The organism is Pseudomonas sp. B16120 (genome assembly GCF_044218845.1).
In the GTDB taxonomy this organism is placed as follows: domain Bacteria; phylum Pseudomonadota; class Gammaproteobacteria; order Pseudomonadales; family Pseudomonadaceae; genus Aquipseudomonas; species Aquipseudomonas paracarnis.
In genome coordinates, this window is the sequence record NZ_CP162588.1 from 2,793,272 (window position 1) to 2,850,942 (window position 57,671).

Annotated in this window: 48 protein-coding genes and 2 riboswitches (1 of these 50 cut by a window edge); of the genes, 30 read left to right on the plus strand and 18 right to left on the minus strand. The window is 61.9% G+C overall.

Going from position 1 to position 57,671, the window contains the following annotated elements; translation table 11 throughout:
- Position 1: 1 nt before the first annotated feature.
- Positions 2-214: riboswitch (cobalamin riboswitch) on the minus strand.
- Positions 215-405: 191 nt separating this feature from the next.
- From AB4P90_RS13120 to AB4P90_RS13150, 7 genes are all read left to right on the plus strand, one after another.
- On the plus strand, positions 406-1,311 hold the full coding sequence (locus AB4P90_RS13120) for a M10 family metallopeptidase C-terminal domain-containing protein (protein ID WP_395605960.1): 906 nt from the start codon (positions 406-408) through the stop codon (positions 1,309-1,311).
- 83 nt (positions 1,312-1,394) lie between these two features.
- Entirely contained in the window at positions 1,395-2,357 is a 963-nt protein-coding gene (locus tag AB4P90_RS13125) for an IS30-like element ISPpu17 family transposase (protein WP_004577240.1), read from the plus strand.
- A complete protein-coding gene (locus tag AB4P90_RS13130; protein WP_395605961.1) occupies positions 2,351-2,842 on the plus strand; it encodes a M10 family metallopeptidase C-terminal domain-containing protein in 492 nt (163 codons plus the stop codon). Before AB4P90_RS13125 ends, AB4P90_RS13130 begins: the two co-directional genes overlap by 7 nt.
- Before the next feature lie 64 nt (positions 2,843-2,906).
- Positions 2,907-3,107, plus strand: a riboswitch (cobalamin riboswitch).
- Between the two features lie 92 nt (positions 3,108-3,199).
- Positions 3,200-4,261, plus strand: coding sequence for a cobalamin biosynthesis protein CobW (gene cobW, locus AB4P90_RS13135; protein ID WP_014718278.1), 1,062 nt, complete (start codon positions 3,200-3,202; stop codon positions 4,259-4,261).
- Between the two features lie 2 nt (positions 4,262-4,263).
- On the plus strand, positions 4,264-8,025 hold the full coding sequence (gene cobN / locus AB4P90_RS13140) for a cobaltochelatase subunit CobN (protein WP_014718279.1): 3,762 nt from the start codon (positions 4,264-4,266) through the stop codon (positions 8,023-8,025).
- Between the two features lie 125 nt (positions 8,026-8,150).
- On the plus strand, positions 8,151-9,155 hold the full coding sequence (locus tag AB4P90_RS13145) for an ATP-binding protein (protein WP_395605962.1): 1,005 nt from the start codon (positions 8,151-8,153) through the stop codon (positions 9,153-9,155).
- Positions 9,156-9,208: 53 nt separating this feature from the next.
- The gene (locus AB4P90_RS13150) at positions 9,209-9,811 is read left to right on the plus strand and encodes a VWA domain-containing protein (RefSeq protein ID WP_058410565.1); all 603 of its coding nucleotides are present in this window, start codon (positions 9,209-9,211) and stop codon (positions 9,809-9,811) included.
- A 322-nt stretch (positions 9,812-10,133) separates the two neighbouring features.
- On the opposite strand, the gene AB4P90_RS13155 is transcribed toward AB4P90_RS13150, so the two are convergent.
- A complete protein-coding gene (locus tag AB4P90_RS13155; protein WP_395605963.1) occupies positions 10,134-11,081 on the minus strand; it encodes a DUF1853 family protein in 948 nt (315 codons plus the stop codon).
- 144 nt (positions 11,082-11,225) lie between these two features.
- Here AB4P90_RS13155 and AB4P90_RS13160 point away from each other — a divergent pair, with 144 nt between their 5' ends.
- The 6 genes from AB4P90_RS13160 to pepN are packed head-to-tail and all read left to right on the plus strand — an operon-like array spanning position 11,226 to position 17,726.
- Positions 11,226-12,116, plus strand: coding sequence for an NAD(+) kinase (locus tag AB4P90_RS13160; RefSeq protein ID WP_003217892.1), 891 nt, complete (start codon positions 11,226-11,228; stop codon positions 12,114-12,116).
- On the plus strand, positions 12,113-13,087 hold the full coding sequence (locus AB4P90_RS13165; protein WP_161905160.1) for a metallophosphoesterase: 975 nt from the start codon (positions 12,113-12,115) through the stop codon (positions 13,085-13,087). The genes AB4P90_RS13160 and AB4P90_RS13165 overlap by 4 nt, the downstream gene beginning before the upstream one ends.
- Positions 13,084-13,953 carry a rhomboid family intramembrane serine protease gene (locus tag AB4P90_RS13170; RefSeq protein ID WP_019820232.1) on the plus strand — a complete coding sequence of 290 codons (870 nt, stop codon included), beginning with the start codon at positions 13,084-13,086 and terminating at the stop codon, positions 13,951-13,953. The genes AB4P90_RS13165 and AB4P90_RS13170 overlap by 4 nt, the downstream gene beginning before the upstream one ends.
- Before the next feature lie 14 nt (positions 13,954-13,967).
- The gene (locus tag AB4P90_RS13175; protein WP_003190750.1) at positions 13,968-14,228 is read left to right on the plus strand and encodes a YeaC family protein; all 261 of its coding nucleotides are present in this window, start codon (positions 13,968-13,970) and stop codon (positions 14,226-14,228) included.
- Complete coding sequence (locus tag AB4P90_RS13180; protein ID WP_014718285.1) at positions 14,225-15,055, plus strand: DUF2797 domain-containing protein; 831 nt, start codon at positions 14,225-14,227, stop codon at positions 15,053-15,055. Before AB4P90_RS13175 ends, AB4P90_RS13180 begins: the two co-directional genes overlap by 4 nt.
- A gap of 13 nt (positions 15,056-15,068) precedes the next feature.
- Positions 15,069-17,726 (plus strand): aminopeptidase N, encoded by a 2,658-nt coding sequence (pepN, locus tag AB4P90_RS13185; protein WP_395605964.1) that lies wholly within the window; start codon positions 15,069-15,071, stop codon positions 17,724-17,726.
- 121 nt (positions 17,727-17,847) lie between these two features.
- Here pepN and AB4P90_RS13190 read toward each other — a convergent pair whose 3' ends face one another.
- Genes AB4P90_RS13190 through AB4P90_RS13200 form a run of 3 tightly spaced genes read right to left on the minus strand, consistent with a single transcriptional unit; the run spans position 17,848 to position 21,146 of the window.
- The gene (locus AB4P90_RS13190; protein ID WP_069868428.1) at positions 17,848-18,705 is read right to left on the minus strand and encodes a metal-dependent hydrolase; all 858 of its coding nucleotides are present in this window, start codon (positions 18,703-18,705) and stop codon (positions 17,848-17,850) included.
- A gap of 15 nt (positions 18,706-18,720) precedes the next feature.
- Complete coding sequence (locus tag AB4P90_RS13195) at positions 18,721-19,611, minus strand: SDR family NAD(P)-dependent oxidoreductase (RefSeq protein ID WP_395605965.1); 891 nt, start codon at positions 19,609-19,611, stop codon at positions 18,721-18,723.
- Complete coding sequence (locus tag AB4P90_RS13200) at positions 19,608-21,146, minus strand: flavin-containing monooxygenase (RefSeq protein WP_395605966.1); 1,539 nt, start codon at positions 21,144-21,146, stop codon at positions 19,608-19,610. The genes AB4P90_RS13195 and AB4P90_RS13200 overlap by 4 nt, the downstream gene beginning before the upstream one ends.
- A 287-nt stretch (positions 21,147-21,433) precedes the next feature.
- On the opposite strand from AB4P90_RS13200, the gene AB4P90_RS13205 reads away from it, so the two are divergent.
- The 10 genes from AB4P90_RS13205 to AB4P90_RS13250 all read left to right on the plus strand — a co-directional run bounded on the left by AB4P90_RS13205 (position 21,434) and on the right by AB4P90_RS13250 (position 34,982).
- Positions 21,434-22,432, plus strand: coding sequence for an alpha/beta fold hydrolase (locus AB4P90_RS13205; RefSeq protein WP_395605967.1), 999 nt, complete (start codon positions 21,434-21,436; stop codon positions 22,430-22,432).
- Between the two features lie 295 nt (positions 22,433-22,727).
- Positions 22,728-24,008 (plus strand): alkane 1-monooxygenase, encoded by a 1,281-nt coding sequence (locus AB4P90_RS13210; protein WP_020301540.1) that lies wholly within the window; start codon positions 22,728-22,730, stop codon positions 24,006-24,008.
- A 125-nt stretch (positions 24,009-24,133) separates the two neighbouring features.
- Positions 24,134-24,628: an alkane oxidation protein activator PraA gene (gene praA, locus AB4P90_RS13215; protein ID WP_014718292.1), complete on the plus strand. Its 495-nt coding sequence runs from the start codon at positions 24,134-24,136 to the stop codon at positions 24,626-24,628.
- Positions 24,629-24,762: 134 nt separating this feature from the next.
- Entirely contained in the window at positions 24,763-25,248 is a 486-nt protein-coding gene (gene praB, locus AB4P90_RS13220) for an alkane oxidation protein activator PraB (RefSeq protein WP_014718293.1), read from the plus strand.
- A 141-nt stretch (positions 25,249-25,389) separates the two neighbouring features.
- Positions 25,390-26,835, plus strand: coding sequence for an outer membrane protein transport protein (locus AB4P90_RS13225; RefSeq protein ID WP_014718294.1), 1,446 nt, complete (start codon positions 25,390-25,392; stop codon positions 26,833-26,835).
- A 217-nt stretch (positions 26,836-27,052) separates the two neighbouring features.
- Positions 27,053-29,563: an acyl-CoA dehydrogenase gene (locus AB4P90_RS13230; RefSeq protein ID WP_395605968.1), complete on the plus strand. Its 2,511-nt coding sequence runs from the start codon at positions 27,053-27,055 to the stop codon at positions 29,561-29,563.
- A 151-nt stretch (positions 29,564-29,714) separates the two neighbouring features.
- A complete protein-coding gene (locus AB4P90_RS13235; RefSeq protein ID WP_395605969.1) occupies positions 29,715-31,058 on the plus strand; it encodes a 3-oxoacyl-ACP reductase in 1,344 nt (447 codons plus the stop codon).
- Positions 31,059-31,061: 3 nt separating this feature from the next.
- A complete protein-coding gene (locus tag AB4P90_RS13240; protein WP_323556984.1) occupies positions 31,062-31,952 on the plus strand; it encodes a MaoC/PaaZ C-terminal domain-containing protein in 891 nt (296 codons plus the stop codon).
- A complete protein-coding gene (locus tag AB4P90_RS13245; protein WP_395605970.1) occupies positions 31,949-33,247 on the plus strand; it encodes an acetyl-CoA C-acetyltransferase in 1,299 nt (432 codons plus the stop codon). Before AB4P90_RS13240 ends, AB4P90_RS13245 begins: the two co-directional genes overlap by 4 nt.
- Positions 33,248-33,278: 31 nt before the next feature.
- A complete protein-coding gene (locus AB4P90_RS13250; protein ID WP_014718299.1) occupies positions 33,279-34,982 on the plus strand; it encodes an AMP-binding protein in 1,704 nt (567 codons plus the stop codon).
- A gap of 114 nt (positions 34,983-35,096) precedes the next feature.
- Here the strand turns inward: AB4P90_RS13250 and AB4P90_RS13255 are convergent, their stop codons facing one another.
- Positions 35,097-36,212, minus strand: coding sequence for a Gfo/Idh/MocA family protein (locus tag AB4P90_RS13255; RefSeq protein ID WP_200600405.1), 1,116 nt, complete (start codon positions 36,210-36,212; stop codon positions 35,097-35,099).
- Between the two features lie 431 nt (positions 36,213-36,643).
- Here AB4P90_RS13255 and AB4P90_RS13260 point away from each other — a divergent pair, with 431 nt between their 5' ends.
- The 5 genes from AB4P90_RS13260 to AB4P90_RS13280 all read left to right on the plus strand — a co-directional run bounded on the left by AB4P90_RS13260 (position 36,644) and on the right by AB4P90_RS13280 (position 42,064).
- Positions 36,644-37,681 (plus strand): WD40/YVTN/BNR-like repeat-containing protein, encoded by a 1,038-nt coding sequence (locus tag AB4P90_RS13260; RefSeq protein WP_395606098.1) that lies wholly within the window; start codon positions 36,644-36,646, stop codon positions 37,679-37,681.
- An 18-nt stretch (positions 37,682-37,699) separates the two neighbouring features.
- Complete coding sequence (locus tag AB4P90_RS13265; RefSeq protein ID WP_191948546.1) at positions 37,700-40,075, plus strand: RND family transporter; 2,376 nt, start codon at positions 37,700-37,702, stop codon at positions 40,073-40,075.
- A 203-nt stretch (positions 40,076-40,278) separates the two neighbouring features.
- Positions 40,279-40,566, plus strand: a complete 288-nt coding sequence (locus AB4P90_RS13270) for a DUF5629 family protein (protein WP_014718303.1) — start codon at positions 40,279-40,281, stop codon at positions 40,564-40,566.
- Positions 40,556-41,728 carry a lactonase family protein gene (locus AB4P90_RS13275; RefSeq protein WP_019820208.1) on the plus strand — a complete coding sequence of 391 codons (1,173 nt, stop codon included), beginning with the start codon at positions 40,556-40,558 and terminating at the stop codon, positions 41,726-41,728. Before AB4P90_RS13270 ends, AB4P90_RS13275 begins: the two co-directional genes overlap by 11 nt.
- A 156-nt stretch (positions 41,729-41,884) precedes the next feature.
- Positions 41,885-42,064, plus strand: coding sequence for a hypothetical protein (locus AB4P90_RS13280; protein WP_003190784.1), 180 nt, complete (start codon positions 41,885-41,887; stop codon positions 42,062-42,064).
- 110 nt (positions 42,065-42,174) lie between these two features.
- Here the strand turns inward: AB4P90_RS13280 and AB4P90_RS13285 are convergent, their stop codons facing one another.
- The 4 genes from AB4P90_RS13285 to AB4P90_RS13300 form a co-directional block, all read right to left on the minus strand.
- The gene (locus tag AB4P90_RS13285) at positions 42,175-42,768 is read right to left on the minus strand and encodes a glutathione S-transferase (protein WP_003190786.1); all 594 of its coding nucleotides are present in this window, start codon (positions 42,766-42,768) and stop codon (positions 42,175-42,177) included.
- On the minus strand, positions 42,765-46,403 hold the full coding sequence (locus AB4P90_RS13290) for an AAA family ATPase (RefSeq protein ID WP_395605971.1): 3,639 nt from the start codon (positions 46,401-46,403) through the stop codon (positions 42,765-42,767). Before AB4P90_RS13290 ends, AB4P90_RS13285 begins: the two co-directional genes overlap by 4 nt.
- On the minus strand, positions 46,400-47,641 hold the full coding sequence (locus tag AB4P90_RS13295; protein WP_014718307.1) for an exonuclease SbcCD subunit D C-terminal domain-containing protein: 1,242 nt from the start codon (positions 47,639-47,641) through the stop codon (positions 46,400-46,402). The genes AB4P90_RS13290 and AB4P90_RS13295 overlap by 4 nt, the downstream gene beginning before the upstream one ends.
- Before the next feature lie 173 nt (positions 47,642-47,814).
- Entirely contained in the window at positions 47,815-48,066 is a 252-nt protein-coding gene (locus AB4P90_RS13300) for a DUF6124 family protein (RefSeq protein ID WP_197865557.1), read from the minus strand.
- A gap of 407 nt (positions 48,067-48,473) precedes the next feature.
- Between AB4P90_RS13300 and AB4P90_RS13305 the strand changes: the two genes are divergently transcribed.
- Positions 48,474-48,944, plus strand: a complete 471-nt coding sequence (locus AB4P90_RS13305; protein ID WP_173877528.1) for a hypothetical protein — start codon at positions 48,474-48,476, stop codon at positions 48,942-48,944.
- Between the two features lie 156 nt (positions 48,945-49,100).
- On the opposite strand, the gene AB4P90_RS13310 is transcribed toward AB4P90_RS13305, so the two are convergent.
- The 9 genes from AB4P90_RS13310 to AB4P90_RS13350 form a co-directional block, all read right to left on the minus strand.
- Positions 49,101-49,223, minus strand: coding sequence for a hypothetical protein (locus tag AB4P90_RS13310; RefSeq protein ID WP_020301528.1), 123 nt, complete (start codon positions 49,221-49,223; stop codon positions 49,101-49,103).
- A 103-nt stretch (positions 49,224-49,326) separates the two neighbouring features.
- Positions 49,327-49,449 (minus strand): hypothetical protein, encoded by a 123-nt coding sequence (locus AB4P90_RS13315; protein WP_268968796.1) that lies wholly within the window; start codon positions 49,447-49,449, stop codon positions 49,327-49,329.
- A gap of 103 nt (positions 49,450-49,552) precedes the next feature.
- Positions 49,553-51,193 carry a BatD family protein gene (locus AB4P90_RS13320; protein WP_019820202.1) on the minus strand — a complete coding sequence of 547 codons (1,641 nt, stop codon included), beginning with the start codon at positions 51,191-51,193 and terminating at the stop codon, positions 49,553-49,555.
- Positions 51,190-52,929 carry a tetratricopeptide repeat protein gene (locus AB4P90_RS13325; RefSeq protein ID WP_395605972.1) on the minus strand — a complete coding sequence of 580 codons (1,740 nt, stop codon included), beginning with the start codon at positions 52,927-52,929 and terminating at the stop codon, positions 51,190-51,192. Before AB4P90_RS13325 ends, AB4P90_RS13320 begins: the two co-directional genes overlap by 4 nt.
- Positions 52,926-54,014 carry a VWA domain-containing protein gene (locus tag AB4P90_RS13330; protein WP_014718312.1) on the minus strand — a complete coding sequence of 363 codons (1,089 nt, stop codon included), beginning with the start codon at positions 54,012-54,014 and terminating at the stop codon, positions 52,926-52,928. Before AB4P90_RS13330 ends, AB4P90_RS13325 begins: the two co-directional genes overlap by 4 nt.
- Complete coding sequence (locus AB4P90_RS13335; protein ID WP_003190798.1) at positions 54,007-54,501, minus strand: DUF4381 domain-containing protein; 495 nt, start codon at positions 54,499-54,501, stop codon at positions 54,007-54,009. Before AB4P90_RS13335 ends, AB4P90_RS13330 begins: the two co-directional genes overlap by 8 nt.
- Positions 54,498-55,430 (minus strand): DUF58 domain-containing protein, encoded by a 933-nt coding sequence (locus AB4P90_RS13340; RefSeq protein ID WP_014718313.1) that lies wholly within the window; start codon positions 55,428-55,430, stop codon positions 54,498-54,500. The genes AB4P90_RS13335 and AB4P90_RS13340 overlap by 4 nt, the downstream gene beginning before the upstream one ends.
- 5 nt (positions 55,431-55,435) lie before the next feature.
- Positions 55,436-56,395 carry a MoxR family ATPase gene (locus AB4P90_RS13345; protein WP_020301524.1) on the minus strand — a complete coding sequence of 320 codons (960 nt, stop codon included), beginning with the start codon at positions 56,393-56,395 and terminating at the stop codon, positions 55,436-55,438.
- Positions 56,396-56,661: 266 nt separating this feature from the next.
- A complete protein-coding gene (locus AB4P90_RS13350; RefSeq protein WP_003190803.1) occupies positions 56,662-57,015 on the minus strand; it encodes a hypothetical protein in 354 nt (117 codons plus the stop codon).
- Between the two features lie 482 nt (positions 57,016-57,497).
- On the opposite strand from AB4P90_RS13350, the gene AB4P90_RS13355 reads away from it, so the two are divergent.
- Positions 57,498-57,671, plus strand: the 5' portion of a protein-coding gene (locus AB4P90_RS13355; protein ID WP_102666842.1) for an NAD-glutamate dehydrogenase. The gene runs 4,695 nt beyond the window's last position; 174 of the gene's 4,869 nt are visible here — the first part of the coding sequence; the start codon lies at positions 57,498-57,500; its stop codon lies beyond the right edge, outside the window.

Here is a 57,671-nt window from a genome sequence, read left to right on the forward strand (position 1 = left end):
TTGTTATCTGAATTTTTCGGGCCGGTCTCCGGGCTTGCGAGGGGCGGCTCATCAAAGAGTCCTCCTGAAAGCATCGCCTTCCCATGCAAAAGCACAGTGGCCATGACGCTTCGCTCGCTTACCGTTGCGGGGGCAGCACCGGACTTGTCATTGGATTTGACGCACCGGTTTCCCGTTTCACCCTGTGAAGGGCACCCGAAACAAGGTGTGTAGGAGAGCATGGTGTGCAGGTCAGCGTCAATTGGATGAGGACACCTACGAAGTACACGGCGATGAAGTATTTGCAGACGCAATAGGCAGACACGCGATGTATGAAGTGTTTGGGAACGCCTGCGCTTTTTTCGATAACTAAGAAGGAAACCCGGTTTATCTCCCCGCGCAACATTGAAATTAACGGTGGGCTTTATGCGACTTTCCAATACGCTGCAAAGTTTTCATGCGCCGCTTGCTGGCGATCAGCAATCAGCGGTGGCCGATGCGACCCTCAGGCCCAACGACCCCTCTGAATCGAACGTTGATAAACCCTCTTTCACGGTTGATCAGGCCGCGCGTCAAATCACTCGAACCGGCCATCGTTGGTTTGACGCCAATCGCGACGGCATCACGCAGATCTCCTATTCATTCAACAAGCACGCAAGAGGGCACACGGCGTTCAATGCGACCCAGAAAGAGCAGGCCCGGCGCTCGATGCAATCGTGGGAGGATGTCGCGAATGTTTCATTCCAGGAAGGCAGTCGTCGCCCCGAGGGGCTTCTAGCGTTCTCCAATAGCACGGACTACGAGGTCGCCTTCGGCCAGTATCCGGGCCAGGAAGGTAAAGTGCTGATCAATCCCCGATTTGGCACCAATACTAATCCAGCCTTGCACAACCATGGGCGAATGACCCTGACCCATGAAATTGGGCACAACCTGGGCCTGTTACACCCAGGCACCTATAATTTTGGTAATCCCAATTACCGCGATCACGCCTTATATGCTCAGGATACGCGGGCTTACAGCGTGATGAGCTACTTCGATGCACCTGAAGCGGGTAAACACTTCAATGGAAAGTTACCGTCGGCGCCGATGATGGATGATATCGCCGCTGCGCAGCGGGTTTATGGTGCCAATAACACGACGCGCAATTCAGATACCACCTATGGCTTCAACTCCAATGCGGGACGAGACTATCTGGAGTTGAACTCGCGTCACGATACGGCCTTGTTTTGTGTATGGGACGGTGGTGGTGTCGATACGTTGGACTTTTCCAAGTATCACCAAAACCAGACTATCAATTTGCGGGCGGAGTCCTTTTCGGACCTGAATTCATAGAATAAGCGCAACGCTTGAAACGAGAGGCAGAGAGCCAGCCACCGGTAGAATCCAGGCTCTCACACCGAAGGATTCAAGCGCAGATGACTACGCATTACCGGCAGCTGACTCAGGGACAACGTTACCAGATTGAGGCTGGCTTGAGCGCCGCAGAGAGCCAGGCGAGCATTGCAAAGCGGGTCGGCGTGCATCCCTCGACGATCAGTCGCGAGGTTCGCCGCAACAGCACCCAGAATATCTACAAGGCTGTTTCTGCGGCCCATGAAAGTGATGCTCGTCGAGCGGGTGCGCGCAAGTTTTGCAAGCCGGCGACATGGCTCAGCCATCATCTCCCGGTGTGGCTCAAGCATGGCATGAGTCCGGAGCAGATCGCCCAGCGGTTGAAGCAGGAGCAGCCAAGCCGGGCGGTCAGCCATGAGTGGATTTATCGGTTCATTGCCGCCGAACAGCGCGCCGGTGGTGAGCTTTATACCTATCTGCGACATCGCCGAAAGCGCTACCGGAAACGCTATGGAAGCCACGATCGGCGCGGGCAGCTGCGTAATCGCGTGTCAATCAGTGAACGCCCAGCCGAGGTCGAAAGCCGCGAGCGCCTGGGGGACTGGGAGGGCGATACGGTACATGGACTGGGCGGTAACCTGGTGACCCTGGTTGATCGCAAAAGCGGCTATCTGAGCGCCTATCCGGTCAAGCGCAGAACGCGCCGGCAGGTAACGCGGGCGATCAATCTGATGCTTCAGGGCCATGCCGCTCACACGCTGACGCTGGATAACGGAAGGGAGTTTGCCGGGCATGAACGCATCGCGCTACGGAGCCAGTGCCAGGTCTTTTTTGCAGACCCCTATTCATCCTGGCAACGTGGCACCAATGAAAACACCAACGGTCTGCTCCGCCAGTATTTCCCCAAGGGCAGCGACTTCAGCAAGCTGACCGTCGAAGCCGTCAATCGGACAGTAGCGAGGATCAATCTACGCCCGCGCAAGCGCTTGGGCTGGAAGACGCCGTACGAAGTGCATACAGGGGTGAGCGTTGCACTTATGTGTTGAATTCAGGGGATGTTGGCGGCCTGGTGGGGAATGTTTCCATTGCCAAGGGGGTTACGCTGGAGAATGCAATCGGCGGCTCCGGGCATGACTCGATCATTGGTAACCAAGCAAACAACGTGCTTAAAGGTGGGGCGGGTGCGGATCGACTCCGAGGTGCGGGGGGCGCTGACACCTTCGCTTACGACAATGCCAGCGACTCCACGCCGGAATATCCCGATCAGATTATGGATTTTGTCACGGGTGTGGACAGAATCGATCTGTCGAACCTGCTGGGCAACGCGGGGGTTGATGCCCTGAGGTTCGTCAGGCGGCTGACGGGCAAACCAGGTGAAGCGATTCTGGATTACAACCGTACGACTAACCTGTCTAGGCTGGCCATCGACCTCACAGGGAATGGCCGATTTGATTTTTTCCTCAAGGCTTACGGCCCGATCAATGTGCCCGACATCATCACCGCCAATCCTGGCAGGCAGCGCTACGCCTAGTTGGCCGCTGCCTGGACCGACTTGCCGGTAGGTGCTTGAGCATTGACCGCCTGCCGTGCACTGCGTAGCCTTGCACCCTCGAGGTTCTTCGGCCCAGGCCGAAGCTAAGAAGGGAACGCGGTTCAAGCCGCGGCTGCCCCCGCAACTGTGAAGGGTTCAGTTGACTGCCACGCCACTGCCGATAGGGCGGGAAGGCGCAGTCAGCGTTGGTCGCAAGACCTGCACACCCCTAGCCAGGAGACCTGCCTCGCCACTGATTTTCCAATTCAACCGGGCGGGGTGATCCGGTGACGAAATCCGCTGCTGCGCGCCGCCGCAGGGCCTGTCGTCCCGTATGCCCGCCCCAAAGGGCATTCGATGAAAACACTGGCCAAACTTCCCGTCACCATCGTTACCGGCTTCCTTGGCTCGGGCAAAACCACGCTGTTGCGCCATATGCTCGACAACGCCCAGGGCCGTCGCATTGCGGTGATCGTCAACGAGTTCGGCGAGCTGGGCATCGACGGTGAAATCCTCAAGCAGTGTTCTATCGGTTGCACCGAAGAAGAAGCCAATGGCCGCGTCTACGAACTGGCCAACGGTTGCCTGTGCTGCACGGTGCAGGAAGAGTTCTTTCCGGTGATGCGCGAATTGGTCGCCCGTCGCGGTGACCTGGACCATATCCTCATCGAAACCTCGGGCCTGGCCCTGCCCAAGCCGTTGGTGCAAGCCTTCCAGTGGCCGGAAATCCGCAGCGCCTGCACCGTTGACGCGGTGATCACCGTGGTCGACAGCCCGGCCGTGGCCGCCGGTACCTTTGCCGCCTTTCCGGACCAGGTCGACGCCCAGCGCAAACTTGACCCGAACCTGGACCACGAGTCGCCGTTGCATGAGTTGTTCGCCGACCAACTGGCCAGCGCCGACCTGGTGATCCTCAACAAAAGCGACCTGATCAGCGCCGAAGACCTGGCCCGCGTGCGCCTGGAGGTCGCCGAAGAACTGCCGGCCGCGGTGAAGATCATCGAAGCCAGCAGCGGTCGCCTGCCTCTGGACGTGCTGATCGGCCTGGGCGCCGGTTCCGAGGAACATATCGACGGGCGTCACAGCCATCACGACCATCACCACGAAGGTGAAGACGACCACGATCACGATGCCTTTGACTCCATCTCCATCGACTTGCCCCAAGCCGATGAGGCGCTGCTGCTCGACGCCCTGACCCAATTGGTGGTGCAGCACGGCATCCTGCGGGTGAAAGGGTTTGCCGCGATCCCCAACAAACCGATGCGCCTGCTGATCCAGGGCGTGGGCACGCGCTTTGACAAGCACTTCGACCGTGCCTGGGGCGCTGACGAAGCACGCACCACGCGCCTGGTGCTGATCGGCCAGGAACTGGACGCCGCCGGCCTCGAAGCGCAATTGCGCGCTGCCCTCAGCGTTTAACCATGCACCTGCTCAGGACCCAACCCGGTGGTTTCGTCGCGGACGACAATATTGCCGACCTTGGCCAGACCCCCGCTGAACTGGTGATCCTGTGCAGCGGCGATTCCAGCCTGGCGCTGCTCGCCGAAGCCGCCCAGCAATTGCCCGAGGATTACCCCAGCCTGCGCCTGGCCAACCCAATGCAGGTGCAGAACCATGCCTCGGTCGACCTGTACGTCGACGAGGTATTGCGCCACGCCAAGGTCATCCTGCTGTCATTGCACGGCGGCATCGGGTATTGGCGCTACGGCATCGAGCGCCTGGTGGAGTTGGCCGAACGCGGCGTCACCCTGATCCTGGTGCCGGGTGACGACCGTCCAGACCCGGAACTCAGCGGCCTGAGCACCGTTGCGGCCGAACACCGCGAGCGCCTCTGGCACTTCCTGCGCCAAGGTGGCCTGGGCAATGCCCTGGATTTTTACCACTGCCTGGCCAGTGCCCACCTGGGACGCGACTATGCCTGGGCCGAGCCGCAAGCGCTGCCGCGCACGGCGATCTATCACCCGCACAACGCCAATGCCCGCCTCAATGACTGGCAGGCCGATTGGCACGCTGATTGGCCGGTGGCTGCGGTGCTGTTCTACCGCTCCCATTTACAGGCGGCCAATACCGGTTTTATTGATGTGTTCTGCCAGCGCTTACAGGCGGCGGGCCTCAACCCCTTGCCTGTCGCGGTGGCCAGTTTGAAAGAACCCGGCTGCCTCACGGTGGTCGAGGACCTGCTGGATGACGTGCAAGCCGCGGTAATTCTGAACACCACCGGCTTTGCCCAATCGAGCCCGGAAGCGCCGCATTTGCGCCCGTTTCGCCGCAATATCCCGGTGATCCAGGCGATCTGCGCCCAGGACAACCAGCCCGGCTGGCAGGCCAGCGAACAAGGCCTGGGGCCCCGCGACCTGGCGATGCACATTGCCTTGCCGGAGTTGGACGGGCGCATCATCAGCCGGCCGATCAGTTTCAAGGACCTGGCCTGGCGCAGCGAGCGCAGCCAGTCGGACGTGGTGTGCTACCGCGCAGCGCCCGAACGCATGGATTTTGTCGCTGAGCTGGCACGCCGTTGGGTCGAGTTGGCGCGTGTGCCCAATGCCGAGAAACGGATTGCGTTGATCCTCGCCAACTACCCGACCCGCGACGGTCGCATCGGCAACGGCGTAGGCCTGGACACCCCTGCGGCAGCGCTGAATATCCTGCGCGCCTTGCAAGCCGAGGGCTACCCGGTGGCGGAGCGGCTGCCCGACAGCGGCACCGCGCTGATCCATGAACTGCTCGGCGGCGTCACCAACGATCTCGACAGCCTCGACCTGCGCCCCTGCCATCAAAGCCTGAGCCTTGTGGAATACCAGGCGATGTTTGATCGTTTGCCGGCCTCCAATCGCCAGGCCGTGCTGGAGCGTTGGGGCGCGCCGCAAAACGATCCGATGTGCCGCGATGGCCGCTTGATGGTCGCCGGCCTGCGCCTGGGCCTGACCTTTGTCGGCATCCAGCCGGCCCGGGGTTACCAGGTAGATGCCAGCGCGGTGTACCACGACCCGGACCTGGTGCCGCCCCATGGCTACCTGGCGTTCTATTTCTGGCTACGCCATACCTACGGCGCCCACGGCGTGATCCATGTGGGCAAGCACGGCAACCTGGAGTGGCTGCCCGGCAAAGGCGTGGGCCTGTCGGAGCACTGCTGGCCGGATGCATTGCTGGGGCCGCTGCCGAATATCTACCCGTTTATCGTCAACGACCCGGGTGAGGGCGCCCAGGCCAAGCGGCGCACCCAGGCGGTGATCATCGACCATCTGATGCCACCGCTGACCCGCGCCGAAACCTACGGCCCGCTGCGTGACCTTGAGTTATTGGCCGACGAATATTACGAGGCGCAATTGCTCGACCCGCGCCGTGCGCTGGAGCTGCAAAAAGACATCCTCAAACTGGTGCGCGAAACCCGTATCGACCAGGAGCTTGAACTGGGCAGTGAGGCGGACGCGGCGGTGTGGCTGCCGCGCCTGGATACCTACCTGTGCGACTTGAAGGAATCGCAGATCCGCGATGGCCTGCATATCTTTGGCGAGTCGCCCGAGGGCCGCTTGCGTATCGACACCTTGCTGGCGCTGTTGCGCATTCCCCGTGGCGATGGCCGGGGCCCGCAGTCGAGCCTGCTGCGAGTGTTGGCCAAGGCATTCGACCTGGGGTTTGATCCGCTCGATTGCGCACTGGCCGAGCCCTGGACGGGGCGGCGCCCGTTGGTGTTGCAGAAGATTGACGATCAGCTGTGGCGTACGGCCGGGGATACCCGTGAACGTCTGGAGTTGTACGCGGCGCGCTTGATCGAGCAGGCACTGGAAGGCCCCATCGAACAGTTGGAAGAGCCCGGCTGGCAGGAGGTGAAGGCGGTGATCGAAGGCCTGCGCATCGTCGTCGCGCCACGCCTGGATGCCTGCGGCCCCGCAGAGATGCGTGGCTTGCTCGATGCCTTGAGTGGGCGTTTTGTCCCGGCGGGGCCCAGCGGTGCCCCGAGTCGCGGTCGGCTGGATGTGCTGCCTACGGGGCGTAACTTCTTTACCGTGGACGTACGCAACCTGCCAACCACCACGGCCTGGCGTCTCGGATTCCAGTCGGCCAACCTGATTCTTGAGCGGCACCTGCAAGACCACGGTGACCACCTGCGTCAGCTCGGCCTGTCGGTATGGGGCACTGCCACCATGCGCACTGGCGGGGACGATATCGCCCAAGCCATGGCGCTGATGGGCGTGCGCCCGGTATGGGCCACCGGCAGCCAGCGGGTGGACGATTTCGAGATCCTGCCGATCAGCTTATTGGACCGTCCGCGCGTGGACGTGACCCTGCGCGTGTCCGGGTTCTTCCGCGATGCGTTTGCCAACCTGATCCGCCTGTTCGATGCGGCGGTGCAGGCGGTGGCGGCCCTGGATGAACCCGACGACATGAACCCGCTGGCCGCCAAAGTGCGCAGTGAACGCCAAGCATTGCTTGAGGCGGGCCTGGATGAAGGTGCCGCGGCCAAGCAAGCCGGCTGGCGCATTTTCGGCGCCAAACCGGGTGCCTATGGCGCGGGCGTGCAGGGCGCGATTGACGGGCGCTTGTGGCAGAGCCGCGAGGACTTGGCCGAGGTCTACCTGAACTGGGGTGGCTACGCTTACGGGGGGGCTGACGAAGGCACTGCGGCCCGCGAGCAATTTGCCCAGCGGCTGAGCCAGGTGCAGGCGGTGTTGCAGAACCAGGACAATCGCGAGCACGACTTGCTCGACTCCAACGACTACTACCAATTCCAGGGCGGCATGCTGGCCGCCGTGGAAACCCTGAGCGGCGAAAAGGCCGCCAGCTACCATGGCGACCACAGCCAGCCGGACGTGCCGAAAATCCGCACCTTGAAAGAAGAGCTCAACCGGGTGATCCGTTCCCGTGCGGCCAACCCCAAGTGGATCGAAGGCGTGAAGCGCCATGGCTATAAAGGCGCGTTTGAAATGGCCGCGACCGTGGACAACCTGTTCGCCTTCGACGCTACCACCGCGCTGATTGACGATCACCAATACGCCTTGCTCGCCGATGCCTACCTGCTGGACCCTGATACCCGTGCCTTTGTGCAACAGCACAACCCAGATGCCCTGCGCGACATGACCGAGCGCATGCTCGAAGCCCAGCAACGTGGCTTGTGGCAGGCACCGGGGGCGTACCGCGAAGCCTTGGAAAACCTGTTGCTGGACATAGAAGAAGACAGCTGAGTGATTGTTCCCACGCTCCGCGTGGGAATGCAGCCCGTGACGCTCTGCGTCACAAGAACGGACGCCGAGCGTCCAGCGAAGCGTTCCCACGCGGGAGCGTTGGAACGAGCTATTAAGAGTTGACTATGACTGATACTCCCCATTTCCCGCTGTCCGCCGTGGTCGGCGCCGATGACTTGAAGCTCGCGCTGTGCCTGGCGGCCATCGACCCGAAGATCGGCGGCGTGCTGATCGAAGGGCCACGGGGCATGGCCAAGTCGACTCTGGCCCGCGGGCTGGCAGACCTGCTGGCCAGCGGGCAGTTTGTCACTTTGCCCCTGGGCGCGACCGAAGAGCGCCTGGTCGGCACCCTGGACCTGGATGCCGCGCTGGGCGAAGGCCGCGCGCAATTCTCCCCCGGCGTGTTGGCCAAGGCCGACGGCGGGGTGTTGTACGTGGATGAAGTCAACCTGCTGGCCGACCACTTGGTGGACCTGCTGCTGGACGTAGCCGCCAGCGGCACCAACCTGATCGAACGCGACGGGATTTCCCATCGCCATGCGGCGCGCTTTGTACTGATCGGCACCATGAACCCGGAGGAGGGCGAGCTGCGCCCGCAGTTGCTCGACCGCTTCGGCTTCAACGTGGCCTTGAGCGGGCAAACCTTGCCCGCCGAGCGCGGGCAGATCATTCGGCGTCGCCTGGATTTCGACACTGACCCGGCGGCGTTCTGCGCGCAGTGGGCGCCAGCGCAAGCTGCCTTGCGCGAACGCTGCACCCTGGCGCGGGCACGGCTAGACAGTATCGGCTTGGATGACCAGGCGTTGGCCCACATCACCGAGCGCTGCTTTGCCGCAGGGGTCGACGGCCTGCGTGCCGACCTGGTCTGGTTGCGTGGCGCCCGTGCCCATGCGGCGTGGCGTGGCGCCGTCGCTATCGAGCAGGACGATATCGACGCGGTGGCGGAGTTCGCCTTGCGCCATCGACGTCAGCAGCAAGCGCCTGCAGGCGCGCCGCCCCCGCCGAATGACGGGCCGTCATCGTCACCCTCTGACCCCTCGCCCGGCCAAGGCCAGTGGGGCGATATGCCCGCACCCGCCTTGCCCACGGGCACCCGCCGCGATGTACCCACCTGGCCAAAAAAGCCCTAGGCATCCGCCCCCGAGCTGACACGGGGGCGGATGCCCGGCCCCAGGCGGGGCGATTGAACACTGGCCGGCAGGGCAAGGCCCGCAGCGCACAGCGCGGGGCGATCAATTGGCCGGGCACGTTGCTGGGTGGGCGGCCGCAATGCCATGAGGACCTGCTGTTCCACCTGCGTAGCCGGTCGGCTCCTGAACTGTGGTTGGTGATTGTCGATGCCTCGGCGTCCACGCGGCGCCATCGGGCGTTGACCGATGCCAAGGGGTTGTTGGCTCAGCTGTTTGACGATGCTTATCGGCAACGGGCGCGCATGGCGTTATTGACGGCCAGCGGGCAATCGCCGAAGTGGCAGGTGCAAGGCTTGAAGGCGGCGAAAGGCTTGGCCGATTGGTTGGGGCAGTTGGGAGCAGGCGGCGGGACGCCGTTGCTGGCTGCGCTGACGGAGGCGGGGCATTGGTTGGCGGCACGGCGCAAGCGCTATCGGGCCGAGCAACAGAAGCTGCTGGTGGTGACCGATGGGCGGCTCAAGGCGACGGGCGCGCTGCCGCGGTTGGAGTGTCCAGGCATGCTGATTGACATCGAACGTGGGCCTATCAGGTTGGGGCGTGCTGAGGAATTGGCGGTCGGATTGCAGTTGGAGTATCAGCACATCGATAAGCTGTAGCGCCTGGGCTATCGCCATCGCAGGCAAGCCAGCTCCCACAGGGATAGGCGGCGCGTCAAACAGTGTGGCTTCAGTTGGATTATCAGCACATCGATAAGCTGTAGCGCCTGGGCTATCGCCATCGCAGGCAAGCCAGCTCCCACAGGGATAGGCGGCGCGTCAAACGGTGTGGCTTCAGTTGGAGTATCAGCACATCGATAAGCTGTAGCGCCTGGGCTATCGCCATCGCAGGCAAGCCAGCTCCCACATTCTGGCGGCGCCGCCGGTTCCATGTGGGAGCTGGCTTGCCTGCGATGAGGCCCTCAATTACACCGCACACCTATCAGCCTGTCCCCGGTACATTCGGCCAAAGATCCGCCACCAGAAACAACCGCTCTGCTTCTTCCCACGCCTCACCGTTCGGCACCATGCGCACCAGCAACTGCGCCGGGGCCATCGGGTCCAGGTCTGCCAGCCAGCCTTTCATCTGCACTTCACTCCACACTTCATCGGCCGGGTAATGCGCGGGCGCCAGCCAGGCATGGCGGGGCAGGGGTTGCCAACGGCCCTCTGGGCGGGTGCTGACAAAGTCTGTCCAGTCGCGCTGATGCAACCAGCGCCCACGCAGGTGCTGCGGGTGAGCGCCGAGGGGGGAGAGCGCCGCGCCGGGCCAGGGGTAGAGCAGATAGCCGCCGAGCCACAAGTGCGCATCGAACGCTTGGATATCCAGCGCCGCCAAGGCCTCGCGGCTTTCTGCCCGCGCAGAGATTGGCAATTGATGCTCGGCCAGGTGTGCGAGTTTGCGGTCCAGCCGATCATGGCAGCCAGGCCCCAGCCATTGCGTAGCGTCCTGGCCGTTGCCGTCCTGCGGGCCCAGGTAGAGTTTGATCGCCAGTTCCAGGTGGTGCACCCCATCGCGGTCGCGCAGCAGCATGTCCAGTTCGCCCAGGGTGTGCCCGGCACGGCGGATCGGCAGGTTGGCGGCCAGCAACTCCACACCCGGCGCCTGCTGCACCGCAAATTGCCACAAGCGCTCGTAGTACAGGCCCAGGCGCCGGGTACGTGTCAGGCTCAACCACTGCTGCAACGCGCTGCTGTCCTGGTCCAGCTGGCGCAGCCAGGCTTCGAGTTGGTGAGGGGCTTGCACCCAGTCACTGCCCGCCAGCGGATGGCGCTGCGGCCAAGGCGTCTGCGCCAGCATCGGTGGTGCGAGCATCACCCACGCCAGGTCGCGCACCTCGGGGTGGCGCAGTTGGCGGGGCAGGGTGTGCAAGTCGGGGAATGGCGTCATGGTCCGAGCATAGCCTTTTCAGCGCGCAGAAGGTGCCTGAGAACCATTGTCATCAAGGCGTGGCGGCGACAAAGGATTTTGCCTGAGGCGGCCTTTCGCCCATAATCGCTCTTTTTGCCTCACCCCAGATCCCGCAGGAGCCCCATGGAGCAATTTCGCAATATCGGCATTATCGGTCGCCTGGGCAGTACCCAGGTGTTGGACACCGTCCGCCGGCTGAAGAAGTTTCTGCTCGAGCGCCACCTGCATGTGATCCTCGAAGACACCATCGCTGAAATCCTCCCTGGCCATGGCCTGCAAACCTCGTCGCGCAAGATGCTCGGCGAGGTGTGCGACATGGTCATCGTGGTCGGTGGCGATGGCAGCCTGCTCGGCGCTGCCCGGGCGCTGGCGCGCCATAACGTGCCGGTGCTGGGGATCAACCGCGGCAGCCTGGGGTTCCTCACCGACATCCGCCCCGATGAGCTGGAAGTCGAAGTGGCCAAGGTGCTCGACGGCCATTACCTGGTGGAGAACCGCTTCCTGCTGCAGGCCGAAGTGCGCCGCCATGGCGAGGCGATCGGCCAGGGCGATGCCCTTAACGACGTGGTGCTGCACCCCGGCAAATCCACGCGCATGATCGAGTTCGAGCTGTACATCGATGGCCAGTTCGTCTGCAGCCAGAAGGCCGACGGCCTGATCGTCGCCACACCCACCGGTTCTACCGCCTACGCGCTGTCGGCCGGCGGCCCGATCATGCACCCCAAGCTCGATGCCATTGTGATCGTGCCGATGTACCCCCATATGTTGTCCAGTCGGCCAATTGTGGTCGATGGCAACAGTGAGCTGAAAATCGTGGTGTCCAAAGACATGCAAATCTACCCGCAAGTCTCCTGCGACGGGCAGAACCATTTCACCTGCGCCCCCGGTGACACCATCACCGTGAGCAAGAAGGCACAGAAGTTGCGCTTGATCCACCCGCTGGATCACAACTACTACGAAGTGTGCCGCACCAAGTTAGGCTGGGGCAGCCGCTTGGGAGGTGGAGGCGACTGATGCTCGATCCCGCGCGTAGCTACGACCTGATTGGTGACGTGCACGGTTGCGCTCATACCCTTGAGCACTTGCTCGACCAATTGGGTTACCACAAGCAGGGCGGCACTTGGCGCCATCCGTCACGCATGGCGGTGTTCCTGGGCGATATCATCGACCGTGGCCCGCGCATCCGTGAGGCGCTGCATATCGTCCACGATATGACCGAGGCCGGCCAGGCGCTGTGCATCATGGGCAACCACGAGTTCAATGCGCTGGGCTGGACCACGCCGGCCCCGCCGGGCAGCGGCAAGCAGTTTGTGCGTGAGCACAACCCGCGCCACGCCCGCTTGATCCACGAGACCCTGACCCAGTTCGAACACCACCCGGCCGACTGGCACGACTTCCTCGGCTGGTTCTACGACATGCCGCTGTTTGTCGACGCCGGGCGTTTTCGCGTAGTGCACGCGTGCTGGGATGACAGTTTTATCCAGCCGCTGCGCGCGACCTTCCCGGACGGCTGCATCGACCAACACTTCCTGCAAGCCGCCGCCGTACCGGGCAGTTTCGCCTGCAATGCATTCGATCGCCTGTTGCGCGGCACCGATATGCGCCTGCCCGATGGGCTCACCCTGACCGGTGGCGATGGCCTGACGCGTTCGTTCTTTCGCACCAAGTTCTGGGAAGACGACCCCAAGACCTACGGTGACATCGTGTTCCAGCCCGACGCCTTGCCGGAGCCGGTGGCACGCACGCCGTTGTCGTCCACACAAAAGAATTCTTTGCTGCGCTATGGCGTCGATGAACCGCTGTTGTTCGTCGGCCACTACTGGCGCAGCGGCAAACCCGCGCCGATCCGCCCGAACCTGGCCTGCCTGGACTACAGCGCGGTGCTGTACGGCAAGCTGGTGGCGTATCGACTGGACCAGGAAACCCAGCTGGATCCGCGTAAATTCGTATGGGTCGACGTTGAGCGACCAGAGGCCATTCCATGAGTACCGTAGCTGTATTGCGCTTGCCCCTGAGCGTCGACCTGGGGGGCTTCGTCAAGTTGCTGCACCGCATGCAGGTGCCGCACCGCGTCAGCGAGGAGGCCGGTGAACAGGTGCTGTGGGTGCCCGAGGCCATCAGCGACGACGTGCGCGTGCTGTATCAACGTTTCCCCGCTGGCGACCCCGACCAGCAACTGGACATTCCCGAGCAGGCGCCGGTTGCGCGGCCAGGTTTTGTCCAGCAGGTGCGCCACAGCCCAGTCACCGCGCTGGTGCTGTTGGCCAGCCTGATTGTGGGTGCGGTGACCCTGCTGGGTGAAAACCTGCAAACCATGGCCTGGCTGACCTTCCTGCCGTTCCGGGTGCTGGGCGAGTACATCCAGTTCACGCCGTTGGCTGACACCCTGGCCTCGGGGCAGTGGTGGCGCCTGGTCACGCCGATGCTGATCCACTTCGGCATCCTGCATCTGGCGATGAACGGCATGTGGTACTGGGAGCTGGGTCGGCGCATTGAAGCGCGCCAGGGCAGCATCAACCTGCTGGGCCTGACCCTGTTGTTCAGCCTGGTCTCCAACTACGTGCAATACGCCTACGGTGGCCCCGGCTTGTTTGGCGGCTTGTCTGGCGTTTTGTACGGCCTGCTCGGGCACTGCTGGATCTTTCAATTATTGTCGCCCAACCCGGCCTATCGCCTGCCCCGTGGGGTGCTGGTGATGATGCTGGTGTGGTTGTTGCTCTGCCTGTCGGGGCTGGTCTCGATGATCGGTTTCGGCGAAATCGCCAACGCGGCCCATGTGGGCGGGTTGGTCATCGGTTGCTTGACGGGTTTGCTCGGCGGTTTGTACAACCGTCGCAAAGCGTCTCTTTGATAAGGAAGAGCCTTATGTCCTCTTTTGCTGAAATGATCGAAAACATCACCCCGGACATCTACGAGAGCCTCAAGCTCGCGGTAGAGATCGGCAAATGGTCCGATGGCCGCAAGCTCACCGCCGAGCAGCGCGAATTGTCGTTGCAAGCGATGATCGCCTGGGAGATCCAGAACCTGCCCGAAGAGCAGCGCACCGGCTATATGGGCCCGCAGGAGTGCGCGTCCAAATCCGCGCCAGTACCGAATATCCTGTTCAAGTCGGATGCGATCCATTGATTGAAATTGGTCGCGGTGCAGTCAGCAAAATGTCGGCGCAGCTCGGTGAGCCGACCGTTCAATACGCCTTTCGCTTAGGAAGCACCGAGGTGCCGGTCAATCCGCTGATCGGTACCCATATCCGCCTGGAATACCTGGGCGCGATTCATTGCAGCCATTGCGGGCGCAAGACCAAGACCAGCTTCAGCCAGGGCTACTGCTACCCCTGCATGACCAAGCTGGCCCAGTGTGACCTGTGCATCATGAGCCCCGAGCGTTGCCATTACGACGCCGGTACCTGCCGCGATCCGGGCTGGGGCGAGACATTCTGCATGACCGACCACGTGGTGTACCTGGCCAACTCGTCGGGCATCAAGGTCGGCATTACGCGTGCTACGCAGTTGCCCACCCGTTGGCTGGACCAGGGCGCCAGCCAGGCGCTGCCGATCATGCGCGTGGCGACACGTCAGCAATCGGGCTTCGTCGAAGACCTGTTCCGCAGCCAGGTGGCCGACAAGACCAACTGGCGCGCCTTGCTCAAGGGCGACGCGCAAGCGGTGGACCTCAAGCAGGTGCGTGATGAGCTGTTCGCCTCTTGCGCCGAGGGCTTGCTGGGTTTGCAGGAACGCTTTGGCCTGCAAGCCATCCAAACCATTGCCGACATCGAGCCGATTGAAATCCGCTACCCGGTCGAGCAGTATCCGACCAAGATCGTCAGCTTCAACCTGGACAAGAACCCGATTGCCGAAGGCACGCTGCTGGGGATCAAGGGCCAATACCTGATCTTCGACACCGGCGTCATCAACATTCGTAAATACACGGCCTATCAGCTCGCCGTGCATCAGTAGAAGGATCCCCAGCATGCGCACCGAACAACCGAAGATGATTTACCTTAAGGACTATCAGGCGCCGGACTACCTGATCGACGAGACGCACCTGACCTTCGAGTTGTTCGAGGACCACAGCCTGGTCCACGCGCAGCTGGTGATGCGCCGCAACCCCGAGCGCGGCGCCGGTTTGCCGCCATTGGTGCTCGATGGCCAGCAACTTGAGCTGTTGAGTGTCAACCTGGCCGACCAGCCGTTGACGGGCGCTGACTACCAGCTGACCGACAGCCACCTGACCGTGCAGCCCAAGAGTGAGACCTTCACCCTCGACACCACCGTCAAGATCCACCCAGAAACCAACACCGCCCTGGAAGGCTTGTACAAATCCAGCGGTATGTTCTGCACCCAGTGCGAGGCCGAAGGTTTCCGCAAGATCACCTATTACCTCGACCGCCCGGACGTGATGAGCGTGTTCACCACCACGGTGATCGCCGAGCAGCACAGCTACCCGGTGCTGTTGTCCAACGGCAACCCGATCGCCAGCGGCCCCGGTGAAGACGGCCGGCACTGGGCGACCTGGGAAGATCCGTTCAAGAAGCCGGCGTACCTGTTTGCGCTGGTGGCCGGTGACCTGTGGTGCGTCGAAGACAGCTTCACCACCATGACCAACCGCGAAGTCGCGCTACGCATCTACGTCGAGCCGGAAAATATCGACAAGTGCCAGCACGCCATGACCAGCCTGAAAAAATCCATGCGCTGGGACGAAGAAACCTATGGTCGCGAGTACGACCTCGACATCTTCATGATCGTGGCGGTCAACGATTTCAACATGGGCGCCATGGAGAACAAGGGCCTTAACATCTTCAACTCCAGCGCCGTGCTGGCCCGCGCCGAAACCGCTACAGACGCCGCTCACCAGCGCGTCGAAGCCATCGTCGCCCACGAATACTTCCATAACTGGTCGGGCAACCGCGTGACCTGCCGCGACTGGTTCCAACTGTCGCTCAAGGAAGGCTTCACCGTGTTCCGTGACTCGGGCTTCTCTGCCGACATGAACTCGGCCACGGTCAAACGCATCCAGGACGTGGCGTACCTGCGTACCCACCAGTTCGCTGAAGATGCCGGCCCCATGGCCCACGCCGTGCGCCCGGACAGCTTTATCGAGATCTCCAACTTCTACACCCTGACCGTGTATGAAAAGGGCTCGGAAGTGGTCGGCATGATCCACACCTTGCTCGGTGCCGAGGGCTTTCGCAAAGGCAGCGACCTGTATTTCGACCGCCATGACGGCCAGGCCGTGACCTGCGACGACTTCATCAAGGCCATGGAAGACGCCAACGGCGCCGACCTCAGCCAGTTCAAGCGCTGGTACAGCCAGGCCGGTACCCCGCGCCTGGCGGTGAGCGAAGCCTACGATGCGGCGGCCAAGACCTACAGCCTGACCTTCCGCCAGAGCTGCCCACCCACTCCGGATAAGGTCGAGAAGTTGCCCTTCGTGATCCCGGTGGCGCTGGGCTTGCTGGACGGGCAGGGCGCCGGCATTGCCTTGCGCCTGGCCGGTGAAGCGACGGCGGGCGACACTTCGCGGGTAATTTCGGTAACCGAAGCGGAACAGACCTTTACCTTCGTCGACATCGCTGAAAAACCCTTGCCTTCGTTGCTGCGTGGTTTCTCGGCGCCGGTGAAGCTCAGCTTCCCCTACAGCCGCGATCAACTGATGTTCCTGATGCAGCACGACAGCGACGGTTTCAACCGCTGGGATGCCGGCCAGCAGTTGGCCGTGCAGGTGTTGCAGGAGCTGATCGGCCAGCATCAGGCGGGCCAGCCGCTGAAGCTTGATCAACGCTTGATCGACGCGCTGCGCACGGTGTTGAGTGATGAAAGCCTGGACCAGGCCATGGTCGCCGAAATGCTCTCGTTGCCGAGCGAAGCCTACCTCACGGAAATCAGCGAGGTGGCGGATGTGGACGCTATCCACGCTGCCCGCGAGTTTGCCCGCAAGCAACTGGCCGACAACCTGTTCGAAGGCTTGTGGCTGCGCTACCAGGCCAACCGCGAGCTGTCCAAGCAAACGCCTTACGTGGCAGAAGCCGAGCACTTCGCCCGGCGTGCGCTGCAGAACATCGCGCTGTCGTACCTGATGCTCAGCGGCAAGCCAGAAGTGTTGGCGGCCACCCTGGATCAGTTCGACACCAGCGATAACATGACCGAACGCCTGACGGCGTTGGCGGTGTTGGTGAACTCGCCGTTCGAAGCAGAGAAAGCCCAGGCCTTGGCGGTGTTTGCCGAAAATTTCAAGGACAACCCGCTGGTCATGGACCAATGGTTCAGCGTACAGGCCGGCAGCACCTTGCCGGGCGGGCTGGCGCGGGTCAAGGCGTTGATGGAGCACCCGGCGTTCACCATCAAGAACCCCAACAAGGTGCGCGCACTGGTGGGCGCATTTGCCGGGCAGAACCTGATCAACTTCCATGCGGCGGATGGCTCGGGCTATCGCTTCCTGGCCGACCTGGTAATCCAGCTCAATACCTTGAACCCGCAGATCGCCTCGCGCCAACTGGCGCCGCTGACACGCTGGCGTAAATACGACAGCGCCCGGCAGGCGCTGATGAAGGCGGAGCTGGAGCGCATCCTGGGCGCAGGTGAACTGTCCAGCGATGTGTTTGAGGTGGTCAGCAAGAGCCTGGCGTAACCCTCACTGCCTTAACGCGATCCCCCTGTGGGAGCGGGCTTGCTCGCGAAGGCGGCGTGTCAGTCGACATCAGTATGACTGACCCACCGCTTTCGCGAGCAAGCCCGCTCCCGCATTTAGGTCAGGAGGCGTCAGTTTGATAAGCGTCGTAGCTGCGGCGCGTGCGCTCTATCTCTTCGACCAACCGGTCAATGCCCGCCAATCGTGCCCGGTTGTCATGATCCCAGGGATGAAAGCCCGGCTTGAAGTAATGCAGCCACGGCCGGAACATCCGTGGAAACACACCCTTGGGCCCATACAAGAACTTCACCATGCGCCACAAGCCCTTCAGCGTGCCGCCCGAAGTGCGGTCGGCGATCAACAGGCGCACGTGAAAATCCAGCACCACCACCCAGAACAGCACGCTGGTGGTCAGCATGGTGCCGGTGCGCAGCAGGTAACGTGCAGGCCCTGGCTTGATCACCCTGTTCCACACATCGAACGCCACGGCTTTGTGTTCGGTTTCTTCCAGGGCGTGCCAGTACCACATCTGCTGGTAACCCTTGAGTGAGTCGCCAAAGCGCGAAGGGTCGCTCAGCAGGATTTCCGCGAGCATGGCGGTGTAGTGTTCCAGGGCGATGGTCACCGCCAGGTTGAACGACGCCGGCAGGTGTTTTTTCTGCAGGTCGAGGAAGAACTTCAGGCGTCGGTCGAGGGAGTGCGCCGGCAGACCGGCCGCTTGCAGCAAGTCGTTATACGCCACGTGTTCACGGCTGTGCATGGCCTCCTGGCCGATAAACCCCTGGATCTCTTTTTTCAGTTCGGCATCGTCGATCTGCCCACGGTAGTGGCGCACGCTGTCCATGAAGAACAGCTCGCCCTGGGGAAACAGCAGCGACAGGGCATTGAAGAAATGGCTGACCACAGGCCCTTGTTCGTGCCAGTTCTTGATGCGCTCGGCAGGCAAGGCAAAACGGATATCGCGACGGATCGGCAACATGGTGCGTGCTCCTGTTCAGAGTCGAGGCTCGTCGTTGGTTTCAAACACCGGCGTGCGCGGCTTGGGCGCCATGCGCTTGCTGGCAAACACCACCAGGGCCTGATAGGCCGCCGGCAGGCAACGGGCGAGCAGGTCGAGGAAATAGGCATCGCGGCCAATCAGCACGCGACGCGTGTTTTTGCGTACGCCTTGCAGGATCACTTTGGCGGCCTGGTCGGCGTCGGTGATGAAGAGTTTTTCGAAATCGGCGCGGGCTTGTTGCTCGCTGTGGATGAGAAAGCCGGTCATGTTCGCGTCGATGCGGCTGCTGCGGCAGATGTCGGTACGAATGCCACCGGGGTGTACACAGGTGGCCGACACGCCGCAGCGTTGCAGGTCGAGTTCCTGGCGCAAGGCTTCGGTGAAACCGCGCACGGCGAACTTGGTGGCGTTGTAGCCGCTCATGCCGGGCTGGGCGAACAGGCCGAACACGCTGGACGTATTGATGATATGCCCGTCGCCGCTGGCCTTGAGGTACGGCAGGAATGCCTTGGTGCCATGTACCACTCCCCAGAAGTTGATGCCGACGATCCATTCCAGGTCGGCGTAATCCACGCCTTCGACGGTGCTCGACAGCGCCACCCCGGCATTATTGAAGACCAGGTTGACCTGGCCGTGCTCGGCCACGCAGCGTGCTGCCCAATCGTGCATGGCCTGGCGGTCGGACACGTCCAGCACTTGGGTGGTGACAGTGACGGGCGACAAGGTCGAGGTGCGGATCAGCGCCAGGGTCTGTTCCAGGCCCTGGCTGTTTTTGTCTGCCAGCGCCAAGTGACACCCTTCCCGCGCCAGGGCCAGGGCCAATGAGCGGCCCATGCCGGACGCCGCGCCGGTGATCGCCGCAACGCGGCCGTTGAATGACTTCATGACAGGCTGCCTTCTGTGGTGGAGTGGGGCGTTGCAACCGCTCGCGGCAGGGCGGGCGCCGGCGCCTGGCTGACGCTGTAGTCTTTGAGGGCAAAATGCCGGGTGACCTGCTTGAAGCGCCAGGTCGAGCCGGGCCACAGCGTGGTGTTCTTGCCGGTGCGCGGGTCGAGGTACCAGCTCTGGCAGCCGCCGGTGTTCCAGATGGTGCGCTTGAGCTTGTCCTGCAACTGCTGGTTGTAGGCGTGCTCCACGGCGGGCTTGACCTCTACCGTGGTAAGGCGCTGGCGCTGCATGTGTTTCAGGGCGTCGAGGATGTACGCGACCTGGGCCTCGATCATCAGGATCATCGAGTTATGCCCCAGGCCAGTATTGGGGCCCACGATCAGAAACAGGTTCGGGTAGCCCGGCACGGTGGTGCCTTTGTAGGCATGGGCGCCATCGCGCCAGGCATCCATCAGGTCGATGCCGTCACGGCCGATGATGCAGCCACGGGGCAACGGGTCGCTGGCCTGGAAACCCGTGCCGAAGATCAGGCAATCGGCGGGGTGCTTGATACCGTCGGCGGTGATCACGCCGTCGGCTTCGATGCGCAGCACGTTGTCGGTGACCACCTCGACATTGCTGCGCGAGAGTGCCGGGTAGTAATCGTTGGAAATCAGCACGCGCTTGCAGCCGATGGTGTAGTCCGGCGTCAGGGTTTTGCGCAGGGAAGGGCGGGCCACCTGTTTGCGCAGGTGACGCAGGGCGATTTTCTGCACCATTTTCATCAGGCGTGGATGCAGGGCAAAGCCCACCACGCGGCCTTCCAATGCCCAGTAAAGCGCAGCACGCACCAGCTTCTGGGTGAGCGGTACATGCTTGAACAACCAGCGCTCGGCAGCGGAAATCGGCCGATCAGGCTTGGGCATGATCCACGGCGGTGTGCGCTGGAACAGGTCCAGGTGCGCCACCTGCGGGGCGATCTGCGGCACGAATTGGATGGCGCTGGCACCGGTGCCGATCACCGCCACGCGCTTGCCCTTCAAGGAGTACTCGTGATCCCACTGCTGGGAGTGGAAGCGCTTGCCCTTGAAACTGTCCAGCCCTGGGATATCTGGCATTGCCGGGCGCGACAAGCCCCCCATTCCCGACACCACCACCCGTGCGCTGACCTGGCGGCCGTTAGTGAAGGTCAGTTGCCAGCGCTGCTGTTGTTCATCAAACAGCGCCCGTTGCAGGCCCATGCCAAAGCGCAGGTAGGGCGCCAGCTCGAAGCGCCTGGCGCAGTCTTCCAGATAGGCACGGATCTCGGGTTGCGCCGCGAACTGTCGCGTCCAGTTCGGGTTGGGCGCAAAGGAAAACGAATACACATGGGACTGCACGTCGCAGGCGCAACCTGGGTAGTGGTTGTCGCGCCATGTACCGCCGAGGGTCTGGGCCTGTTCGGCGATAAAGAAGTCGGTGAGCCCGGCTTCCTTGAGTTTGATCGCCATGCACAGGCCCGCGAACCCGGAGCCAATGATGGCGATGTCGATTGAGTCACTGGGGGCATTCATAGGGCTGCCTCGTCAATAAAGCGCTTGGGCATCGGATGTGCTCCTGTTTTTGTTTTGTCTTTTAGATAGAACACCATTGCAAAGGAAAATTGAATTAATTATTTTAAAAAAGATTTTAAATAATCTACCTGAAAAATTCGCCTACGCTAGGGCCTTGTTGCGCATGAGCGATTTGTCCGACGGACGAACGTGGTATGCATGAAGTCTAGGTCCAGGGTGTGGACGATGGCTGGGGCCAGATCAATTCCGGTCGGGTCGCCAGCAGCAGGGAAGCAGAGGACCGAGCTATGGCTGTCGAGTGGGTTGTCGCTGCGGGTGTGCTGGCGGGCGCCAGTGCGGCGTTATGGGGCTTGAGTGCCTGGATGACGCGGCGCATTGAAGCGACCGTGCCGATCAACGGGCGTTTCGTCGAGGTGGATGGCGAGCGCTTTCATTGTGTCGAAGAGGGCAAGGGCCCGCCGCTGGTGATGATTCACGGGCTGATGGGCAGCAGTCGCAACCTGACCTATGCCTTGTCCGGCCAGTTGTGTGAGCATTTTCGGGTCATCAGCCTCGACCGGCCGGGCTCAGGCTATTCCACCCGGCACAGCGGCACGCCGGCAGACTTGCCGGCCCAGGCGCGACAAATCGCGGCCTTCATCAAGACGCTGGATCTGGGCAAACCGCTGATACTGGGGCACTCCCTGGGCGGAGCGATTGCCCTGGCGCTGGCCCTCGACCATCCTCATGCGGTGTCCGGGTTGGTGCTGGTTGCGCCCTTGACTCACCCCCAACGCATGCTGCCGCTGGTGTTCCTGTCTCTGGCCGTGCGCCCGGCCTGGCTGCGGCGCTGGGTGGCGCACACCTTGACCTTGCCCATCGGGCTGCTAACCAAAGACTCGGTGGTGAAGGGCGTATTTGCCCCCGATCCTGCGCCGCCGGACTTTGCCACCCGTGGCGGCGGTTTGCTGGGCATGCGCCCCGACAATTTCTACGCCGCGTCCACCGAGATCAACCGGGTCAACGACCACCTGCCGGAGATGGTCAAGCGCTACTCCCGATTGACCCTGCCCATCGGCCTGATCTACGGCGCGCAGGACAAGGTGCTCGACTTCCAGAAACACGGCCAGGCCCTGGCCAGCAAGGTGCCAGGGCTGAAAATGCAAGTGATCGAAGGCCGTGGGCATATGTTGCCGATCACCGCCACCGAGCGCGTGGCGGCGCTGGTGGAGCAGGTGGCCAAGCGGGCTCGACCCGGCGAGAGCGTCCGGCCGTTAAACCCACCTGTCGCCCTGGCGAGCCAGTAACAGTGCCACCTGACTGCGGCGCCTGGCGTTGACGCTTGCCCCTGAGCACCTGACCAAATGGCTGAAAAGAGACTGCTCGGTCACGGAAAAAAGGGCTGGAGAAACTAGTTGACGACCTAACGATTCCGCGCTATTTATTTAAAAAAATTATTTCAATGTGTAATTTGAAATTATTTTTGAAATGCCTAAGAGCGAATAAAATAATGAAAAAAACGCCTTTTATCGCATGCATGATTTCTCGCAGCAGTCAGCGCACCGCTGCCGCATTGCCTACCGAATGTGTGCGGAGGCTGCCATGAACCAGACTCTGGCAGCTGCGACCGTGTGGGCCGACGGCAAACGCCACCTGTGGTGGCTGGGCATTATGCCGCTGGCGACGCCCTTGCTCTCCGGCGCCCTTGCCATCACCACAGGCGTGCAACAACTGTGGTGGGTGGGTGTGCTGGTGATCTTCGGCTTGATCCCGCTGATTGACGGCCTGCTCGGCGAAGACGTCAGCAACCCGCCCGAATCTGCCGTCAGCCACCTTGAATCCCAACGCTACTACCGCTGGATCGTCTACACCGGCGTGCTGTTTGTGATTGCCTCGGTGGTGATCACCGGTTGGCTCGCTGCGGGCGGTATCGACTGGATCATCAACGGCGGCCTGTTACAGGCCACGGCCACCCTGGAACCCTCGAACTGGCTGGCCAGGACCGCCGCGTTCATCACCGCACGCACTGAACTTCACGGTGCAGTCAGCTGGTTGACGTATGTGGGCATGGCCATGTCCACCGGGGCCGCCACCGGCATTGCCATCAACACCGCCCATGAGCTGGGGCACAAACCCAAGCCTCTGGAAGTGTTCCTGGCCAAGGTCACCCTGGCGCCGACCTTCTATGGCCACTTTTACACCGAACATAACCGTGGCCATCACGTACGGGTCGCCACGCCGGAAGACCCGGCCAGCTCGCGCCTGGGTGAAAGTTTCTGGGCATTCCTGCCGCGTTCGGTGTGGTTCAGCGCTGTGTCGGCCTGGAACCTGGAGCGCGAACGCCTGCGCAAACTCGGCCTGCCGGCCCTGCACTGGAAGAACGCGGTGCTCAGCGCCTGGATGTACAGCGTGGTGTTGTGGGGCGCAATGATTGCCTGGCTGGGGGCGGCGGTAATTCCGTTCCTGATTATCCAGGGCATCTACGGGTTCTCGTTGCTGGAAGTGGTGAACTATGTCGAGCATTACGGCCTCAAGCGTCAGAAGTTGCCCAATGGCCGTTATGAACGCTGCTCGCCGCGTCACTCGTGGAACAGTAATCGAATTGTCACCAATATCTTTCTGTTCCAGTTGCAGCGGCACTCCGATCACCATGCCAACCCCACGCGCAGTTATCAGTCGCTGCGTCACTTTGATGAATCACCGCAACTTCCCTATGGCTACGCCAGCATGATTGTCTGGGCTTATGTGCCGTACTTGTGGCGGCGTCGCATGGACCATCGTGTACTGAATCACTATGCCGGCGATATCAACCTGACCAATCTTCAGCCGTCAAAGCGTTTGAAGTATCTGGAGAAGTACAGCGGTAGTGCCAAGCCGTTTTGAGATGAAGTAAGCCTTCAGGGTGTACTCGGGATCTGTGTATCGCGCAGGTCCTTGTCGCCCGGCGTTTTGAGTGCAAGAACCTGGTTTGACCCTACAACAATAATTTCAAGGGAAGGACGTACACCATGCAAAGTTCTGCCAAGTTCACCGCCCACATCCTGTTGGCGGCCATGGGTTTGATTGCTTACCACCAGGCTCAGGCTGCGCGTATCGAACCTGCTGGCAGTGCCTTCACTGCCCAAGGACCTATCAGCTTTTCCAAAGGCAAGCTCATCAGTGCCGACTGCACCATCAAGGTAGCCGGCAAGGTTGCAGCCGATGGTTCATCGGTGAATGTCGACAAAGTCGAGTTCGACGGTGGCCTCAAGTGCAGCCGTGTCGAAGCCATCAACTTGCCTTGGGTGTTAATCGCCAAAGATACAAAAAGCGGCTCCATGTCGAAGATCAGCGTGGACGTGCATGCCTTTGGCCTGGGTGGCAAGTGTGGGCCGTCGACGGCCGACGGTACTTGGGATAACGCCACCGGCAAGTTGGAAGCCGCCGATGTTGCGATTGGCGAAGACTGCAAGATCAAGACGGTGTCGATCAAGATGCCGCCCAACTTCAAAGTTGTCGAATAACACGTTCCGACAGTTGTAGCGGTAAATGCATTGAAATTTGGCTGGAAAGGGAAGTTCTGCAGTTTCACCGTGACCTCTCGATCATGGCCATTACCCCTGGCGAAATGAATCGCCATAACATGTGAGGAAAAACAATGAAAAGCTTGAAAACCCTCGTTTGTGCAACTTCGTTTGCTCTGTGCTTTGGTGCCGCCTCCATGGCGAGCGCGGCGTCCGTTTCTCCAGACGGTCCGTTCTCGACTAATGCCGGTACCATCGTGGTGAAGTCGCCCTCATCCTTCGGTGCGGCAGTGACTTGCGGCATTACCTTTACCGGCAACGTTAGCGGTGGCGTGGCTTCTATCAACGGTGCGTCCTTGACCGGCGGTGGCCTGTGCGCACTGCCCACGCTGACTAACCTGCCTTGGGTTCTTACCGCAGCGACGGGCACCACCGGCACCGTGACCAACGTAGGCTACAAAATCTCCTCGATTCCGGCCACTAACTGCGGCCCTACCACCATTGCCGTGGCGTGGACTCCTGGTACCAAAACACTTTCGGCCACCAATCAGTCGCTGACCGGCAACTGCACCGTCGTATCGCTGAATGTTGTTGCCCCGACGCTGACGGTTAACCCGTAAGCATGTGACTCCAGAGGGCTGATCACCCGTGAAAGGCCGATGCCTCATGCGAGGCATCGGTTGGGCAGGGTACTTACGGTGTGCCTGCGGCCACACGACCCACCGGCAGGGGCCGGGCGAAATAATAATAAGGAGCAGCGCATGAATAATAAGAAACAACACGCTCACACGTTACTGGGGTTGGCGCTGTTGGGAGGTTTGATGACCACGGGACATGTGCAGGCGGGCGGCTTCTCCACGCCAACCTACGGTGCGCCTGGCTGGGGCCGCGCGTTTGGCGGCGGTTCATTGTTCAAGAACGACCCCAGTGCCGCGTACAACAACCCGGCGGCCATGGCGTTCATCGATTCAACTATCGCGCAGCAGACTGTCGATTATGCCCGGGTCAAGATCAAATATTCGGGTCAGGCTTTTGACCACAACGGTAATCCTGTGACCAATACGCCGGTATTGGATGATCAGGGCAGCATGGGCGATCCGACGCTCAATAACAATAACGGGGGGCAAGGTGGCTTTACCGCGTGGCTGCCAACCGGTTTCCTGGTGATCCCCATCGGCGACCGCTTTGCGTTTGGCTTGAGCCAGGTGGTCCCCCAGGGCATGAGAACAACTTGGAACGAAGACTCCAAGCTGCGGGATTTTGCAGTCGACACCAAAATTGAGACCGTTGGCCTGACAGGCTCACTGTCGTTCAAGGTCAATGACCAGTTTTCGGTCGGCGGTGGCGCCATCGTCCAACGCAGCCAGGGATTTGTCAGCCAGAACGTCGACTTGCTGGCAGCGGCGGACGTCTCTCCCGGACTCGGCGGGACCGGCTTTCCGACCGGTGTAGGGCATTCGTTGATGCGTGTGAAAGTCGATAATATCTCGGTCGGTTGGTTTGGCGGTGTGGTATGGAAGCCGACGGCGCAAGACACACTGGGCTTGAACTATCACGCCAAAATCAAAAACAAGATGACCGGCAAATACAATGTCTATACGGATGCTATCGGTCGCAACGCGATGACCAATCCTATTGGACCGAACGGCGAAACATTGGTTGAAATGGCGTATCCGGGGCTGAAGCTTTTCCCGGACGGGGCGCATGCCAGCACTCAGTTGGATATTCCGGCTACTGCGGCGATTGACTGGGTCCACCAGTTCAATGATCGCTGGACATTAGGTGTCAGCGCCCAGTGGACTGAATGGTCTTCGTTCAAAGACCTGACACTCAAGTCGCAAGGCTCGACTATTGTTGCCATCCCGTACAACTACAAGAACGCCTGGATGACCTCGATCGGTGGCGACTATAAAGCCACTGACGAACTTACCCTGCGTGCCGGTGTAGCTTACGACCAGACACCTACCCGTAACTCCACGCGTGACCCCCGGATCCCTGACGGCGACCGCTATTTCTTGGCGTTTGGTGCCGGTTATGACATCAAGGCTGTGCCTGGTCTGTCAGTGGATGCCGCGTATTCGCACCAATTCGTCCAGAAGGTCAATCTGAAGACCAAGAACGTTGATCGTCTCGGAGCCGCCCAACTGGACGGCAAAGCCGAATCATCAGGTGATGTGGTCAGTCTGTCGGCTACCTACAAGTTCTAAAGGGCACGTGGAGCAGTTGTCGAGCAGGGTTCCCAGTGCACCTGGAGACCCTGCCGGGGCTGTTTAGGCTGTTCTGGTTTCTTATTCCACCAGGCTGAGTCGTTCAGCCTGATTTTTTTCGTCAACATACTAAATAAAAATTTCAAAACATTATTTGAATTTATGATTTGAAGTTTGTAGTGTGGTTTTACGCCCTGAATCAAGTAGAGGTATCCCCATGCTTATCTGGTTATTGGTGGGTCTCGCCGCCGCGATTGCCCTGGCGTATCGACAAGCCGCCGCCACCCTCTGGCTGGGCGCTGGCCTGGTCTGGTTAGCGGCGGGTTATCTGTTCAACGCGGTGGCCGTGCCGGGCATTACCCTGGCGGCGGTATTGGTGGTGGTGCCCGCCTTGGTGCTGGCAATCAAACCCCTGCGCCGCAAGCTGCTGACCACCAAGGCCTTGGGCCTGTTTCGTACAATCATGCCGGCGATGTCCGATACCGAGCGTGCGGCCATCGAGTCCGGCACGGTGTGGTGGGATGCCGAGCTGTTCAGCGGCAAACCCGACTGGCAGCGCCTGCTGCAAGCCGCGCCGGCCAGCCTGAGCGCCGAGGAGCAAGCTTTCCTCGACAACGAAGTCGAAACCCTGTGCGACATCGCCAACGACTGGGAAACCACGCAAGTCTGGCAGGACATGTCCCCCGAGGGCTGGCAGTACACCAAGGAGGCCGGGTTCCTCGGCATGATCATTCCCAAGCAGTACGGCGGCAAAGGCTTCTCCCACTACGCCCATTCCCAGGTGGTGATGAAGCTGTCGACACGTTGCTCGGCGGCAGCCATTTCGGTGATGGTGCCCAACTCCCTGGGGCCGGCCGAGCTGCTGCTGCATTACGGCACCGACGCTCAGCGCAACTACTACCTGCCGCGCCTGGCACGCGGTGACGATATTCCGTGTTTCGCCCTGACCAGCCCGTATGCCGGCTCCGATGCCGGCGCGATCCCTGACCTGGGCATCGTCTGCAAAGGCATGCATGAGGGCGAGGAAGTACTGGGTTTCAAAGTGACCTGGGACAAGCGCTACATCACCCTCGGCCCGATTGCCACGGTGCTGGGCCTGGCGTTCCGCGCCGAAGACCCGCAGGGCTTGCTTGGCGCGCCAGGTTCCCTGGGCATTACCTGTGCGTTGATCCCCACCTCCCATCCAGGGGTAAACAGCGGCCGGCGTCACTGGCCGTTGAATGCGGTTTTCCAGAACGGTCCTACTACCGGCAAGGATGTGTTCATTCCCTTGGAGTGGGTGATCGGTGGTCGCGAACAAATCGGCAACGGCTGGCGCATGTTGATGGAATGCCTGGCGGCAGGCCGGGCGATTTCCCTGCCATCGGCCAACGTCGGCCTGGGTAAAGTGGCGGTGCGCGGTACCACAGCCTATGCGGCGATGCGCAAGCAATTCGGCCTGCCCATCGGCAAGTTCGAAGGTGTACAGGCGCCGCTGGCGCGCATGGCCGGGCATCTGTATGCCTGTGATGCGGTGCGCAAGGTGTCGGTGGCATCCCTGGACGCCGGCGAGAAACCGTCGGTGATCTCGGCCATTGCCAAGTACCACGTCACCGAGCGGGCGCGCATCATCGTCAACGACGGCATGGACATCGTCGCCGGCAAAGGCATCTGCATGGGCCCCAATAACTTCCTCGCCCGTGCCTACCAGCAAAGCCCCATCGCCATTACGGTGGAAGGTGCGAACATCATGACCCGCTGCCTGATCATCTTTGGCCAGGGCTTGATTCGTTGCCATCCCTACGTGTTCCGCGAGATGGAAGCGGCGCGCAACCCCGACCGGCGCAAGGCCCTGGAAGACTTCGACAGCGCAATGTTTGGCCATGTGAGTTTTGTCTTGGCCAACACTGTACGCGCAGCGGTGCATGCCCTGACCGGCGGACGCCTGATTACGGCCCCGGCCAAGACCGACTCGGCGCTGGCTGCCTACTACCGCCAGGCCAATCGGCTGTCGGTGGTGCTGGCGCTGATCTCGGATATTTCCATGGGCGTGCTGGGCGGTGCCCTCAAGCGCAAGGAAAGTATTACCGGGCGCCTGGGGGATATTTTGTCGCAGTTGTACATCTTGTCTTGCGTGCTCAAGCGCTTCGAGGATGACGGCAGGCCCCAGGCGGACTTGCCGCTGGTGCACTGGGCGGCCCAGGACGCCTTGTTGCGCGCCCACGAAGCCTTGGCCGAAGTGCTCGACAACTACCCTTCAAAGCCCGCAGCAGCAGTGGTGCGGGCGTTGAGTTTTCCGTTTGGCATCCCGCAGCGCAAACCGTCGGATCGCCTGTTGGCGCAGGTGGCGGAGGTGGTGCAGACCCCTGGCGAAACCCGCGACCGTTTGCTGGCCAACTCCTACATTCCCCGTCCGGAAGTCGACAAGCTGGCCTACGGCGAATTGGGTTTCCGTTTGCTGCCCCAAGTGGAGCTGATCGAGGCGCGGCTCAAGCCCGCCATCAAGCAAGGTCTGCTCGGTCCGCTGCCGATCTCTGCCACGGCCTTCACCGACTGGCGCGTGAAGGCGCGGGCGCTGGATTTGATCAGCGACGACGAAGACGCCTTGCTGGCGCGCTATGTGGAATACGCCGACCACGGTATCCAGGTGGACGACTTTCCCCAGGACTTTGGTTTGCTGGAGGCCCTGCAGCAGCGTAAGCAGGCGCTCGAGCCGGTGGCCAAACGGCGCAGCGCTCCGGTCAATTAAGAGAACCCCGGTCCACCTGTGGGAGCTGGCTTGCCTGCGATGGCATCACCTCGGTTTGACTGATACACCGAGTCGTCGGCATCGCAGGCAAGCCAGCTCCCCCATTCGATCGGGTTTACAAGACAGCCATTGTGTTGTGAGTGGAACCTCTATGAGTGACAGCTACCTTTCGTTCGTCAATTCCCCCTGGGGCCGGCGTCTGGCCCAGGCGGTCGGCTTGCCGCAACCCTTGCCCCTGCAACGGCATCGCAGCGGCCAAGCCGGCCTGGCTAATCCTGTGATCATCGCCGGGGCAGGGCGCCTGGTGGCCTCGGTGCAGCGCGTGTTCAGCGCCACCGACACCGTCGCCGCGACCCCGGCGACGCTCAAGGCACCGTCCACGGTCAAGGTGCAAGGCGCGGTGTTCGACGCCAGCGGCGTGACCGACCTGCAGCAGCTGGATGAGCTCTACCTGTTCTTTCACAGCAACGCCAAGCGCCTCGGCCAGCATGGCCGGGTGGTGGTACTCGGCACGGCACCCGAGCATTGCAGCGACTTGCCCCAGGCCATCGCCCAACGCGCTCTTGAAGGCTTGGTGCGTTCGCTGGCCAAGGAGCTGCGCCGGGCGATTACCGTGCAACTGCTGTACGTGGCGCCGGGCGCGGAAGACGCGCTGGACAGCAGCCTGGGGTTTTTCCTGTCGCGCCGCTCCGCCTATGTCTCGGGGCAAGTGGTGCGCCTGGAAAAACCGGTCGATGGCCACGCCGCCATCAACTGGGACAAACCCTTTGCCGGCAAACGTGCCCTGGTCACCGGCGCCTCCCGTGGCATCGGCCTGGCGATTGCCCAGGTGCTGGCGCGCGACGGTGCCCATGTGGTGTGTGTGGACGTGCCCCAGGCCCAGGAAGCCTTGCAGCAGGCGGCGACCAGCGTGAGCGGTTCGGCGTTGCCCCTGGATATCACCGCCGCCGACACCGCCTCACTGTTGCAAACCCACGTCAGCCAATACGGCGCCTTTGATGTGGTGGTGCACAACGCCGGCATCACCCGCGACAAGACCATCGCCAAAATGACCGAGGGCGCCTGGCGCAGTGTGCTGGCGGTCAATCTCGAAGCGCCGTGGCAGCTCAGTGAGGCCTTGCTCGACAGTCAGGGTTTGAACCCTGGTGGGCGCATTGTGTGCGTGTCGTCGATTTCCGGTATCGCCGGCAACCTGGGGCAGAGCAACTACGCCACGTCCAAGGCCGGTGTGATCGGCCTGGTACAGGGCCTGGCACCGCGTGCGGCAGCCCGGCAGGTCACGGTAAACGCGGTGGCGCCCGGCTTTATCGAGACCCAGATGACCGCGAAGATCCCGCTGATGATCCGCGAAGCGGGGCGGCGCATGAATTCGTTGTCCCAGGGCGGGCAACCCATCGACGTGGCCGAGACCATCGCCTGGCTGGCGCATCCGGCGTCGGGCGGCGTCAATGGCCAGGTGGTGCGGGTGTGCGGCCAAAGCCTGTTGGGAGCCTGACCCATGGACTACGTGACACAGATCATCGACCCACCGCCGTCGCGCACGCAGTTGTTGCTCGACGGCCTGCGCGCCTTGCGCAAACCCAAGCCCGACGGTGCGCCGCCATTGCCCACCGCACGCCTGGTGCGCAGCGCGGTGGAGCTTTCGTCGGCCGGTATCGCCGCTTACTCACGGGCGTGTGGTTTTCGTCGCGAGCAGGGCGTGCCATTGTCCTATCCCCATGTGCTGGCGTTCCCACTGCACCTCATGCTGCTGACTCGGCCAAGCTTTCCGTACCCGGCCAGTGGCATGGTGCACCTGGCCAATCGTATTCGTCAGCACCAGCGCTTGCACGAGGGCCAGGCGTTGCGCCTGGAGGTGTATTGCGAGCGCTGGGTGGCCCATCTCAAAGGGCAGGCGTTGAGCATTGCTACCCGTGCCTACAGCCAGGAAACCCTGGTGTGGGAAAGCGATAGCCTGTATTTGCGCCGTGACGTCAGCAATCCGGTGGGTGAACCCTGGAATGACCCTCTGCCGCTAAAGGAAGACGGCCTGTTACGCACCCAGCGCTGGGTACTGCCCGCCGACCTGGGGCGACGCTTTGCCAAGGTCTCGGGGGATTTCAATCCCATTCACACGTCGGTCATCGGTGCCAGGCTCTTCGGCTTTCGTCGCGCCATCGCCCATGGCATGTGGACCCTGGGCCGCGCATTGGCAGCGCAACAGCCGCCCGGTGGCCTGGACCAGGCCGAGGCACATTGCGACTTCAAATTGCCGATCTTCCTGCCCGGCCAGGTCGCCCTGTGGCGTCACCCGGCGAGCGGGCCACGGCGCGAGTTCGAAGTGCGCAATTTTGTCGGGGACAAGCCCCATATGCGCGGGCTATTCATTTGGAAAGAGAGCCAGCAATGAGTGACTACAGTTTTACCCCGGCCCCGACCCGCCGCGTGGCGATTATCGGCGGCAACCGTATTCCATTTGCGCGCTCCAACACGGTGTATGCCCACGACAGTAACCAGGACCTGCTGGTCGCCGCCTTGCAAGGGTTGGTGGATCGCTACAACCTGCACGGCCAACGCCTGGGCGAGTTTGCCGCCGGGGCGGTGATCAAGCACTCGCGGGATTTCAACCTGGCGCGCGAGGCGCTGTTGTCCACCACGTTGTCTGCGCAAACCCCTGCCTATGATGTGCAACAAGCCTGTGGCACAGGGCTTGAAGCTGCGCTGCTGGTGGCGAATAAAATCGCCCTCGGCCAGATCGAAGTTGGCGTTGCCGGTGGTGCCGACACCACCTCCGACGCGCCCATTGGCATCAACGAATCCTTGCGCCATACCTTGCTCGCGGCCAATCGCGCCAAAAGCCTGGGCGACAAGCTCAAGGCCTTGATGAAAGTGCGCCCATCGATGCTGTTCAAACCATTGCTGCCGCGCAATGGCGAGCCGCGCACCGGGCTGTCCATGGGCGAGCACTGCGAAGAAATGGCCAAGCGCTGGCAGATCAAGCGCCTGGCCCAGGACGAGCTGACCCTCACCAGCCACCAGCGCCTGGATGCGGCCTATCAACGCGGCTTCTTCGACGACCTGATCAGCCCCCACCGCGGCTTGGCCCGTGACAACAACCTGCGTGCCGATATCAGCCTGGAAAAGCTCGCCGGCTTGTCGCCGGCCTTCGACCGCCAGAACGGCACGCTCACCGCCGGCAACTCCACGCCCCTGACCGATGGCGCCTCGGTGGTGCTGCTGGCCAGTGAAGAATGGGCAGCCGCCCATGGCTGGCCGGTGTTGGCCTACTTGCGCACGGGCGAAACGGCTGCGGTGAATTTTGTCGACGGCACCGAGGGCCTGCTGATGGCGCCGGCTTACGCCGTGCCACGCATGCTTGCGCGGGAAGGCTTGAGGTTTGCCGACTTCGATTTCTTCGAGATCCACGAAGCGTTCGCCGCCCAGGTGCTGTGCACGCTCAAGGCCTGGGAAGACCCGCAGTATTGCCGCGAGCGACTCGGCCTTGACGCCCCCCTGGGCGCCATCGACCGGGCCAAGATGAACGTCAACGGCGGCTCACTGGGTTGCGGCCATCCCTTTGCGGCCACCGGTGGCCGGCAGCTGGCGGCGCTGGCCAAGGCTATCCATGAACGCGGTGGCGGTCGCGGCCTGATCTCGATCTGCGCGGCGGGTGGGTTGGGCATCACCGCCATCGTCGAAAAGTAGCGCTATCAAAAACAACAATAAGGACACTGCGATGAACGCGATCAGCCTGGAACACACCGAACGCATCTGGTTGAACACATACCTGCCTGGCGTGCCGGCGGATATAGAGGCCGGGATCGAGGACTACCCGTCGTTGCGCGAAGTGTTCCTTGAGCACCTGGAAAAATTCCGTGAGCGGGTGGCCTACGTCAGCATCGGTACTGAAATGACCTATGCCGATTGGCGCACCCAGGGCATTGCCTTTGCCGCCTGGCTGCAGGACCAGGGCGTGAAGAAGGGCGATCGCGTGGCCCTGATGATGCCCAACTGCTTGCAGTACCCGATCTGCCTGCTGGGCACGATCCTGGCCGGGGCGGTGGTGGTCAACGTCAACCCGTTGTATACCGCCCACGAGCTCAAGCACCTGCTCAAGGACAGTGGCGCCGAAACCGTGGTGATCTTCGAAAATTTCGCACATACCCTGGAAAAAGCCATGGTCGGCAGCAGCGTCAAGCGTGTGGTGGTCGCGGCCATTGGCGACTTGCTGGGCACCTTCAAGGGCGCGGCAATGAACTTCATCCTGCGCAGCGTGCAGAAGCAGGTACCAGCCTTCAGGCTGCCCGGCTCGCTGCGTTTCAACCAAGTGCTCAAACAGGGCAGGGCCATGCACCATTTACCGGTCAGCCTGCACCGCGATGAACTGGCCTTCCTGCAATACACCGGCGGCACCACCGGTGATGCCAAGGGCGTGATGCTCAGCCACCGCAATATCATCGCCAACCTGCTGCAAGCCAAGGCCTGGGTCGGTGATCAGTTAAACCTGCACAAGCAGGAAACCAACGTGACCTTGCTGCCGCTGTACCACATCTTCTCCCTGACGGTGAACTGCCTGATGTTCATGTGCCTGGGCGGGCGCAATATCCTCATCGCCAACCCTCGGGACGTGAAGCGCGTGCAGATGATCCTGCGCAAGGAACGCTTCAATGGCATCGCCGGGGTGAACACGCTGTTCAATGGCTTGCTGGAAAACAAGGAGTTCTGTGCACGGGACTTTTCCGACCTGCGCCTGGTGATTGCTGGCGGCATGGCCACCCACACCGCGGTGGCCAAGCGCTGGAAGGAAGTAACCGGGCTGCCGATCATCGAAGGTTACGGGCTGACCGAGTGCTCGCCCGTGGTGAGCATCAGCCCCATCGATATTTCGCGCATGCGCGAGATGGAATTCACCGGCAGCATTGGCGTGCCGTTGCCCTCGACCTGGGTGCGCTTCTTGCGCGAAGACGGCGAACTGGCGGATATCGGCGAGCAGGGCGAGTTGCAAGTACGTGGCCCGCAAGTGATGCAGGGCTACTGGCAACGACCGAAGGAAACCGCCGAGGTGCTGGATGCCGAGGGCTGGCTGTCTACCGGGGATATCGGCGTGATGGACGCACGCGGGTATATCCGCCTGGTGGACCGCAAGAAGGACATGATCCTGGTCTCGGGCTTCAACGTGTACCCCAATGAAATCGAGGACGTGGTGGCCATGCACCCTGGGGTCGCCGAAGTGGCCGCCATTGGTGTGGAAGATGCGGTGACCGGGGAGAAAGTCAAGATCATCGTCGTGCGCAAGGACCCGAGCCTGACACAGGAGCAGATTCTTGCGCACTGCCGAGAGTACCTGACGGGGTACAAGCTGCCTAAATATGTGGAGTTCCGCACCATGGAATTGCCCAAGACCACGGTGGGCAAAGTGCTGCGCCGGGCCTTGCGCTGATTGAATGGTTCAGATGACCAAATGTGGGAGCGGGCTTGCTCGCGAAAGCGGCGGTTCAGGCACTGAATGTGCCGACTGACACAGCGTATTCGCGAGCAAGCCCGCTCCCACATTTTAAACCGTGCCCACTTTCACCCAGCGTTCCTCAAGGGCGGCCACTCGAATCGCCGTCGCCAGCCGCTCCACCTCCCAGGCCGCCTCAAAGTCCGTCCCCAGCGCCCCTTGGCCGGCCAGCGCCATGATCAACTCGTGCACTTCCAACGTCTTCAATTCGTTGTAACCCAACTGGTGCCCCGCCGCCGGGCTGAATGCCGCATAGCCGGGCAGGGCAGGGCCAGCCAGCACGCGCTGGAAGCCGTCCTGGCCGATGCGGTACAGGCGCAGTTCATTCAAGCGTTCCTGGTCAAACGCCAGCGTGCCTTGGGTGCCGCTGATCTCGAAACTCAGATGGTTCTTATAGCCGTGCTTGAGCCAACTGCTGCTCACCGTGCCACGGGCGCCGTTGGCGAAGCGCAACAGGGCATGCACCTGGTCATCCACGGCAATGGCTTTTGAGGTTGGGCTGCCGGCAGTGGCGGGGCGCTGGCCGTGCACGGTCTGGGTGTCGGCACAGACATGAGTGACCTCGCCCACCAGATAGCGGGCCATCGACAGCAAATGGCTGCCCAGGTCAGCCAGGGCGCCGCCAGCGTGCTCCACTTCGCAGCGCCACGACCAAGGGGAGGCCGGGTCGGCCATGAAGTCTTCGCTGAACTCACCCTGGAAGCTGATGAGTTGGCCCAGTTCGCCTTGGGCGATCATCTGCCGCGCCAACACGATCATCGGGTTGTGCTGGTAGTTGTAACCCACCCGCGTTACCACTCCGGCGGTATGGGCGGCGCGGCGCATAGCGTCGGCTTGTTCAAGGCTGACGGCCAGGGGTTTCTCGCAATACACCGCTTTACCCACCGCAATCGCGGCCATGGCCATGGGGTAATGCAAGTGGTTGGGGGTGGTGATAGCCACGACATCGACCTTGGGGTCAGTGATCAACGCTTGCCAGTCGCCATGAGCCTGGGCAAACCCCCAGGCGCTGGCGCAACGCTGGGCGCGTTCGGTGTCGGCATCGGCCAGGGCGGCCAGCTTGAGCTGCACGGGCAGTTCAAATACCGCCCGAGCGTTGTTGAACGCCAGCGCGTGGGCGCGGCCCATGAAGCCTGTGCCGATCAAGCCGATTCCGAGTTCACGCATCGTCGTGGTCCTTTGGATTATTGTTTTCAGGAACGCCATTAATGGAATAAAAATTCACCAAATTCAATAGATGGAATAAAAATTCATTTCTCCTGATCGTTCCCACGCTCCGCGTGGGAATGCCGCCCGGGGCGCTCTGCGCCCCGCTGTTTGCGCGGTGAGGACGCAGAGCGTCAGGGGATGCATTCCCACGCGGAGCGTGGGAACGATCACGTGGGGCCATCATTTCAGCTGATGTAGCTATATTCAGCACATGGCCAAACGCCGCCAGTTAACAAAAGATAACGTAGCGCCGATTGTCAGACGATTCCAAAGCCCGATAGGATGGCCCCTGCTTCCTCCAGGCGCTCTAGATTGCAGGTTTCAAGGTCCTGGAACAGAAGACGACCTAACAATAATAAATGGGAGAAAGGTCTATGAGTGAGCCTGTCATGGGTTGGGTTGTTTGCCGCCCACGCGCCGCACGCAGGGTTGCGTTGCTGGCCACAGCGCTCTCGCTGCTTGCTGGCAGCGCATTGTCGCTGCCGGTTCTGGCTGCCAGCGATACCCCCGCCGCCGCAGTCTTTGCAATTGAATCCCCCAGGGCCGCCAAAGGCTTGATGATCGACGTGGTTCACGCAGGCAAGCGCCTGGTGGCGGTCGGTGATCGTGGGCATATCCTCCATTCCGATGACCAGGGCAACACCTGGACCCAAGCCAAAGTGCCCACTCGGCAACTGCTCACGGCGGTGTTTTTCGTCGATGACCAGCACGGCTGGGCCGTCGGCCATGATGCGCAGATTCTTGCCAGTACCGATGGCGGCGCCACGTGGACCCAGCAATATCAAGACCTCAAGCGCGAAGCACCGTTGCTCGATGTGTGGTTCAACGACGCCAACCACGGCCTGGCCGTGGGCGCCTACGGTGCGCTGATCGAAACCACCGACGGCGGCAAAACCTGGAACGATGTCAGCGAGCGTCTCGACAACGAAGACCAGTACCACCTCAACGCCATCGCCCAGGTCAAGGGCGCCGGCCTGTTTATTGTCGGTGAGCAAGGCAGCATGTTTCGCTCAAGCGACGACGGCCAGACCTGGGAAAAACTCGAAGGCCCCTACGAGGGTTCGCTGTTTGGCGTGATCAGCACCGCACAGCCGCAAACCCTGCTGGCGTATGGGTTGCGCGGCAACCTCTACCGCTCCACCGATTTCGGCAGCACCTGGGAGCAGGTCCAATTGAACGCGGCGCGTGGCGCGTTGGAGTTTGGCCTGTCGGGGGCGACCTTGCTGGAGGACGGTTCCATTGTTGTGGTCGGCAACGGCGGCAGCGTGGTGGTCAGCCATGACGACGGCCAGACCTTCAGTGTGTTCAATCGCCCGGACCGCATTTCACTCTCAGCGGTCACGGCAGCAGGCAATGGCAATTTGATCCTCGCGGGGCAGGGTGGCGTGCGGGTTGCCACATCGGCCGGCGCAGAGCTCTCAAAATAATAAGAAGGCGGGGATCCAATGAGCAGTCATCACAACGATAAAGCGACCTTTCTTGAGCGTCTGATCTTCAACAATCGCCCGGCGGTGATCGTCATCTGCCTGTTGGTGAGTATCTTCCTGTTCTGGCAGGCGACCTTGATTCGCCCGTCCACCAGCTTTGAAAAGATGATCCCGCTCAAGCACCCCTTCATCGAAAAAATGATGGAGCACCGCAACGATTTGGCCAACCTGGGCAACACCGTGCGTATTTCGGTAGAGGCCAAGGACGGCGACATCTTCACTAAGGAATACATGGAGACCCTGCGCCAGATCCACGACGAGGTGTTCTACATCTCCGGTGTGGACCGCTCGGGCCTCAAGTCGCTGTGGAGCCCCAGCGTGCGCTGGACCGAGGTGACCGAAGAAGGGTTTGCCGGCGGGGAAGTGATCCCGCAGAGCTACAACGGTTCGCCGCAGAGCCTCGACCAGTTGCGTAATAACGTGCTCAAGTCCGGCCAGGTCGGGCGGCTGGTGGCCAATGACTTCAAGTCGAGCATCGTTGATATCCCGCTGTTGGAGTCCTACCCGGACCCGCAAGACCAGGGCAAGTTGCTGGCCCTGGACTACCGCAAGTTCTCCCATGAACTGGAAGACAAGATCCGCGACAAGTTCGAAACCCAGAACCCCAACGTCAAGATTCATATTGTCGGCTTTGCCAAAAAGGTCGGCGACCTGATCGATGGCCTGGTGATGGTGGTGCTGTTCTTCGGCGTTGCGTTCGTCATCACCCTGATTCTGCTGCTGTGGTTCACCAACTGCCTGCGCAGCACCATCGCGGTGTTGAGCACGACATTGGTGGCGGTGGTCTGGCAACTCGGGCTGATGCACTTCTTCGGTTTCGGACTGGACCCGTATTCAATGCTGGTGCCGTTCCTGATCTTCGCCATTGGCATTTCCCATGGCGTGCAAAAGATCAACGGCATTGCCCTGCAATCCAGCGAGGCAGACAACGCCCTGACCGCTGCGCGGCGTACCTTCCGGCAACTGTTCCTGCCGGGGATGATCGCCATTCTGGCGGATGCGGTGGGCTTCATCACGCTGCTGATCATCGACATCGGCGTGATCCGCGAACTGGCTATTGGCGCGTCCATCGGCGTGGCGGTGATCGTGTTCACCAACCTGATCCTGCTGCCGGTCGCGATTTCCTACGTGGGCATCAGCACGCGTGCCATCGCCAAGAGCAAGAAAGACGCGAACCGCGAACACAGCTTCTGGCGCCTGCTGTCCAAATTCGCCAGCCCGAAAGTCGCGCCGGTGTCGGTGTTCCTCGCCTTGATCGCCTTTGGTGGTGGCCTCTGGTACAGCCAGAACCTGAAGATCGGCGACCTGGACCAAGGCGCACCGGAATTGCGCCCGGATTCGCGCTACAACAAGGACAACAATTTCATCATCAACAATTACTCCACCAGCTCCGACGTATTGGTGGTAATGGTCAAGACCAAGGCCGAAGGCTGCTCACGCTATGAAGCCATGGCGCCCATCGACCAGTTGATGTGGAAGATGCAGAACACCGAGGGCGTGCAGTCGGCGATCTCGTTGGTGACCGTGTCCAAGCAAATGATCAAGGGCATGAACGAAGGCAACCTGAAATGGGAAACCCTGTCGCGCAACCCGGATGTGCTGAACAACTCCATCGCCCGTGCCGATGGCTTGTACAACAACAATTGCTCCCTGGCGCCAGTGTTGGTGTTCCTCAACGACCACAAGGCCGAAACCCTCGACCGTGCCGTGCATGCGGTGCAGGACTTCGCCAAGGAAAACAACAAGGACGGCCTGGAATTCATCCTCGCAGCGGGTAATGCCGGGATCGAAGCGGCCACCAACGAGGTGATCAAGGAGTCGGAGCTGATTATCCTGATCCTGGTGTACCTGTGCGTGGCGACCATGTGCATGATCACCTTCCGCTCCTGGGCGGCGACCCTGTGCATCGTGTTGCCGCTGGTGCTGACCTCGGTACTGGGCAACGCACTGATGGCGTTCATGGGCATTGGCGTCAAGGTCGCGACCTTGCCGGTGGTGGCCCTGGGTGTGGGGATTGGCGTGGACTACGGCATCTACATCTACAGCCGCCTGGAAAGCTTCCTGCGCGCCGGCCTGCCGCTACAAGAGGCGTACTACCAGACGCTGAAATCCACCGGCAAGGCCGTGCTGTTTACCGGCCTGTGCCTGGCCATCGGCGTGTGCACCTGGATCTTCTCGGCCATCAAGTTCCAGGCCGACATGGGGTTGATGTTGACCTTCATGTTGCTGTGGAACATGTTCGGCGCGCTGTGGCTGTTGCCGGCGCTGGCGCGATTCCTGATCAAGCCTGAGAAGCTGGCAGGGCAGAAGGGCAACTCGTTGTTCGCGCACTGATTCTGCTCCCAAATGGCGAGATCGGGCTTGTGTGGGAGCGGGCTTGCCTGCGATAGCATCGCCGCGGTGTCACTGATACACCTAGGCATCTGCATCGCGGGCAAGCCCGGCTCCCACACATCGCTCCCACATGGGTGCGGTGTTCAACCTCTAGGCTACAGCCTGGGCTATCATTGCGGCTTTCCCCAAAATGATTGACTGCCATGACTGCCGACACCCTGACTCGCGTCCTTGCTACCAGCGATATGCTGATCATCAATGGGCTGCACGCCTTTGACTTCGAGCTTGATCAGCAACTGCAGATCCAAAGCATGGATGGCCGGGAACTCAAGCGCTGGACCTTCAGTCCAGAACAGTTGGAGGCGGCTACCTTTGACGAGAGCTTGCAAAGCTGGTTGCTGATCAACGACGACGGTGAACACCGTCTGGTCTGCTTGAGCGCCATCCAGGGCGACAACAATAACGACGAGGACGAAGCAGATGATGCGTAAATTCTGGCCCCTGCTGATGGCAGGCAGTGTCGGTGCGATGTCGGTGCAGGCCGCACCGGCCGATATCCATGAACTGTTGGTCGGCAGCTATACGGCCGGCACCAGTGAAGGGATCTACCGCCTGCAATTCGACAGTAGCACCGGGCAGTTCAGCGGCAAGCCGGTGCTGGCGGCGAAAACCGCCAACCCTTCCTGGCTGACGATTTCCAAAGACCAGAAGCAGTTGTTTGTGGTCAATGAAAACGGCCCCGGCCAGGAAGACCCGGTGGGGCGTGTCAGCAGCTATAGCATCGACCCCCAGAACCACCAGTTGACCCTGATCAACCAGGTGCAGAGCCTGGGCAATGAGCCGACCCATTCCAGTGTGGCCGCCGATGGGCGCTACCTGTTCGTCGCCAACTACTCGGTGGTGGAAGACCCGGGTGGCAGCCTCGCGATCCTGCCGGTGGATGCCAGCGGCAAGCTGTCGGCACCGGTGCAGTTGAGCGGGCACCCGGCCAGCCGTGTGAACCCGGAGCGCCAGGCGTCCAATCATGTGCATTCGGTGGTGTCGTCGCCGGACGGCAAGTATGTATTTGTGCAGGACCTGGGGGCGGACAAGGTGTTTGCCTACCGCTACGACCCCAAGGCCAATCATGAGCTGCCACTGACGGCGGCCGACCCGGCGTCGGTGCAGTTGCCACCGGGCAGCGGCCCGCGTCACTTGCTGTTCAGCGCGGACGGCAAGCACGCCTGGCTGACCACTGAGATGAGCGCCCAGGTAGCCGTGTTCGATTACAACGACGGCAAGCTGACGCAAACCCAGTTGCTCGACTATGCCGCCGGCCAACCGGTGTCCGACAAGGCCGGTGCGGCGTTGCATGCGTCAAACGACGGCAAATTCCTGTACGTGAGCAACCGTGGCACGGCCAATCAGATGCTGGTGTTCAGCATCGACCCGGCCACCGCGCACCTCAAGGAGATCCAGCGGCGTTCTGTCGAAGGCGACCATCCGCGTGAGTTCAGCCTCGACCCTAGCGGCAAATTCCTGCTGATCGCCAACCAGAAAAGCAATGAAATTGTCGTCGTCGAGCGCGACCCCAAGACCGGCCTGCTGGGTAAAACCGTGCAGAAATTGCCGATTGATGCCCCCAGTGACCTCAAGTTCCTGGTGCGTCAATAAGCCACAGGCCCCGCACTGCGGGGCCTGAGCCTTTGTATTAATCGCAGTGATAACGGCTACTGTTTCAAAGCATTTCTAAGGTTCAACCCTCGGGCGTAAGTTGGGTTCCAAGGCCTTCCCAGGCCACCCAACCAAACGCACACAAGGGTTACCGCCATGAATTTCAATCTCTTCTCGATCATTGCTGCTTCTGCTGTTTCCGCCACGGTGGCACTGCCTGCTGCCGCCAGCGTGGAAGTCACCGGCAAAAAATCCAATGTCACGGCCTATACCCAGAAATACCTGCAACAGAGCGCCAATTTCTATGCGGCGCTGGATCACAAGACCCAGCACTGAGCCACGGTCCAATGTGGGAGCTGGCTTGCCTGCGATGCGGACCACTCGGTATAGCTGATGTACCGAGTCGATGCCATCGCAGGCAAGCCAGCTCCCACATTGGATTGGCCTCAGGGTTTTGCCATCACTGCTCTAAACAACGGTGAATCCAGAAACCGCTGTAACCAGGCCTGCAAACGCCGATAGGGCGTGCCCGCAAACCACTCCCGATTCACATGGGCAAACTGGCGCACAAACGGCGCCAGCGCTGCATCTGCCAAGCTCAGGTGATCGGCGAGTAGATACTCACGGTCTGCCAGCAAATCTTCCAGCTTGCGCAAGAACACCTCGCCCTCGGCCCGATAGTGTTCCATCGGTTGCTCGGGGTAGCGCTCGGCGTACTTGTATCGATTCAAATGATGTTTGAACACCTGGTCATTTTCTTCAATCAGCGCATACACCGCCGGATCGCCCTGTAGCCGCCAGTTTTCGGGGTCGTGCTGGGCCAGCGCCCACTGCATGATCTCCAGGCTTTCCTCGATCACTCGCCCTTCGACGCTCAACACCGGCACCGTGCCCTTGGGCGACAGCGCGAGCATCTCGGCCGGCTTGGCTTTCAGGCTGACTTCGACGATGCTCACCGCAACGCCGGAATAACGCAGCGCCAGTCGCGCGCGCATTGCATAGGGGCAGCGCCGGAACGAATAAAGCAGCGCTTCGCTCACTTGACCTCCAACGTGCTCAGGCCATTGCCCTGGCGCTGTACCTGGATCTGCACCGGGATGCGTTCATGCATTTCCTGTACGTGGGAGATCACCGCCACCTTGCGCCCCTGGGCCTGCAAACCATCCAGAGCGTCCATCGCCAATTGCAAGGACTCCGGATCAAGGCTGCCAAAACCTTCGTCGATAAACAGCGACTCGATCTTCAAGGTGCTCGACGCCATCGAGGCTAGCCCCAACGCCAGTGCCAACGACACCAGGAAGGTTTCGCCACCGGACAGGGAATGCACCGAGCGCAGTTCATCGCCCATCTCTGTGTCCATCACCAGCAGCCCCAGCATGCTGCCGCCGCGTTTAAGCCGGTAGCGGCGCACCAGTTGGCGCAGTTGCACGTTGGCATGGTGCACCAGCAAGTCGAGGTTGTAGGCCTGGGCGATCTTGCGGAAGGTGTCGCCGGTGGCCGAGCCGATCAGCGCATTCAGGCGTGCCCAGCGCTGCCACTGCTCGTAAGCCTTGGCAATCTGTTCGGCCAGGGCCTGGTTGGCATTCTGGCGGCGCTGGTCTTCGGACTGGCGTGCGCGCAGTTCGGCGCAGTGTTTCTCACCCTCAAGCAATTGCTGCTCAAGCGTTGCCAGGGTGGCGGCCAACTGCTCGGCCTCCAGGTTGCCATTGTGCAGGGCCTGGTGTTCGGCCAGGCGCTGTTCGCGCTCGTGCAGCAGAACCTTGGCTTGCTCGACGGCCTTTTCGCTGCTGTGCAGGTGCTGGCGCAACTGCGCGACCTGGGCTTCATCAAGGGCCAACAGGCGTGCCAGGCCCTGATCATCCAGGTCTGGGTGCAGGGCGCGCCATTCGCCGATGCGTGTCGCAAGGGCTTGCTGCTCCGCCTCCAATGCCTGCTGGTGGTGCTGTTGGGCCTTGAGGTCGGCGGCCAGCTGTACCTGGGCCGTGTGCACGGCGTGCAGTTCCTGGTTGGCGTCCGTCTCGCTTTGGCGCGACTGCGTGACGGCTTGCTCCAGCTGCTGTTGCCACTGCTCGGCGCTGGGGTGGTCCCCTAGCAAGGCGCGGAGTTTTTCCTGGACGGCGTGTTGCTGGTCGGCCAGCTCGGCGACTTGCAGATTCAAGGCGTCGAGTTGCTGCTGACGATGCTGTTGGTGAGTGTGTTGTTTCTCGATGGCCTGTTGGCGCTCCTGTTGCTCGGCCTGCTCATCGCGTTGATGGCCCAACTGCTCAAGGCGCTGGCTGACCTGCTGGTCGAGCTGCATGAAGGTCGCCGCAGGCGCGCTGCGCAAGCCTTCCAGCGTTTCGCTGGGCAACAGGCTGGCGAAGGCGCTGAGTTCCGCCTCCAGGCGTTCGCGGTCGCCGGCCAGTTGCCGTTGTTGGTCCACCAGCAATTGCCGGGCTTGCTGGCTGGCGTCCTGGGCCGCTTGCAATTGTTGCTGCAAGCGCCCGGCGTTCTGTTGCAGGTTGAGCAGGGCGCCTTGGCGTTGTTCGTCCTGGCTGATGCTTTGGGTCAATTGGGCCAATTGCTGGGCCAGCCAAGGGCTGCGCTTGGCGGCGTCCTGGGCGAGCAGCGAGGCCGACAGTGGGTGGGCTTGCAGGCTCGGTGCCAAACTCTGCTGCTGCATGGCCAACTGTTCCTGTTGTTGCAGGAACTCTTTTTGCTGAGCGATCAGGCCGCCCACTTCACCGCGCAGTTCGGTAAGTTGTTCCTTGAGGCTGTCGACGGCTTTCTGCGCAGCCGCCTCTTCACTTTCATCATGGCGACCCAGGCTCTGTAGCAGAGCCTCGGGCTGGTGATAGGGGTGTTCGTGGCTACCGCACACCGGGCAGGGTTGGTCATCCTGCAACTGCTCGCGTAATTCCTCGACGCTGGCACTGCGGGCCAGGCGTTGGCGCTCAAGCAGTTGCTTGGTCACCGTCAGGGTTTGTTCGGCAACGGTGAGTTCGGCCTTGGTTTGCAGGCCGGTCTGGTTCAGTTGTTCGCGTTTTTGCGCGGCCTCGGCGAGCCTTTGCGTGAGCGCAGAGGCCTGTTGATCCAACTGTTGCTGGCTGTCCCACAAGCGGGCCAGGTCTTCGAAGGCGCGCTGTTGCTTGCGATTGTCTTGCAGCAGGCTGGCCAGTAACTGGATTTGTTCGGCCACCGCGTGCGGTTCGGCACCGGCCTCGTGGTAGAGCAAATCCAGGGCTTCGCGCTGTTGGGTGAACTGTTCAATGGCGGCGCTGGCGCGCTGTTCGAGCTGCCCCAGCTCGGCCTGGCCTTGGTTGAGGCGATTGCCGATCAACACCAACTGTTGCAGGCGGTCACGGTAGGCGTTCCAGGCATCGCTCAGCGGCGCGAGGGCGGCGCTGTGCTCAAGCTCGGTGGCCAGGCGTTGCAGGCGCTCGGTGCCTTGGGCCTGCGTGTGTTGCAAACCGTCGAGCAGGGCCTGGCCTTCGGTGCAGGCGCTTTCGTGCTGGTGTTTTTCCTCGTTGCGCTTGGCCAGTTCGCGGCTCACGTGGGCGAGGGTGTTTTGCTCTTCGATGGCCTGGCGCAGCAGGGGCGCGGCGTCGGCCTGGTGTTTCAGGGCCGCGGCCAGTGCTGCCTGGGCGACCACTTGCTGGTGTTGCGCCTGCTCCTGGCGGGTGTGCAGGGCGGTTTGTTGCTCGAGGTGCTGGGCAATCTGCGCCGCCAGGGGCGTCAGCAAGGTGGCGAGTTCTGCCTGGCGCAGGAAGTGATGGCGTTGCGGTGCCAACTGCTCCAGAAGGCTCAGGTCCTGGCGTTGCTGACCTTGGTCGGCCCAGGTCTGCTCGTCGCGTTGCAGTTGCTCCACAGCATGCTGATGGCGCTCCTGCCATTCACGCAGCTCCTTGAGCCAGGTGTGCTGCAACTCCAGCTGTTTGAGCTGGGCTTGCTGGCTCTTGAGCTGCTGCTGGGCTTGGGCCAACTGTTGATCCAGCTCGGCGCGGGCTTCGGGGGCCAGGGACACCACGCCGGTGGCTTGGTCCTGTAGCTGTTTGTGGGCGTCCTTGGCCTCTTTGGCCTTGTCGAACGCACGGCGGCCGAGCTGGGTGTAGAGCGCGGTGTCGGTGAGCTTTTCCAGCAGTTCGCTGCGCTCATTGTCATTGGCCTTGAGGAAGGCGCTGAACTCGCTTTGCGCCAGCAGCACCGCACGGGTGAACTGTTCGAAGTTCAGGCCTAGGGCCAATTCCAGCTGGGTCTTGTATTCGGTTTTCTGGCTGGCCAGCAGTTGGTCGCTGTCCAGGTCGATCAGGCTTTGTCGGCTGTTCTGTAACTTGCCGCTGGCCTTGTCGCGGGCGCGGTTGGCTTCCCAGCGGGCGCGGTAGCGACGGCCACTGACACCGACAAAATCCACCTCGGCATAGCCGCCGCCAGTGCCGCGGCGAATCAGGGTGCGCGGGTCGCCGATGGAAATGTCCGTGTCGGCATCCGGCATTTTGGCCTGGCCGGTATCACCCAGGCGCGGCACCGCGCCAAACAGCGCCAGGCACAACGCATCGAGCAGGGTGCTTTTCCCCGCGCCAGTCGGCCCGGTGATGGCGAACAGGCCAGCACTGGCCAGGGGCTCGGCGGTAAAGTCGATTTCGAACGGGCCCGCCAGGGAGGCGAGGTTTTTCAAGCGGATGGCGAGGATCTTCATGGCTGTTCGCCCTCCTGTTGCACTTCCTGGAGCAGCACGGCGAAGTCCTTCAAGGTCTGTTCATCCACGTCACTGCCGTAGCTGTCCTGCCAGGCGCGGCTGAACAACTCCTGGGGCGTGAGCTGGTCGAGTTCGATCAGTTGCGCATCGTCTGCCTCTGCGCTGCCGCGTGTGCCGGCATAGTCGGCGGCGATCCGTACCAGGCGCACGGCCTTGCCTTGCAGGGCGGTTTCGATCTGCTGGCGCAGGTCCGGTTGCGGCTCGTCGAGGCGCACGCGCACTTCCAGCCAAGGGTGGCGCTGGGTTTCGGCGAGCAGGTCGATGTCGGGCAGTTCACCCAGTTGCTTGAGAATATCGGCCAGGGGCGCGGCTTCCAGGCGTTGCAGGTTGACGGAGCGGGGAATCAGGATCGGTTCACAGCCCACCAGCCGTTCGCCCTGGAACGTCACGTCGAGAATCTGGTGCTTGTAGCCGATTTCGGAGAACGACAGGGGGATTGGCGAGCCGCTGTAGCGAATGCGCTCCTCGCCATTGACCTTTTGCGGCTTGTGCAAATGGCCGAGGGCCACATATGCCACGCTTCGGTCGAACAGTGTGGCGGGCAGCGCCTCGGCATTGCCGATGATCAGGCTGCGTTCGGAGTCTTCGGATACCGACCCACCGGCCATGTGCGCATGGCTGATGGCTATCAATGCCTGGCCTTTGTTGCGCTTGGCATTGGCGGCCGCGATCAGCCATTCATGCACTTGGCCGATGCCGCGCAGGTAATCATCGCCCAGCTGTGCGCCGGTGACTTCCGCCGGGCGCAGGAAGGGCAGCGCCAGGCACCAGGCGGCGATCTTGCCTTTGGCATTGGGCAGCGGGATCAGCAGGCGGTCGGCATCCAGTTGCCCGTCATCCAGCCACAGCACTCGGCCCAGGGCATGGGTGCGCAAGCGGCGCATCAGAGGCGCAGGCAGCTCAATGCGCGAACCGGAGTCATGGTTGCCGGCAATCATCACAATGGTCAGTGTCGGCTGTTGTTCGTGGGCGCTGATGATGAAGTCATACAAGCGCTCCTGGGCCTTGAGCGGCGGGTTGACCGTGTCGAAGATATCGCCGGCGATCAACAGCACGTCCGGGCGCTGTGCCTTGAGTTGGCCCAGCAGCCACTCAAGGAAACAGGCGTGTTCGAAGTCGCGTTCCTGGCCGTGGAGGTTTTGGCCCAAGTGCCAGTCGGAGGTATGAAACAGACGCAAGGCGAACTCCGTGGAGAAGATGAAAAGGAGGGGAGTTTACCTGTTCTGCGTACCTGCTGCTCCAGGCGACGCAGGTCAAATGTGGGAGAGGACTTGCCCTCGATGGCGCTGGGTCAGCCAGCATCCCTGGCACTGAACCACCGCCATCGGGGGCAAGCCCCCTCCCACGGGGGTTATGGGGTGTTAGTGGGGTTGGGTTGCAGGCAATCCAGCGCACGGTCGGCGAGGGTGCGGGCCATGTCGATCAGGTGAGCGGTGGAACAGGCCATGTCGCGCCGGGTGCCTTTGAGGCCCTCGGCGGTTTCGGTGGCGGTGGTGGTGGCGCAACGCAGTAGCGAGGAGATGCTGGCGATAGCGTCTTCGAAACTCAGGTCTTCGTGGGCGACGAAAATCGGAAAGGGTGGGTCGGGGATAAGTTTGTTCATGGATAAAGCTCCTGCTTGGATTGGGAGCCATTCTTTTGCCGATCTCACACGTCAAAAGGTGCAGCTATGTGCGGGGTGAGATACCGGAAAACAGGACCCGGCCAGACCGAAGTCTGCCCGCACACAGCCGCCATTGACGGTTGTAGCGCAGTGCGCCTGCTAATAACGGGATCTCACACCCGATCGCTGATAGGCAGCGACGAAGCGAAGGCTAGCCAGCGAAATGAGCAGGCGCAAGGCCAAAGGATTGTCTAGGAAACGTCCTGCAAATTAAAGGGATATGGATTGCTGGCCTTTAACAATGCATGTCGAGCGGGCGTGACGAACGAAGTGGAACCACAGGGCGAGTGGCGACCACGCACAACGTGGATTTCTCAATCAACCCCTGAATGAATCAGAGGCCCACCATGTCTTTTTCAGTAAACCCACCTTCCACTAGCGCTTTCACCGCTCTACCAGAGCAACTGGATGCTGAAAGTCGCTCAACCCAAGCTAACCATCGTCAGGCACGAAGCACTCAAACCCAGGCCAGCGCCCCGGACCTGCGCCCGTACGCAAGCGTGAGTGACCGGCAACTAATAGGGTTGATCCGCGATCACTTCCGTGAATTCGCCGCAGGGGCGACAGACAGCTATGTGAACTTCAATGAATTGAAAGAGGCCGCCGGCCTGATCGCCACCGACAGGACGTTCTCACCCGAGGCGCACCACGCGGCCAAGGAGCTACTCTCACGCCCTAAACTGCTGCGCAAGCTGGATATCGGCATCAGCTTCTTCGGTGGCCCCGGCAAGGAGGATGGCCGGTTCGATATGGATAACCTGAACTATCTGTACAAGTTCCCCCATCGGGAATGGAAGGTGCCGCGTCGTAATCACTGAGTGCAAGCAGGCGTCCGAGCAGGCGATGCAGATCAACTGTGGGAGCTGGCTTGCCTGCGATGGCGGAGTATCAGCCAGCACATCTGCCGCCTGTTACACCGCCATCGCAGGCAAGCTAGCTCCCACAGGGGTTTTGTGGTGTTGGTTGAGGCTGGGTTACTTGGGGTAGAGCGGCAGCAAGCTGGTGGTGTCGGTGGCCAAGTCTTGCTCGCGTTCGGCCACGGGGATGGCCTTGATCGCTCGCCATTGATCGTTCCCACGCTCTGCGTGGTAATGCATCCCGTGACGCTCTGCGTCACCGTTGCACAGGGCGTAAAACCTGGACGCGGAGCGTCCGGGGCGGCATTCCCACGCAGAGCGTGGGAACGAGCAGGCTCGGGGGTTACTTGGGGTAGAGCGGCGGCAAACTGGTGGTACCAGTGGTCGGGTCTTGTTCGCGTTCGGCAACGGGGATTGCCTTGATCGCTCGCCATTGATCGTTCCCACGCTCTGCGTGGTAATGCATCCCGTGACGCTCTGCGTCACCGTTGCACAGGGCGTAAAACCTGGACGCGGAGCGTCCGGGGCGGCATTCCCACGCAGAGCGTGGGAACGAGCAGGCTCGGGGGTTACTTGGGGTAGAGCGGCGGCAAGCTGGTGGTGTCGGTGGCCGGGTCTTGCTCGCGTTCGGCCACGGGGATGGCTTTGATCGCTCGCCACAGGTCATCACCCAACCAGTATTGACCGCTTTCGCTGTACAGCGCGCCATTCAGGCCATCCAGGGCATCTGACAGCGGCACAAACCGTGCGGCCATGTCGGCCAGGGTTTCGGGTTGTTGCCGCGCCCAGGCGTCGAGGGCCTGGCGGGTGGCGTGGGGGTCGTTGGCCTGGGTGGCGCGCTTGAGGTCGTCGAGCAGGGTGCGTGGGCTGGGACCGGTTTGCGCGGCGCGTTGTACCGCCGGTTGCCGGCGTGCGCGCCACCACAGGCCAAAGCCCAGCAGGGTGGTGCAGGCCAGTATCAGTGTGCTCAGTTGCCACAGCCACAGGCGGTCATCGTCGGGGGCGGTGATGATCGTCGGTGTCGCCGGTGTGTCCACCACCAGGCTGGGGTTCACCGCCACGTGCACGGTGCGCGCCGGCAGGCTGGTGCGTTCCAGATGATCTTCGTGAGTGTTCCACCACACCACTTCCACGGCGGGCAGTTCCAGTTCGCCGGCGCGGGTCGGCACCAGGGCTTCGCGGTCTTCACGGCTGCCGGTCAGGCCGCGGTCGCTGGTACGGTTAGCCATCACTGGTTGGTCGGGGTAGCGGCGCAGGCCGTTGACCTCGGTGCCGGGCAGCGCCGGCAGTTGTGCGCTGGACAGGCCTTCGGCCTCCACGGTAAGGCTGCGGGTCAGAGAGTCGCCGACTTGCACGTGGTCCGGCGTGGGGTTCCAGCCTTCGCTCAAGGTCAGGCTGCGCGCGGGCAACCAGGGGGTGTCGGCGGGGTAGGCGTCCGGTTTGGGTTTGACCGTCAAGGGCAGGGGCGCTGAGCTAACGTGAATCATCTTGCCCGGCTTGGTGCCCTGCAGGGTGTTTTCCTGGGGCGGTCGCGATTCCACCAGGGTAGCGCTGAAGGTCTGCGCCGGAATCACCACAGCGCCGCTGTGTTGCGGGTAGAGGGCGTAGCGGGTTTCGATCACGCCATGGCGAATGCTGTTGATGACCTTTTCATAGGTGCGTGATTCGCCCAGTTGTTCGACACGTGCATCCGGTATCTGCAAGGGCGTGAGGCTGCTGTCGTCATACAGCGACACCGAGTGGTAGACGCGCACGGTCAACAGGGCCTGGGCCTGCACGTACACGCTGGTCTGGTCGAGGCTGGCTTCGATGAACACCGGGGCCAGTTCGGCGCTGGTGTTCTGGCTGGCGCTTTCCACCACTTGCAGGGTGATCGGCTGGGTCTTGAGTGCGCCCACCTGCAGCGGCGGGATCACCACGTTGCCGTTTACCTTGGGCAACAGGGTGATGATCCAGCGGGTGGTGGCGTGGTTGTCGCCGTCCAGCGTGGTGAGTTGGTTGATCTGGCGGGTGCCGCTGACTTCGAACTGCGCGTCCAGGGGCGACAGGTCCGGTTTGCCAAACTGGGTTACATCACTGGATTGCACCGTCAGCTCCACCGTTTCCCCGGAGTTGAGGCGGCTGCGGTCTACGCTGGCGACCAGGTCCGCCGCCTGGGCGTGGCCTGCCGACAACGCGAGCAGGAGCAAAAGGGTAGTGCGGCGGCTCATCGAGTGGTGTCCTGATGTTGTTGCTGTTCGTACCAGAATTTGCGGCGCAACAGCTCGCCGGGGTTGTCCGGGATTTCCTGCAACCATTGCTCCAGCGCTTGGCGGCGCTCGCCTTCCAGGCGCGTGTCGGCAGGGCGCAGTGGCGGCGTGGTGGTTTGCTCGTCACCCAGTTCGCTGCCTGGCACTTCATTGCCACCGGCCTGTGGCGGGGCGTTGGCCTGGGTCTCACCCGTGCCGGCTTCGCCCTGGCCGTGGGACGATTGCTCGCCGCCCTGGGCCGTTTGCGCGCTGGTGCCCGGTTGCGCAGTTTGGCCGGGTTGGGCGGTTTCGTCATCTGCGTTTTTTGCGGGCGGGTCCGGCTCGGGCTGCGCTTGCTCCTGCATCAGCGCTTCAACCAGGGCTTTGTTTTTCAGCGCGGGCTGCAAATCGGGCTGGGCCTCCAGGGCTTGTTCATACGCATCAATGGCCGCTTCAAGTTCACCGGCCTTGGCCAGGGCATTGCCGCGGTTGTAGTGAGAATAGGCGTCGCTGCCTTGGGCAAACCGCTTGATGGCCTCGGCGTAATTGCCGGCTTCATACAGCGCCACGCCTTGCCATTGTGGGTCCTGGAAGTGTTCGGCGGCTTCGGCCGGGCGTTTGTGCTTGAGCAGGTACTGGCCTTGTTGGTCGGGGCGCAGCCACAGGTCCTGCAGCCCAAAGGCGTAGCTGGGTTGCGGCGCGCCCATCAGCAACAAGGGCAGGCAGAACAGCCAGCCGCGACGCCCGGCGCACGCGGCCAGCAGCAACAACGGCAAGAGCAGCCAGTAACCCTGGTCGGCCCAGCTGTCCAGGCGCAGCCGTTGGCCGTCGTCGCGCAGGGCCTGGGCGCTGTCGAGCATGCCGAGTTGGCGCAGGTCCTTGTCATCCAGGCGTGCCGCACGGTAGCGGCCGCCCATTTCGCTGGCGAACGCCTTGAGGGTCGGGCTGTCGAGACGCGGCACCAGGATCGCGCCCTGGTCGTCCTTGAGGAATTCGCCGCTCTCCTGCGTCACCGGCGTGCCTTCGCGACTGCCGATGCCGAGGATCGACAACGTTGGAGCCTGGGCACTTTGCAGTTGCAGGCGGATGCCTTGGCGCTCTTGTTTGGACAGTGAGGAACCGATCAGCAGCAGGCGCCCCTGGCCGAGACCGCCTTGCTTGAGCAGGCCCAGGGCTTTTTCCACGCCCAGATCGGCACGATGGCCGGGCTCGGGCATGATCGATGGGCGCAGGGCTTCCAACAGGTTGCGGCTGGTAGCCAGGTCATCGGACAGCGGTACCAAAGTATGCGCGCTGCCGGCATACACGATGATGGCTGTTTGCGCATCGGTGCGTGCTTGCAGCAAGTCATACAGCTTGCGCCGCGCCTGTTCCAGGCGGTTGGGCGGGCTGTCGGTGGCGAGCATTTCCGGGGTCAGTTCCAGCAGCACCACCAGGGGGTCGGAAGGTTTCTGGCTGGCCTGTTCAACCCGTTGCCAACTGGGGCCCAGCAACGCGAGCACGGCCAACAGCCAGGCGATGCTGAGCACCACCCATGGCGATTTACTCTCGCGGCCATTGCCACCACTGAGCAACTCGGCATGGAACGCCGGCGGCAGGATCATCTGCCAGCGCCCGGCGCGCTTTTGCCGATGCCATAGCTGCCACAGCAACCAGCCAAGCAGGGGCAGCAATAACAGCCACCACGGGCGCAACCAGTGCGGCCACAGCGCGATCATCGACGCCTCCGCAAGCGCAGGCGCTGTAGGCGCTGGCGCCATTCAGGGTGTTGCTGCAAAAAGATGCCCCTGCTCGATAGCCTATTGAAGGCTCGTTGCAAAGCGTTGTTCGGCCAGCGTTCCTGGATCACCAGCAACAGGCTCAACACCAACGCCAAGGCCAATGGGCCGCTGTATAGCGCCTGAGCCGGGCGGGCCTGGGTGGGTTGTTGCTCCACGGGTTCAAGGGTGTCGAGGGTGTCCTTGATCTTTAGGAGTTCCTCGCCGTCCCGGGCGCGGAAATACTGGCCGCCGGTGGCCTCGGCCAGTGCCTTGAGCGCCGGTTCGTCGAGGTCCAGGCTCGGGTTTACGCCAAGGATGCCCAGGGAGCCGGTTTGCTCGGGGTCGGCACCGATGCCGATGGGGTAGATTTTTACGCCTTCCTCGGCCGCCAGGCGCGCGGCGGTCAACGGGTCGATCTGCCCGGCGTTGTTGGCGCCGTCGGTGACCAGGATCAGCACACGGCTTTGCGCCGGGCGTTGGCGCAGACGCTTGAGGGCCAGGCCGATGGCGTCGCCGATGGCGGTGTTCTTGCCGGCAATGCCGATGCGCGCTTCATCCAGCCAGGTGCGCACGGTGCGGCGGTCAAAGGTCAGGGGCGCTTGCAGGTAGGCTTGGCTGCCGAACAGGATCAGGCCCACGCGGTCACCTTCACGCTCCTCCAGAAAGTCTCCCAGCAGGTGCTTGACCAGGGCCAGGCGGCTGACGTCTTCGTCCTGCCAATGCATGTCGGGAAAGTCCATGGAGCCGGAGACATCCACCGCCACCAGCAAATCCCGGCCGCTGGCAGCAATCGGCAAGGGTTCGCCCAGCCATTGCGGGCGGGCGGCGGCGGTCAACAGCAGCAGCCACAGCACCACGAATGGGGCTTGCTGGCGCCAGCCGGGCAGGTTGACCCGGGCACGACGGCGGGCCAGGCCTTCGAGGTCACTGAGGTAGCTGACTTTGAGCGCCGGTTCGCCGCTGTCGGCCACGGGCAGCACCAGGCGCATGACCCAGGGCAGTGGCAACAGGGCGAAGATCCACGGCCAGGCGAACTCAAACATGTTTGCGAATCCAGGTGTCGACGGCTTGGGTGAGGCCGGCGATGGCTTTGTCGTCGAGCTTGCATTCGGGTTTGTAGGCGCCTTCCACCAACACCATCCAGCGCGTCAGGCCGGCGGCGGGGCAGCGGTTATCCAGGAAGGCCAGCCATTTGCGCCCGTTGAGGGTGTGGCTCTGGCTATAAGGGTAGTCGTTACGGCACAGGCGCTTGAGCAGGCCGTTGAGTTGCTGCAACCAGGCGCCCGCTGGCGCTCCGTCGTAGGGCTTGGGCATCAACGCCAACTCGGCCAGGGCGGCGATACGCAACGGGTCCAGCGGTTGTTCGGCACGGGCCACGGGGCGGCGGGCCGGCAGGAAACGACGCAGCCACCACAAGCCCCAACCGAGCAGTGGGATCACCAGCAGCAACAGCCACCAGCCCGGCGCAGGTGGCCAGAAGCCAATGGCGGGCGGGGCGATCAGCGGTTGCAGTTGGTCCAGGCTGCTCATGGTTTTTTAACCGGGCGTTGCGGGTTGAGGTATTCGCGCAGTTGCTCGACCATTTCACTCTGGGTGCTCAAGGGCATCAACAACAGCCGCAGCTTCTGCGCGAGCAGTTCCCAGCGGGCGATACGCGCTTCGGCTTGAGCCTTGTAGGCCTGGCGCAGGTCGATATTCAGCGTGTCCAATTCCAGTTGCGCGCCCCTTTGCGCGAAACGCAGCAGCCCGGCGGCGGGCAGGGCGTGGTCCAATGGGTCAGAGATTGGCAACAACAGCAGGTCGCAATGGCGCGCCAGCAGGCTCAGCTGTTGCTCGGCGCCTTCGGTGAGGGCGCGTTCATCACAGATCACCACCACCAGGCTGCCCGGGCGCAGTACCTCGCGGCCACGGCGCAAGGCCATGCCCAGGGCATCCGCTTCCGGCTGACGCTCGGTATCCAGGCTCTGGTTGACCCGCACCAGCCGGTTAAGCAGTTGCAATAGGCTTTGCTTGCTGCGCCGTGGCTTGATCTCGTAGTGCTCATTGTCGCCGAACACCAGCCCGCCCACCCGGTCGTTATGGCCCAGGGCGGCCCAGCCGATCAGGCTGGCGGCCTGGGCGGCGAGCACCGACTTGAACATTTGCCCCGAGCCGAAAAACAGCCGGCAACTTTGCTCGACCATGATGAAAATCGGCCGTTCGCGCTCTTCGTGGAACAGCTTGGTGTGCGGCTCCTGGGTACGCGCCGTCACGCGCCAGTCGATGGTGCGCACGTCGTCGCCGGCCTGGTACACGCGCACCTGGTCGAAATCGACGCCACGCCCGCGCAGCTTGGAGTGATGCAGGCCCACCAGCGGGCTACGCTGGCCAGGCGTGGAGAACAACTGCACCTCACGCACGCGGTGGCGCATCTCAATCAATTCACTGAGGGTTACGCGGATACCATCGCTTGCGTTCATCGACTTCAAGCGACGGCAACGACGTCGAGAATGCGTTGCACCACGCGGTCCTGATCGACACCGGCGGCTTCGGCCTCGAACGACAGGATGATGCGGTGACGCAGCACGTCGAACAGCACCGCCTGGATATCTTCCGGGCTGACAAAATCGCGACCGGCCAACCAGGCATGGGCTCGGGCACAACGGTCCAGGGCGATGGAACCACGGGGGCTGGCGCCATAGGCGATCCACTCGGCCATTTCCGGGTCGAACTTGGCAGGGGTGCGCGTGGCCATCACCAGTTGCACCAGGTATTCCTCCACGGCATCGGCCATGTACAGGCCGAGGATTTCCTTACGCGCAGCAAAGATGGCCTGCTGACTGACCCGGCGCTCGGGCTTGGTTTCGCCATTGAGTGCTTCGCCGCGGGCTTGCTGCAGGATGCGGCGCTCGACAGCGGCGTCCGGGAAGCCGATCTTGACGTGCATCAGGAACCGGTCGAGCTGCGCTTCGGGCAGCGGGTAGGTGCCTTCCTGTTCGATGGGGTTCTGCGTGGCCATCACCAAAAACAGCGGCGACAGCTCATAGGTGCTGCGGCCTACGCTGACCTGACGCTCGGCCATCGCCTCCAGCAAGGCCGACTGGACCTTGGCCGGGGCACGGTTGATTTCGTCGGCCAGTACCAGATTGTGGAAGATCGGCCCCTGCTGGAATACGAAACTGCCGGTTTCCGGGCGATAGATCTCAGTGCCGGTGATGTCGGCGGGCAGCAGGTCGGGGGTGAACTGAATACGATGGAACTGCGCTTCGATCCCTTCGGCCAACTCCTTGATCGCCTTGGTCTTGGCCAGCCCCGGTGCGCCTTCGACCAGCATATGGCCGTCGGCGAGCAGGGCGATCAGCAGGCGATCGATGAGTTTTTCCTGGCCGAGAATCTGCGTAGAAAGAAAGGTTCGCAGCGCAAGCAGCGCTTCACGATGTTCCATCGATGACGGTTCCTGGAAAGATGAGCCTGGGTGTTGTGACAGAACACCGGGCCTGGGGCGTTTACTTTAATGCATCGCGGGGTGCGGCGACTAACGGCTTGATGGGTATTTTTAGCAAAACCCATGGGATAGCAAGCGTCTGGGCAGGTAAAGCACGGTCACTGTGGGAGCTGGCTTGCCTGCGATGGCCTCAACTCGGTCTGGCTGAAAGACCCCACCGCCTGCATTGCAGGCAAGCCAGCTCCCACATGGGGTCTTCGGTGCATTCAGATCCGAATGAAAGTGCCGGTGCCTGTGAGGATGTTCTGCAGCGTTTCCTGCACTTCGGCCATGTCTGCCGCAGCGGTGCTGTGGGTGATCTCCAACTGGTCCTTGCCGCCCAAGGCATCTGCATCGCCGGCCGCCAGTTCGATCAATAAGGTGGTGTCGCCCAACGTCACTTTCAGCCCATCGAGGGTCGAAGGCTCGTAATCCCAGGTCAGCTCCACTTCATCTTCATCCGGGTAACGGGTGAGCATGAACATTTCGCCGTTCTTGCCGTGACAGCAAAGCATGGCCATGTTGTCTTCTTCGTCGTCGCACGGAGTGGCCATCAGGGCGTCGGTTTTCAGCTGCAGCATGGGGCAATCCTGTGTTGGGGAGGGCAATTGTGCCACTGCGGCGAATTTTGTGCTTCATCCTGTGTCGGAACTTGTGCATGACCTGACGGGCCGGATCGGTCATTTCTGGTACTGATGGTGTGCAAAGTAGCAAGATTTTCTACCGAAAATCCGAGGTTGCCCAAGTTGCAACCGACACCCTGCTTACCGATGACCGAATATGTCGCAGCGTCGCAAGCAGCGTTCTTCCTACACTCGTTAAGCTGCGCAACGGATGTGCCCTGTGCCAGGCGCCTGACCTGCCCGTCGTATCGTCATCTGGCCAACGGCATGCCGTATGGAAGTTGTATGTGACCTGACTGTCCTGTCCAGCTTCACCCACCTGTCACCCTGATTCGTTTAAGGTGCTTGTCAGCACACCAGCGAACAGAGCTGACGGTCTCCCCGCAAGGGGATAACACGCGACGCTTTCATCAATAACAAGCCCAAGCGGAGTACCACAGATGGCGTTCTTCACCGCAGCCAGCAAGGCCGACTTCCAGCACCAACTGCAAGCGGCACTGGCGCAGCACATCAGCGAACAGGCACTGCCACAAGTGGCGCTGTTCGCTGAGCAATTCTTCGGCATCATTTCTCTGGACGAACTGACCCAGCGTCGCCTTTCCGACCTGGCCGGT

Excerpts from the sequence above, each read along its gene's own strand:
- AB4P90_RS13120 (WP_395605960.1), top strand. The coding sequence starts at position 406 with ATGCGACTTTCCAATACGCTGCAAAGTTTTCATGCGCCGCTTGCTGGC.
- AB4P90_RS13125 (WP_004577240.1), top strand. The coding sequence starts at position 1,395 with ATGACTACGCATTACCGGCAGCTGACTCAGGGACAACGTTACCAGATT.
- cobW (WP_014718278.1), top strand. The coding sequence starts at position 3,200 with ATGAAAACACTGGCCAAACTTCCCGTCACCATCGTTACCGGCTTCCTT.
- cobN (WP_014718279.1), top strand. The coding sequence starts at position 4,264 with ATGCACCTGCTCAGGACCCAACCCGGTGGTTTCGTCGCGGACGACAAT.
- AB4P90_RS13145 (WP_395605962.1), top strand. The coding sequence starts at position 8,151 with ATGACTGATACTCCCCATTTCCCGCTGTCCGCCGTGGTCGGCGCCGAT.
- AB4P90_RS13155 (WP_395605963.1), bottom strand. The coding sequence starts at position 11,081 with ATGACGCCATTCCCCGACTTGCACACCCTGCCCCGCCAACTGCGCCAC.
- AB4P90_RS13160 (WP_003217892.1), top strand. The coding sequence starts at position 11,226 with ATGGAGCAATTTCGCAATATCGGCATTATCGGTCGCCTGGGCAGTACC.
- AB4P90_RS13170 (WP_019820232.1), top strand. The coding sequence starts at position 13,084 with ATGAGTACCGTAGCTGTATTGCGCTTGCCCCTGAGCGTCGACCTGGGG.
- AB4P90_RS13175 (WP_003190750.1), top strand. The coding sequence starts at position 13,968 with ATGTCCTCTTTTGCTGAAATGATCGAAAACATCACCCCGGACATCTAC.
- pepN (WP_395605964.1), top strand. The coding sequence starts at position 15,069 with ATGCGCACCGAACAACCGAAGATGATTTACCTTAAGGACTATCAGGCG.
- AB4P90_RS13190 (WP_069868428.1), bottom strand. The coding sequence starts at position 18,705 with ATGTTGCCGATCCGTCGCGATATCCGTTTTGCCTTGCCTGCCGAGCGC.
- AB4P90_RS13195 (WP_395605965.1), bottom strand. The coding sequence starts at position 19,611 with ATGAAGTCATTCAACGGCCGCGTTGCGGCGATCACCGGCGCGGCGTCC.
- AB4P90_RS13200 (WP_395605966.1), bottom strand. The coding sequence starts at position 21,146 with ATGAATGCCCCCAGTGACTCAATCGACATCGCCATCATTGGCTCCGGG.
- AB4P90_RS13205 (WP_395605967.1), top strand. The coding sequence starts at position 21,434 with ATGGCTGTCGAGTGGGTTGTCGCTGCGGGTGTGCTGGCGGGCGCCAGT.
- AB4P90_RS13210 (WP_020301540.1), top strand. The coding sequence starts at position 22,728 with ATGAACCAGACTCTGGCAGCTGCGACCGTGTGGGCCGACGGCAAACGC.
- praA (WP_014718292.1), top strand. The coding sequence starts at position 24,134 with ATGCAAAGTTCTGCCAAGTTCACCGCCCACATCCTGTTGGCGGCCATG.
- praB (WP_014718293.1), top strand. The coding sequence starts at position 24,763 with ATGAAAAGCTTGAAAACCCTCGTTTGTGCAACTTCGTTTGCTCTGTGC.
- AB4P90_RS13225 (WP_014718294.1), top strand. The coding sequence starts at position 25,390 with ATGAATAATAAGAAACAACACGCTCACACGTTACTGGGGTTGGCGCTG.
- AB4P90_RS13230 (WP_395605968.1), top strand. The coding sequence starts at position 27,053 with ATGCTTATCTGGTTATTGGTGGGTCTCGCCGCCGCGATTGCCCTGGCG.
- AB4P90_RS13235 (WP_395605969.1), top strand. The coding sequence starts at position 29,715 with ATGAGTGACAGCTACCTTTCGTTCGTCAATTCCCCCTGGGGCCGGCGT.
- AB4P90_RS13240 (WP_323556984.1), top strand. The coding sequence starts at position 31,062 with ATGGACTACGTGACACAGATCATCGACCCACCGCCGTCGCGCACGCAG.
- AB4P90_RS13245 (WP_395605970.1), top strand. The coding sequence starts at position 31,949 with ATGAGTGACTACAGTTTTACCCCGGCCCCGACCCGCCGCGTGGCGATT.
- AB4P90_RS13250 (WP_014718299.1), top strand. The coding sequence starts at position 33,279 with ATGAACGCGATCAGCCTGGAACACACCGAACGCATCTGGTTGAACACA.
- AB4P90_RS13255 (WP_200600405.1), bottom strand. The coding sequence starts at position 36,212 with ATGCGTGAACTCGGAATCGGCTTGATCGGCACAGGCTTCATGGGCCGC.
- AB4P90_RS13260 (WP_395606098.1), top strand. The coding sequence starts at position 36,644 with ATGGGTTGGGTTGTTTGCCGCCCACGCGCCGCACGCAGGGTTGCGTTG.
- AB4P90_RS13265 (WP_191948546.1), top strand. The coding sequence starts at position 37,700 with ATGAGCAGTCATCACAACGATAAAGCGACCTTTCTTGAGCGTCTGATC.
- AB4P90_RS13270 (WP_014718303.1), top strand. The coding sequence starts at position 40,279 with ATGACTGCCGACACCCTGACTCGCGTCCTTGCTACCAGCGATATGCTG.
- AB4P90_RS13275 (WP_019820208.1), top strand. The coding sequence starts at position 40,556 with ATGATGCGTAAATTCTGGCCCCTGCTGATGGCAGGCAGTGTCGGTGCG.
- AB4P90_RS13280 (WP_003190784.1), top strand. The coding sequence starts at position 41,885 with ATGAATTTCAATCTCTTCTCGATCATTGCTGCTTCTGCTGTTTCCGCC.
- AB4P90_RS13290 (WP_395605971.1), bottom strand. The coding sequence starts at position 46,403 with ATGAAGATCCTCGCCATCCGCTTGAAAAACCTCGCCTCCCTGGCGGGC.
- AB4P90_RS13300 (WP_197865557.1), bottom strand. The coding sequence starts at position 48,066 with ATGAACAAACTTATCCCCGACCCACCCTTTCCGATTTTCGTCGCCCAC.
- AB4P90_RS13305 (WP_173877528.1), top strand. The coding sequence starts at position 48,474 with ATGTCTTTTTCAGTAAACCCACCTTCCACTAGCGCTTTCACCGCTCTA.
- AB4P90_RS13310 (WP_020301528.1), bottom strand. The coding sequence starts at position 49,223 with ATGCATTACCACGCAGAGCGTGGGAACGATCAATGGCGAGCGATCAAG.
- AB4P90_RS13315 (WP_268968796.1), bottom strand. The coding sequence starts at position 49,449 with ATGCATTACCACGCAGAGCGTGGGAACGATCAATGGCGAGCGATCAAG.
- AB4P90_RS13320 (WP_019820202.1), bottom strand. The coding sequence starts at position 51,193 with ATGAGCCGCCGCACTACCCTTTTGCTCCTGCTCGCGTTGTCGGCAGGC.
- AB4P90_RS13325 (WP_395605972.1), bottom strand. The coding sequence starts at position 52,929 with ATGATCGCGCTGTGGCCGCACTGGTTGCGCCCGTGGTGGCTGTTATTG.
- AB4P90_RS13330 (WP_014718312.1), bottom strand. The coding sequence starts at position 54,014 with ATGTTTGAGTTCGCCTGGCCGTGGATCTTCGCCCTGTTGCCACTGCCC.
- AB4P90_RS13335 (WP_003190798.1), bottom strand. The coding sequence starts at position 54,501 with ATGAGCAGCCTGGACCAACTGCAACCGCTGATCGCCCCGCCCGCCATT.
- AB4P90_RS13340 (WP_014718313.1), bottom strand. The coding sequence starts at position 55,430 with ATGAACGCAAGCGATGGTATCCGCGTAACCCTCAGTGAATTGATTGAG.
- AB4P90_RS13345 (WP_020301524.1), bottom strand. The coding sequence starts at position 56,395 with ATGGAACATCGTGAAGCGCTGCTTGCGCTGCGAACCTTTCTTTCTACG.
- AB4P90_RS13350 (WP_003190803.1), bottom strand. The coding sequence starts at position 57,015 with ATGCTGCAGCTGAAAACCGACGCCCTGATGGCCACTCCGTGCGACGAC.